The 55,237-nt window shown below is 70.5% G+C and carries 51 protein-coding genes and 1 pseudogene (2 of these 52 running past the window's edge); 22 read left to right on the top strand and 30 right to left on the bottom strand.

All coding sequences use genetic code 11. The annotated features are described in order from the left end of the window. A protein-coding gene (locus tag ACVTJA_RS49620) for an ornithine cyclodeaminase family protein (protein ID WP_465831567.1) crosses the window boundary here: on the bottom strand, nucleotides 1-625 show its 5' portion. It extends 338 nt beyond the left edge of the window; 625 of the gene's 963 nt are visible here — the first part of the coding sequence; it begins with the start codon at nucleotides 623-625; its stop codon lies beyond the left edge, outside the window. Between the two features lie 307 nt (nucleotides 626-932). On the opposite strand from ACVTJA_RS49620, the gene ACVTJA_RS49625 reads away from it, so the two are divergent. Further along, a complete protein-coding gene (locus tag ACVTJA_RS49625; RefSeq protein WP_465831569.1) occupies nucleotides 933-2,975 on the top strand; it encodes an ATP-binding protein in 2,043 nt (680 codons plus the stop codon). 57 nt (nucleotides 2,976-3,032) lie between these two features. Here ACVTJA_RS49625 and ACVTJA_RS49630 read toward each other — a convergent pair whose 3' ends face one another. Next, nucleotides 3,033-4,676 carry a Sapep family Mn(2+)-dependent dipeptidase gene (locus ACVTJA_RS49630; RefSeq protein ID WP_465831571.1) on the bottom strand — a complete coding sequence of 548 codons (1,644 nt, stop codon included), beginning with the start codon at nucleotides 4,674-4,676 and terminating at the stop codon, nucleotides 3,033-3,035. Nucleotides 4,677-4,801: 125 nt separating this feature from the next. Between ACVTJA_RS49630 and msrA the strand changes: the two genes are divergently transcribed. Both msrA and ACVTJA_RS49640 read left to right on the top strand, forming a co-directional pair. After that, nucleotides 4,802-5,458, top strand: coding sequence for a peptide-methionine (S)-S-oxide reductase MsrA (gene msrA, locus ACVTJA_RS49635; RefSeq protein WP_465831573.1), 657 nt, complete (start codon nucleotides 4,802-4,804; stop codon nucleotides 5,456-5,458). A 347-nt stretch (nucleotides 5,459-5,805) separates the two neighbouring features. Then, complete coding sequence (locus ACVTJA_RS49640; RefSeq protein WP_465831574.1) at nucleotides 5,806-10,275, top strand: galactose-binding domain-containing protein; 4,470 nt, start codon at nucleotides 5,806-5,808, stop codon at nucleotides 10,273-10,275. Nucleotides 10,276-10,322: 47 nt separating this feature from the next. Here ACVTJA_RS49640 and ACVTJA_RS49645 read toward each other — a convergent pair whose 3' ends face one another. The 6 genes from ACVTJA_RS49645 to ACVTJA_RS49670 all read right to left on the bottom strand — a co-directional run bounded on the left by ACVTJA_RS49645 (nucleotide 10,323) and on the right by ACVTJA_RS49670 (nucleotide 16,025). After that, complete coding sequence (locus ACVTJA_RS49645; RefSeq protein ID WP_465831576.1) at nucleotides 10,323-10,904, bottom strand: imm11 family protein; 582 nt, start codon at nucleotides 10,902-10,904, stop codon at nucleotides 10,323-10,325. Between the two features lie 2 nt (nucleotides 10,905-10,906). Then, nucleotides 10,907-11,647 (bottom strand): AHH domain-containing protein, encoded by a 741-nt coding sequence (locus tag ACVTJA_RS49650; protein WP_465831577.1) that lies wholly within the window; start codon nucleotides 11,645-11,647, stop codon nucleotides 10,907-10,909. A gap of 75 nt (nucleotides 11,648-11,722) precedes the next feature. Beyond that, nucleotides 11,723-12,928 carry a serine hydrolase domain-containing protein gene (locus ACVTJA_RS49655; protein ID WP_465831578.1) on the bottom strand — a complete coding sequence of 402 codons (1,206 nt, stop codon included), beginning with the start codon at nucleotides 12,926-12,928 and terminating at the stop codon, nucleotides 11,723-11,725. Between the two features lie 42 nt (nucleotides 12,929-12,970). Next, complete coding sequence (locus tag ACVTJA_RS49660; RefSeq protein WP_465831579.1) at nucleotides 12,971-14,476, bottom strand: DUF6068 family protein; 1,506 nt, start codon at nucleotides 14,474-14,476, stop codon at nucleotides 12,971-12,973. Nucleotides 14,477-14,552: 76 nt separating this feature from the next. Next, a complete protein-coding gene (locus ACVTJA_RS49665; RefSeq protein WP_465831581.1) occupies nucleotides 14,553-15,275 on the bottom strand; it encodes a YebC/PmpR family DNA-binding transcriptional regulator in 723 nt (240 codons plus the stop codon). A gap of 366 nt (nucleotides 15,276-15,641) precedes the next feature. Beyond that, on the bottom strand, nucleotides 15,642-16,025 hold the full coding sequence (locus ACVTJA_RS49670) for an Mpo1-like protein (RefSeq protein ID WP_465831582.1): 384 nt from the start codon (nucleotides 16,023-16,025) through the stop codon (nucleotides 15,642-15,644). Nucleotides 16,026-16,225: 200 nt separating this feature from the next. Between ACVTJA_RS49670 and ACVTJA_RS49675 the strand changes: the two genes are divergently transcribed. Both ACVTJA_RS49675 and ACVTJA_RS49680 read left to right on the top strand, forming a co-directional pair. Beyond that, on the top strand, nucleotides 16,226-17,389 hold the full coding sequence (locus tag ACVTJA_RS49675; RefSeq protein ID WP_465831584.1) for a hypothetical protein: 1,164 nt from the start codon (nucleotides 16,226-16,228) through the stop codon (nucleotides 17,387-17,389). A 277-nt stretch (nucleotides 17,390-17,666) separates the two neighbouring features. Further along, a complete protein-coding gene (locus ACVTJA_RS49680) occupies nucleotides 17,667-18,407 on the top strand; it encodes a CTP synthase C-terminal region-related (seleno)protein (RefSeq protein ID WP_465831586.1) in 741 nt (246 codons plus the stop codon). A 51-nt stretch (nucleotides 18,408-18,458) separates the two neighbouring features. On the opposite strand, the gene ACVTJA_RS49685 is transcribed toward ACVTJA_RS49680, so the two are convergent. Continuing rightward, the gene (locus ACVTJA_RS49685; RefSeq protein ID WP_465831588.1) at nucleotides 18,459-19,313 is read right to left on the bottom strand and encodes an SDR family oxidoreductase; all 855 of its coding nucleotides are present in this window, start codon (nucleotides 19,311-19,313) and stop codon (nucleotides 18,459-18,461) included. 106 nt (nucleotides 19,314-19,419) lie between these two features. On the opposite strand from ACVTJA_RS49685, the gene ACVTJA_RS49690 reads away from it, so the two are divergent. Continuing rightward, entirely contained in the window at nucleotides 19,420-19,884 is a 465-nt protein-coding gene (locus ACVTJA_RS49690) for a winged helix-turn-helix transcriptional regulator (protein ID WP_465831590.1), read from the top strand. On the opposite strand, the gene ACVTJA_RS49695 is transcribed toward ACVTJA_RS49690, so the two are convergent. Then, complete coding sequence (locus ACVTJA_RS49695) at nucleotides 19,865-20,635, bottom strand: class I SAM-dependent DNA methyltransferase (RefSeq protein ID WP_465831592.1); 771 nt, start codon at nucleotides 20,633-20,635, stop codon at nucleotides 19,865-19,867. The two genes, ACVTJA_RS49690 and ACVTJA_RS49695, sit on opposite strands and share 20 nt — an antisense overlap. Nucleotides 20,636-20,712: 77 nt before the next feature. Further along, entirely contained in the window at nucleotides 20,713-21,174 is a 462-nt protein-coding gene (locus ACVTJA_RS49700; RefSeq protein ID WP_465831593.1) for an acyl-CoA thioesterase, read from the bottom strand. A 98-nt stretch (nucleotides 21,175-21,272) separates the two neighbouring features. Here ACVTJA_RS49700 and ACVTJA_RS49705 point away from each other — a divergent pair, with 98 nt between their 5' ends. From ACVTJA_RS49705 to ACVTJA_RS49725, 5 genes are all read left to right on the top strand, one after another. Next, nucleotides 21,273-21,935 (top strand): cupin domain-containing protein, encoded by a 663-nt coding sequence (locus ACVTJA_RS49705; protein ID WP_465831595.1) that lies wholly within the window; start codon nucleotides 21,273-21,275, stop codon nucleotides 21,933-21,935. Then, nucleotides 21,925-23,769 (top strand): metallophosphoesterase, encoded by a 1,845-nt coding sequence (locus ACVTJA_RS49710; RefSeq protein WP_465831597.1) that lies wholly within the window; start codon nucleotides 21,925-21,927, stop codon nucleotides 23,767-23,769. The genes ACVTJA_RS49705 and ACVTJA_RS49710 overlap by 11 nt, the downstream gene beginning before the upstream one ends. A gap of 128 nt (nucleotides 23,770-23,897) precedes the next feature. Then, entirely contained in the window at nucleotides 23,898-24,545 is a 648-nt protein-coding gene (locus ACVTJA_RS49715; RefSeq protein WP_465831599.1) for a YiaD family glycine zipper/OmpA-like lipoprotein, read from the top strand. A 36-nt stretch (nucleotides 24,546-24,581) separates the two neighbouring features. Then, complete coding sequence (locus ACVTJA_RS49720; RefSeq protein ID WP_465831601.1) at nucleotides 24,582-25,277, top strand: hypothetical protein; 696 nt, start codon at nucleotides 24,582-24,584, stop codon at nucleotides 25,275-25,277. 188 nt (nucleotides 25,278-25,465) lie between these two features. Next, the gene (locus tag ACVTJA_RS49725; protein WP_465831603.1) at nucleotides 25,466-26,881 is read left to right on the top strand and encodes a serine hydrolase domain-containing protein; all 1,416 of its coding nucleotides are present in this window, start codon (nucleotides 25,466-25,468) and stop codon (nucleotides 26,879-26,881) included. Between the two features lie 3 nt (nucleotides 26,882-26,884). On the opposite strand, the gene ACVTJA_RS49730 is transcribed toward ACVTJA_RS49725, so the two are convergent. Beyond that, nucleotides 26,885-28,321 (bottom strand): aminotransferase-like domain-containing protein, encoded by a 1,437-nt coding sequence (locus tag ACVTJA_RS49730; RefSeq protein ID WP_465831606.1) that lies wholly within the window; start codon nucleotides 28,319-28,321, stop codon nucleotides 26,885-26,887. 193 nt (nucleotides 28,322-28,514) lie between these two features. Here ACVTJA_RS49730 and ACVTJA_RS49735 point away from each other — a divergent pair, with 193 nt between their 5' ends. Continuing rightward, nucleotides 28,515-28,889, top strand: coding sequence for a DUF2917 domain-containing protein (locus ACVTJA_RS49735; RefSeq protein WP_465831608.1), 375 nt, complete (start codon nucleotides 28,515-28,517; stop codon nucleotides 28,887-28,889). 188 nt (nucleotides 28,890-29,077) lie between these two features. Next, a complete protein-coding gene (locus ACVTJA_RS49740; RefSeq protein ID WP_465831610.1) occupies nucleotides 29,078-30,001 on the top strand; it encodes a DMT family transporter in 924 nt (307 codons plus the stop codon). Here ACVTJA_RS49740 and map read toward each other — a convergent pair. Both map and ACVTJA_RS49750 read right to left on the bottom strand, forming a co-directional pair. Continuing rightward, complete coding sequence (gene map, locus ACVTJA_RS49745; RefSeq protein WP_465831611.1) at nucleotides 29,988-30,980, bottom strand: type I methionyl aminopeptidase; 993 nt, start codon at nucleotides 30,978-30,980, stop codon at nucleotides 29,988-29,990. The genes ACVTJA_RS49740 and map overlap by 14 nt on opposite strands. Beyond that, nucleotides 30,977-31,198, bottom strand: coding sequence for a hypothetical protein (locus tag ACVTJA_RS49750; protein ID WP_206723636.1), 222 nt, complete (start codon nucleotides 31,196-31,198; stop codon nucleotides 30,977-30,979). The genes map and ACVTJA_RS49750 overlap by 4 nt, the downstream gene beginning before the upstream one ends. A gap of 317 nt (nucleotides 31,199-31,515) precedes the next feature. On the opposite strand from ACVTJA_RS49750, the gene ACVTJA_RS49755 reads away from it, so the two are divergent. Beyond that, entirely contained in the window at nucleotides 31,516-33,513 is a 1,998-nt protein-coding gene (locus tag ACVTJA_RS49755) for a serine/threonine protein kinase (RefSeq protein ID WP_465831612.1), read from the top strand. A gap of 43 nt (nucleotides 33,514-33,556) precedes the next feature. Continuing rightward, nucleotides 33,557-34,462 carry a DUF2381 family protein gene (locus ACVTJA_RS49760; protein ID WP_465831614.1) on the top strand — a complete coding sequence of 302 codons (906 nt, stop codon included), beginning with the start codon at nucleotides 33,557-33,559 and terminating at the stop codon, nucleotides 34,460-34,462. Between the two features lie 105 nt (nucleotides 34,463-34,567). On the opposite strand, the gene ACVTJA_RS49765 is transcribed toward ACVTJA_RS49760, so the two are convergent. Then, nucleotides 34,568-34,849, bottom strand: coding sequence for a TraR/DksA family transcriptional regulator (locus tag ACVTJA_RS49765; protein ID WP_465840712.1), 282 nt, complete (start codon nucleotides 34,847-34,849; stop codon nucleotides 34,568-34,570). Between the two features lie 234 nt (nucleotides 34,850-35,083). Here ACVTJA_RS49765 and ACVTJA_RS49770 point away from each other — a divergent pair, with 234 nt between their 5' ends. Together ACVTJA_RS49770 and ACVTJA_RS49775 are read left to right on the top strand one after the other, a co-directional pair. Then, the gene (locus ACVTJA_RS49770; RefSeq protein WP_465831616.1) at nucleotides 35,084-35,896 is read left to right on the top strand and encodes a YwiC-like family protein; all 813 of its coding nucleotides are present in this window, start codon (nucleotides 35,084-35,086) and stop codon (nucleotides 35,894-35,896) included. A gap of 439 nt (nucleotides 35,897-36,335) precedes the next feature. After that, a complete protein-coding gene (locus ACVTJA_RS49775) occupies nucleotides 36,336-36,500 on the top strand; it encodes a hypothetical protein (RefSeq protein ID WP_465825286.1) in 165 nt (54 codons plus the stop codon). A gap of 62 nt (nucleotides 36,501-36,562) precedes the next feature. Here the strand turns inward: ACVTJA_RS49775 and ACVTJA_RS49780 are convergent. From ACVTJA_RS49780 to ACVTJA_RS49800, 5 genes and pseudogenes are all read right to left on the bottom strand, one after another. Then, a pseudogene (locus ACVTJA_RS49780) lies at nucleotides 36,563-36,661 on the bottom strand (hypothetical protein); the annotation flags it as partial. A 258-nt stretch (nucleotides 36,662-36,919) separates the two neighbouring features. Continuing rightward, the gene (locus ACVTJA_RS49785) at nucleotides 36,920-37,564 is read right to left on the bottom strand and encodes an START domain-containing protein (protein ID WP_465831617.1); all 645 of its coding nucleotides are present in this window, start codon (nucleotides 37,562-37,564) and stop codon (nucleotides 36,920-36,922) included. Between the two features lie 273 nt (nucleotides 37,565-37,837). Beyond that, the gene (locus ACVTJA_RS49790) at nucleotides 37,838-39,409 is read right to left on the bottom strand and encodes an ammonia-forming cytochrome c nitrite reductase subunit c552 (protein WP_465831618.1); all 1,572 of its coding nucleotides are present in this window, start codon (nucleotides 39,407-39,409) and stop codon (nucleotides 37,838-37,840) included. A gap of 1 nt (nucleotide 39,410) precedes the next feature. Then, nucleotides 39,411-39,956: a cytochrome c nitrite reductase small subunit gene (nrfH, locus tag ACVTJA_RS49795; protein ID WP_465831620.1), complete on the bottom strand. Its 546-nt coding sequence runs from the start codon at nucleotides 39,954-39,956 to the stop codon at nucleotides 39,411-39,413. Between the two features lie 66 nt (nucleotides 39,957-40,022). After that, nucleotides 40,023-40,802 (bottom strand): CPBP family intramembrane glutamic endopeptidase, encoded by a 780-nt coding sequence (locus ACVTJA_RS49800; RefSeq protein ID WP_465831622.1) that lies wholly within the window; start codon nucleotides 40,800-40,802, stop codon nucleotides 40,023-40,025. Between the two features lie 172 nt (nucleotides 40,803-40,974). Between ACVTJA_RS49800 and ACVTJA_RS49805 the strand changes: the two genes are divergently transcribed. After that, nucleotides 40,975-42,492 (top strand): HAD-IG family 5'-nucleotidase, encoded by a 1,518-nt coding sequence (locus tag ACVTJA_RS49805; RefSeq protein WP_465831623.1) that lies wholly within the window; start codon nucleotides 40,975-40,977, stop codon nucleotides 42,490-42,492. A 15-nt stretch (nucleotides 42,493-42,507) separates the two neighbouring features. On the opposite strand, the gene ACVTJA_RS49810 is transcribed toward ACVTJA_RS49805, so the two are convergent. Beyond that, nucleotides 42,508-42,963 carry a DUF2267 domain-containing protein gene (locus ACVTJA_RS49810; protein WP_465831625.1) on the bottom strand — a complete coding sequence of 152 codons (456 nt, stop codon included), beginning with the start codon at nucleotides 42,961-42,963 and terminating at the stop codon, nucleotides 42,508-42,510. A 189-nt stretch (nucleotides 42,964-43,152) separates the two neighbouring features. On the opposite strand from ACVTJA_RS49810, the gene ACVTJA_RS49815 reads away from it, so the two are divergent. Further along, on the top strand, nucleotides 43,153-43,638 hold the full coding sequence (locus tag ACVTJA_RS49815) for a hypothetical protein (protein WP_465831626.1): 486 nt from the start codon (nucleotides 43,153-43,155) through the stop codon (nucleotides 43,636-43,638). 205 nt (nucleotides 43,639-43,843) lie between these two features. After that, nucleotides 43,844-44,143, top strand: coding sequence for a hypothetical protein (locus tag ACVTJA_RS49820; protein WP_465831628.1), 300 nt, complete (start codon nucleotides 43,844-43,846; stop codon nucleotides 44,141-44,143). Between the two features lie 107 nt (nucleotides 44,144-44,250). Here the strand turns inward: ACVTJA_RS49820 and ACVTJA_RS49825 are convergent, their stop codons facing one another. The 3 genes from ACVTJA_RS49825 to ACVTJA_RS49835 form a co-directional block, all read right to left on the bottom strand. After that, nucleotides 44,251-45,702: a S28 family serine protease gene (locus ACVTJA_RS49825; RefSeq protein ID WP_465831629.1), complete on the bottom strand. Its 1,452-nt coding sequence runs from the start codon at nucleotides 45,700-45,702 to the stop codon at nucleotides 44,251-44,253. A 106-nt stretch (nucleotides 45,703-45,808) separates the two neighbouring features. Then, nucleotides 45,809-46,510 carry a DUF1361 domain-containing protein gene (locus ACVTJA_RS49830; RefSeq protein ID WP_465831630.1) on the bottom strand — a complete coding sequence of 234 codons (702 nt, stop codon included), beginning with the start codon at nucleotides 46,508-46,510 and terminating at the stop codon, nucleotides 45,809-45,811. 171 nt (nucleotides 46,511-46,681) lie between these two features. Then, a complete protein-coding gene (locus tag ACVTJA_RS49835; protein ID WP_465831631.1) occupies nucleotides 46,682-47,329 on the bottom strand; it encodes a hypothetical protein in 648 nt (215 codons plus the stop codon). Between the two features lie 176 nt (nucleotides 47,330-47,505). Between ACVTJA_RS49835 and ACVTJA_RS49840 the strand changes: the two genes are divergently transcribed. Then, a complete protein-coding gene (locus tag ACVTJA_RS49840; RefSeq protein ID WP_465831633.1) occupies nucleotides 47,506-47,904 on the top strand; it encodes a hypothetical protein in 399 nt (132 codons plus the stop codon). Nucleotides 47,905-48,090: 186 nt separating this feature from the next. Here ACVTJA_RS49840 and ACVTJA_RS49845 read toward each other — a convergent pair whose 3' ends face one another. The 6 genes from ACVTJA_RS49845 to ACVTJA_RS49870 form a co-directional block, all read right to left on the bottom strand. Beyond that, entirely contained in the window at nucleotides 48,091-48,408 is a 318-nt protein-coding gene (locus tag ACVTJA_RS49845; protein ID WP_465831635.1) for a YciI family protein, read from the bottom strand. Nucleotides 48,409-48,553: 145 nt separating this feature from the next. Next, nucleotides 48,554-49,720: a S1 family peptidase gene (locus ACVTJA_RS49850; protein ID WP_465831637.1), complete on the bottom strand. Its 1,167-nt coding sequence runs from the start codon at nucleotides 49,718-49,720 to the stop codon at nucleotides 48,554-48,556. Between the two features lie 430 nt (nucleotides 49,721-50,150). Further along, nucleotides 50,151-50,702, bottom strand: a complete 552-nt coding sequence (locus ACVTJA_RS49855; RefSeq protein WP_465831639.1) for a hypothetical protein — start codon at nucleotides 50,700-50,702, stop codon at nucleotides 50,151-50,153. Between the two features lie 62 nt (nucleotides 50,703-50,764). After that, on the bottom strand, nucleotides 50,765-51,154 hold the full coding sequence (locus ACVTJA_RS49860; RefSeq protein WP_465831641.1) for a hypothetical protein: 390 nt from the start codon (nucleotides 51,152-51,154) through the stop codon (nucleotides 50,765-50,767). Between the two features lie 5 nt (nucleotides 51,155-51,159). Then, the gene (locus ACVTJA_RS49865; protein ID WP_465831643.1) at nucleotides 51,160-52,059 is read right to left on the bottom strand and encodes a hypothetical protein; all 900 of its coding nucleotides are present in this window, start codon (nucleotides 52,057-52,059) and stop codon (nucleotides 51,160-51,162) included. Between the two features lie 149 nt (nucleotides 52,060-52,208). Beyond that, nucleotides 52,209-53,162 carry a CheR family methyltransferase gene (locus ACVTJA_RS49870; RefSeq protein ID WP_465831645.1) on the bottom strand — a complete coding sequence of 318 codons (954 nt, stop codon included), beginning with the start codon at nucleotides 53,160-53,162 and terminating at the stop codon, nucleotides 52,209-52,211. A gap of 41 nt (nucleotides 53,163-53,203) precedes the next feature. Here ACVTJA_RS49870 and ACVTJA_RS49875 point away from each other — a divergent pair, with 41 nt between their 5' ends. After that, on the top strand, nucleotides 53,204-55,237 hold the 5' portion of the coding sequence (locus tag ACVTJA_RS49875; protein WP_465831647.1) for a M3 family metallopeptidase. The gene runs 48 nt beyond the window's last position; the window shows 2,034 of its 2,082 coding nt (coding positions 1-2,034); its start codon is at nucleotides 53,204-53,206; its stop codon lies beyond the right edge, outside the window.

Raw genomic sequence — 55,237 nt, forward strand, 5'->3', positions numbered from 1 at the left:
TGCCGGGCTGCAGGAAGGGAATCCGGCTCCACGTCGCCGTCACCACGATGTCCGCGTCCGCCACCGCGTCCGCCACCGACTCCTCCATGCGCACCGGCAGGCTCAATTCCTTGTACATGCGCGTGGCGAAGCTGAGCGCGCGGTCGGCCTCCGAGTCATAGACGCGCACGTGGTCCAGCGAGCGCACCAGCCGCAGCGACTTGAGCTGCAGCACCGCCTGCCGCCCCGCGCCGATGAGCGCCACGCGGCTCGCGTCCGGCCGCGCCAGCACGTCCGCCGACAGGGCCCCCACCACGCCCGTGCGCACCGCCGTCAGGTGCCCGGAGTCCATGATGGCCATGAGCGCGCCCGTGCCCAAATCGTGGAGCTGCACCACGCCCCGAATCGCCGGCGTCTGCCCGGGGAACTTCGCGTGCACCTTCACCGTGTACGCGGGGATGCCGGGCAGGCTGCCGGGGAAGAGCACCATCGCGGTGCCCTCCGCGTGCAGGGGCGCGCGGGCGCGCTGCGGGACCACCGTGCGGGCGAGGGCATCAGTGCGGAAGGCCTCACGCAGGTCTTCCAGCAGGGTGAGCGCCTGGAGGTTGCGGGACACATCGGAGCGGGTCAGCAGGAGGGTGCGCATCTTCCACCCAACCTAACGCCAGCGGCGCCGTCCCTACAGCGTCCCGTGCACCTCGCACGGGAGAAGCGCACGCCGGTCGACGGTGTGAAGCTTGTACGAAGGTACACACCGCACGAAGGCGGCTCGCCCCGAGGGGAGTGGCAGCCAGCCCCGGCGGGCGCCGTGCCGGAAGCAAGGGCGGCGGCGGCCCGGCATGGCGCCCGGGAGTGCGCCTTCATTGGGACGTGAGGGCAAGGCACGAGCGTCAGGGCGTGCCCAACATTGAGGCGGAGGTGGCGAGGGCGGGCAGGGCCTCGGGAGGTCGGCAATGCTGGAGCCGGATGCACGCTCCGTGAATAAAGAGGAGCCCGGTGGGGCGAGGACGCTCCGCGCCGCGGACTTCCTGCGGCAGCACCGCTCGGCATTGCTGTCCGACTGGGAGCAGGGGATGCACGCGCTCCACGCGGACCACTCGGAGCGACACTCCTGGCTGATGGACCACATGCCGGAGTTGCTCCTCGCGCTGGCCGAGGTCATCGAGCACGGCCCCGAGGGGCTCGGCACCGAGCTCTGGGACGAGCACGCGGTGATTCGGCTGGACCAGGGCTTTGATTTGGGCGAGGTGGCGGCCGAGTACGCGCTCCTGCGCAAGTGCATCCTGCGACGGCTGGAGCAGGAGCCACGGGGGCTGGCGCCGGGTGAATTGGAGCGGCTGGAGGAGGCGCTGGACCGCGTCGTCACGCGCACCATGACGTGCTTCTCGCAGGCCCGTCAGCGCATCCTCCAGGCGCTGGACCGGATGACGCAGGCCACGCTGGACAACCCCAGCGTGGAGGCGCTGCTGATACGGCTGCTCACCGTGCTGATGGAGTCCGCGCTCGCGGTGGACGCGGCGGCGGTGATGATGGTGGAGGGAGACAGGCTGGTGGTGCGCGCCGCGGTGGGACTGGGGGCGGACGTGGCCCTCGGCTGCTCCCTGCGGCTGGACGAGGGCTTCATGGGCCAGGTGGCCACCACGCGCAAGCCGCAGGCCCTGCGCTCGGCCTCCTCGGACCCGCGCGTGGTGATGCCGCACCTGAAGACTCCGGGCCTGCGCGCCGTCTACGGCGTGCCCATGATGGAGGACGAGCGGCTGCTGGGCGTGGCGTACATGGGCTCGCGCACCGCCTTCCTCTTCTCGGACCCGGACACGCTGCTGTTCCGCAGCATCACCCAGCGGGCCACGGCCTGGCTCGTCCAGGCGCGACTGCAGGCGGATGAGCGCAGCGCGCGCGTGGAGGCGCAGCGCTCGCTCGCGCAGCTCAACGCGCTGCTGGCGGCCACGCCCATGGGCATCGCCTTCCTGGACGCGGAGCTGCGCTACGTGCGCCTCAACCAGGCCATGGCGGACATCAACGGCATCCCCCTGGCCGAGCACCAGGACCGCTCGTTCCGCGAAATCCAACCGAAGGCGATTGCGGACCTGATTGAGCCCATCCTCCGCCGCGCGCTGGAGACGGGCGAGCCGGTGCTCTCGTTCGAGTTCGGCCTGCCCCCGTCCGAGCCCCGGGGCGGAGGCCGCACGTGGCAGGCCAGCTTCTATCCGGTGCGCACGGTCATGGACGAGGTGCTGGGCCTGGGCTGCACCGTGGTGGACATCACCGAGCACAAGCAGGCGGAGGCCACGCTCCAGCGCGCGGTGGACTTCCGCGAGCAGCTCCTCGCGGTGCTGGGGCATGACTTGCGCAACCCGCTCAACGCCATCAACGCGTCGGCCTTCCAGCTCTCGCGCACGGAGGTGCTGGGCCCGCCGGAGCGGCGCGCGGTGGACCGCATCCGCAAGGCCACCGCGCGCATGGGGCGGATGATCAACGACATCCTCGACTTCGCGCGCAGCCGGCTGGGCGGCGGCATTCCGGTGTCGCCCCAGCGGATGAACCTGGCCGAGGTGTGCCAGGCCACGCTGGAGGAGCTCCAGGTGAGCCACCCGGAGCGGCAGCTCGTCTTCGAGGCGCAGGGCGACGCCTGGGGAGAGTGGGACCCGGACCGGGTGTCGCAGGTGCTGGGCAACCTGGTGGCCAACGCGATTCAGCACGGGCAGGAGGGAGCGCCGGTGCGCACCGTGGTGCGAGGCGAGCCCGACGAGGTGGTGCTGGAGGTGCACAACCTCGGCGACCCGATTCCCGCCGAGCTGCGGGCGCGCATCTTCGACCCGTTCAAGACGCACGCGGGCCCGCAGGACGCGGCGAAGCAGAAGCGCAGCCTGGGGCTGGGGCTCTACATCGTCAGCCAGATTGCCGCCGTGCACGGCGGCCGCGTGGAGGTGCGCTCCACGGTGGAAGAAGGCACCACCTTCACCGTGCACTGGCCGCGCATGCCCCCGAGCGTGTGAGCTGGACACGCACCGGCCAGCGAGCCCCGCTCACCTGAGCGGGGCCCTGGCCTCCCATTACTTCGTAGCGGGCTTCGCGCCTTCCTGCGCCGCGGGCGTCAGCGCCAGCGTGTGCACGGCCTCGGCGAGCATGCGCGTGCCGGCATCGAGGCTCTCCAGGGAGATGGACTCATCCGGCGCGTGGCCGGTGTACAGCTCGCCGGGGAAGCCGGGCCCGAAGTCCACGCCCTTGGGGAACAGGCGCGCGTAGGTGCCGCCGCGCACGGAGCCGGGCTTCACATCCGGGGCATTCTTGTGGCGCTTGTAGATGTCGAGCAGCGTGGTGACGAGCGTGCCGGACGTGTCCGCCACGTGCGCGTCGCCCACGTAGCGGCCCTTGCTGTCCTCCTTCACGCGGCCACCGGAGTCCTCGCCCACCCGCTTCGCCGCCTTGTCGAGCGCGGCGTTGAACGTCGCGGCGTCCTGCCCCTGCGGCCGGCGCATGTTGACGCCCAGGGTGACGTTGCCGTCCTTCACGCGCAGCACCGTGGGCGCGGCGATGAGCGAGCCCATGAGGCCGTCATCCTTGTACGCCACGCCCAGCTTCTGCCCGAAGTGGTCGCCGTCGAAGCGGCGGGCCACCACGCGCAGCATCGCGGAGATGCCGTTGTCCTCCAGCGGCAGGCGCGAGGCCACGGCGGCCAGGTCCCACATCGCGTTGTGCCCCTCGTCGGCGATGGACGCGTGCACCGCCTTGCCGTGCGTGGTGAGCACCACGGTGTCGCCGTCGCGCTTCACGTCCGCCTCGAGCGAAGCGCGCGCGCCCTTCTCCGCCGCGACGGCCGCCTGCACGTCCGCCAGCGCCTGTTCGACGGTGCGGCCCGCAGAGGGCGCGAGCTTCAGCGTGGAGGCACCGGGCACCTGGGTGAGGAACTCGCCGCCGGCGACGTCCACCGCGCGCAGCGTGGCCTTCGCGTCCTTCACGGACTCACCGACGGGCGCCGCCAGACTCCACGCGACGAAGCCGGACTGCGCGGCCACCACGGGGTAGTTGGAGTCCACGGAGATGACGTGCGTGGCCTTGGGCTCGGAGGACGCGTACTTCTGCATGCCGGACCAGTCGCTCTCCTCGCCGTTGCCGACGATGACGAGCACGCGGCCCTGCGGCTTGAGGCCCAGCTGCCGCGCGAAGTCGAGCGCCACCAGCGCCTGCGCCAGCGGCCCCTTGTCGTCCTCGACGCCGCGGCCGTAGAGGCGGCCGTCCTGGACGTAGGGCTCGAAGGGAGGCTTCTTCCACTCGTGCGCGGGCGCGGGCACCACGTCGCCGTGGAAGACGAGGCCGAGGTGCGGCGCGCCCTCGCCCCAGGACAGCTCGAAGACGTCGTTGGTGCCCACTGCGCGGTACGTCATGCCGTGCGCCTTGGCCCACTTCTGGAGGAAGCGGCCCATGTCGGCGATGGCGGGGCTCTTCGCGGCGGGTACCTCGCTGCTCACCGTCTGGAAGCGGACGAGCTGCTTGGTCAGCTCCACCACCTCGTCGAGGGCGCAGGCCTGGACGTAGGCGGCATAGCGCTCGGCGGCGGGGGTGCCCTTCATGGCGCCTTCCGAGAAGCGGGCGGCGCGGGCCTTGGGCGTGCCCTGGCAGCGCGCGTCCTTGGTGGCGGCGGCGAAGGTCAGGGAGGGGAGGACGCAGAGGAGAGCGGCGGTCAGTCGTGTGCGCATGTGGGGGGACACCGTAGTCCAGGGACACAGGGCGGCCCACCCGCGGCACGGGCCATTGACCCGCCGGCCGGCCGCCTGCTCCGTCTGGGGGTGAAACCGGGCGCCGAGGTCGCTATTCCTGGGGCATGTTCTTCAACCCCACGAAGAAGCTGAGGATGCCGGGCCCCGACGAGGCACTGCCCGGCCGGTCGGAAGAGATGCCCGTCCCCGCGAAGCACGAGGTGCTCGGCACCCCGCTCAAGGGCCCGGTGCCGCAGGGCTTCGAGGAAGCCGTCTTCGGCATGGGCTGCTTCTGGGGCGTGGAGCGCAAGTTCTACCAGACGCCCGGTGTGTACAGCACCGCGGCGGGCTACGCGGGAGGACTGACGCCCAACCCCACCTACCGCGAGGTGTGCTCCGGCCTGACGGGCCACAACGAGGTGGTGCGCGTCGTCTACGACCCGAAGAAGGTGACGTACGAGCAGTTGCTGAAGGTCTTCTGGGAGAACCACGACCCGACGCAGGGCATGCGCCAGGGCAACGACGTGGGCACGCAGTACCGCTCCGGCATCTACTTCACGAGCGAGGCGCAGAAGCGCGCCGCCGAGGCCAGCCGCGACGCGTACCAGCAGGCGCTGAAGGCGAAGGGCTACGGTGAGATTTCGACGGAAATCCTCCCCGCGCCGCCGTTCTATTACGCCGAGGACTACCACCAGCAGTACCTGGAGAAGAACCCGGACGGCTACTGCGGCATCGGCGGCACCGGCGTGAGCTGCCCCGTCGGCGTGGGCGTCAGGGCCTGAGTCCTGCTGCATCCCGGGAGCCTTCTCGCGAGGAGGGCTCCCGGTGTCTCACCGGCGTGCGTGTGGCGCGCTCATGAATGAGCAGCGCCCGCCGCCCTGCATCACCTCCCTGCAACTCGAAGTCACCAGCAGCACGGTGCAAGTGCAGCCGCGCTGCGTCTTCACATGCGTCCACACTCGCATGAAACACGTGACTTACCGCGTTATCACGACTCGGTTTGACTTTGTCCACAGTCCGAACAATTAGAATCCCATCCAGAAAGGAATGGACCGCTCGGACGCAGTTCCTCCTCGACAGTCGTTCCGGTGTCCCCTCCCCCACTTTCTCCAGCGGCCCGCTTTTCCCCATGAATGTGCCGACTCCTCGCGAGCAACGCGCGCACGGTGCCCGCCAATGGCTGGCCCGTGCGTGCGCGGTCATCGCGGCAGTGGGTGTGGTGGCCTTCGCGCCGTCCGCGCAGGCGCAGGTGGGCACCGTCAACCTGGCCCTCAACAAGCCGGTGACGACGTCCACGAGTGAAGCAGGCCTCCCCGGCAGCTACGCGGTGGACGGTAACCCCAACACGCGCTGGGGCAGCGCCTTCACCACCAGCGAGTGGATTCAGGTCGACCTCGGAGCCTCCACCACCATCGGCCGCGTGGTGCTCACCTGGGAGACGGCGTACGGCAAGGGCTACACCGTGCAGGTCTCCACGGATGGCAACACGTGGCAGAACGCGCGCGTCGTCACCGACGGCGACGGCGGCACCGATGACCTCGCGCTGACGGCCACCGGCCGCTACGTGCGCATCCTCTGCCAGGTGCGCGGCGCGGTGGACTACGGCTACTCGCTGTGGGAGCTCGCGGTGTACGGCGGCTCGGCCGTCACGGGAGACCTCGCGAAGGGCCGGCCCGCCACCGCGTCCAGCGTGGAGACCAATGCCCCGGGCCTCGCGGCGCAGTACGCCTTCGACGGAGACGTCAACACGCGCTGGTCCTCGGCGCCGACGGCCGCGGAGTGGATTCGCGTGGACCTCGGCTCCGTGCAGCAGCTCGGCAAGGTGGTGCTCAACTGGGAGGGCGCGTTCGGCAAGACGTACGTGATTGAAGGCTCCAACGACGACGCCAACTGGACGGCGCTCGCGCCCACCGTCAGCAACGGCGCGGCGGGCATCAAGGAGACCACTGTTTCAGGCAGCGCCCGCTACGTGCGCATGCGCGGAATCGAGCGCGGTACCGGCTACGGCTACTCGCTCTGGTCCTTCGAGGTGTACGCGCCCGGCGGCGGCCCCACCGACCCGCCCCCGCAGACCACGAACCAGACGGTGAAGCTCATGTTCCCCGAGCTGGCCTACGCGAAAATCAACGTCTCGCCCGCGCCCATCAGCGTCACGCCCACGCCCGAGGAGGGCAACACCACGCCCTCCGTGCGCAACCCGCCCGGGCCCTTCACCTACGAAATCACCTTCGCGCCGAACACCACGGTGACGATGTCGAAGAACCAGTTCTCCCCCACGCAGCCGAACACGGACATCCGGCTCGTCGTCACGAGCTCCAACGGCGTGGTGCAGCGCGGACAGTCCGTCTCCGCGCTCGCGGTGCAGGGCGCCGAGTGGAAGGTGGAAATCTACTCCACGGGCACGGGCCCCGACGGGCGAGACCGCACCATCATCCCCGACCCGTACGTGGCTCCCGCGCCGCCGCCCGTCTCCGGAGCCTTCGCCGTCACCGCACCCGCCAACGGCGCGATGATTACCAACACGCGCCGCCCCACGCTCCAGTGGGCGGCCGTCACCGGCGCGACGAACTACAAGGTCTACCTGAACATCAGCCGCAACGACTACGACTGGATGGCGCCGGGCAGCCTGCTGGACCGCTACACGCTGATGACCACCACCACGGCCACGTCGTGGACGCTGACCGAGGACCTGCCGGACCGCTGGACGTACAAGTGGTACGTCGTGGCCACGCTGCCGAGCGGCGGCACCAGCCGTTCCGACCTGCGCACCTTCTCCGTGTACCTGCCGGTGGTAGAGACGGTGGCGGACGCGGTGCCGCTCATCAACGGCATCCGCGACCTCAACAAGAACGGGACGATTGAGCCGTACGAGGACTGGCACAACCCCATCGCCACGCGCGTCAACGACCTCATGTCGCGCATGACGCTGCACGAGAAGGCGCTGCAGATGTTCTACGACGCGAAGACGGTGCCCGAGGCCGGCTTCATGATGGGCCCACTGAGCCCGCAGGACATCGTCAACTTCCAGAAGGCCTCCGCCGCCACGCGCCTGGGAATCCCCCACATCGACGCGGGCGACACCATCCACGGCTACAAGACGAGCTGGCCCACCCAGCCGGCGCTCGCCGCTTCCCGTGACTTGGACACCGTCTACGAGCTGGGCGACATGCAGCGCCGCGAGCAGCTCGCGGTGGGCAGCCGCGGCACGCTGTCGCCGCTGGCCGAAGTCGGCACCAAGGTCCTCTACCCGCGCATCCAGGAGGGCAACGGCGAGGACGCGGACCTGGCGGCAGGCCTCACCCGCGCGCTCATCGCGGGCCTGCAAGGCGGCCCCGAGGTGAATCCGCACTCCATCTGGGTGACGACGAAGCACTGGCCGGGCCAGGGCGCGGGCGGTGAGGCCGGCATCACCTACGACGGCACCACCATCCACTACCACATGCGTCCGTGGCACGCGGCGCTCGAGGCCGGCACCAGCGGCATCATGCCGGGCTACGCGGGGAGCTGGCTGCTCGGCCCCGAGGGCTATGGCTCGGGTGACAACCCGAGCATCATCAACTACCTGCGGACGAAGCTCGGGTACACGGGTGTCATCTGCTCGGACTGGCTGCCGTCGGGCGCGTGGTCTCGGTCGGCCAACGCGGGCTCGGACGTCATGGGCGGCGCCACGCCGACGCAGATGGGCACGTTCGAGAGCGAAGTCTCCGCATCGCGCATCGAAGAGGCCGCGCGTCGCATCCTCGAATTGAAGTTCCGCATGGGCGTCTTCGAGGACCCGTACCGGGGCGGCCCCGGCGGCACCTCGCAGTGGCACACGGCGGACCACAAGGCGCTGGTGCGTCGTGCGGCGGCCAACGCGATGACGCTGCTGAAGAACGATGGTGCCCTGCCGCTGCGGCTGGCAGCCGGTTCGTCGATTGTCGTCGCCGGCCCGCGCGCGGATGACCCGTCCTGCATGGTGACGTGGCGCTCGGACTTCCACGGCACGGAGTTCGGGGACCTGACCATCTACCAGGCCATCAAGCAGCGCGCGGAGGCGGCGGGCATCACCGTCTACAAGGACGCCGCGCCCGCGGGCGTGACGCCGAACGCGGCCATCGTCGTGGTGGGCGAGAGCTACTTCACCCACGGCACCGAGTGGGACAAGGAGAAGCCCTACCTGCCGGGCGACCCCATCGGCCCCGCGCACGACGCGAAGTGGGGCAACCAGTACGGCATCATCACCGGCTTCAAGGCGCAGAACATCCCCACGACGACGGTGCTCATCCTCCCGCGCCCGTATGTGCTGACCAACGTGGTGCCGCAGACCAACGCGCTGCTGGTGGCGTACCGGCCCGGCGACTCCGGAGGCCCGGCCGTGGCGGACGTGCTCTTCGGCGACGTCTTCCCGCGCGGCATGCTGCCGTGGCAGCTCCCTCGTGGCATGGACCAGGTGGGCACCGACGTGGAGAGCGGCCAGTTGGAGCAGTGGGATTTGCCGTTCGATTTGGGCGCCACGGCGGCGCAGCGCGCGGAGATTCGCCAGAAGATTGCGGCGGGCCAGGCGATTCAGCCCATCTACGGCAACCCGCTGTTCCAGTACGGCGCGGGCATCCAGGGCTTCGGGCTGGTGGACGCGACGCCGCCCACGGCCTTCACGCTCACCACGCCGGCGCCGGGCTCCACGATTACGACGAAGCCGACCTTCACGTGGACGGCGAGCAGCGACCCGCAGACGGGCATCCACCGCTACGAGGTATACCTGGACGGCAACCCGTTCCCGGTGGCGACGGTGAGGACGCCGTCCGCGTCGCTCACGAGCACGGCCATCGGCAACGGGGCGCACACGTGGTTCGTGAAGGCGTACAACTGGGCGGGCGGAGTCACGACGTCGGCCACGGCGACCTTCACGATGAACGACACCGCGCCTCCCGCGGCCTTCACGGCGCTGGTGCCGGCGGCGGGCTCGACGGTGTCGGGGGCGATTACCACGTTCATCTGGGAGCAGACGACGGACGTGGGCGCGGGCGTGTCGCAGTACGTGCTCAACGTGGACGGCACGGACCGCTCGCCCACTGCGACGCCGCATGCGTATGTAGGGACGACGACGAACCTGGCGCTGGGGAAGAACGTGGCGGCGACGTCCAACGAGTTCGGCAGTCCGAACGACGCGGTGGACGGCAACGCGGCCACGCGCTGGTCCAGCCGCAACGACACGGCGAGCCCGGACACGGAGTCCATCACCGTGGACCTCGGCGCGGTGTACTCCATCAAGCGCGTGCGGCTGAGCTGGGAGGCGGCGTACGGCAAGCAGTACGTGGTGGAGACGTCGCTCGACGGGAGCACGGGCTGGCAGACGCTGCGCAGCGTGACGGCGGGTGACGGCGGCGAGGACGACCTCACCAGCCTGAGCGGCGTCGGGCGCTACGTGCGCATGCGTGGCGTGCAGCGCGCGACGGGCTACGGCTACTCGCTGTGGGAGCTCGAGGTGTACGGCGTGGGCACGGAGCAGCTCTCCATTACGGGGCTGAATGCCGGTAGCCACACGTGGCGGGTGAGGGCCGTGGACGGCGCGGGCAACAGCACGCAGTCCAACGGGCCCATCACCTTCACGAAGTAGCAGCGGGTGACACGGGGGCGGCCGCTACCGAGGCGGCCGCCCTCCACTCAGCGGAATGCAGCGGAGTCGTTCCACTCTGACACGGGAATGAAGCGCAGCCCCTCTGGTGGAGGAGTGAGGCCCATCACCCTGTCCACCACCGTGCGATGGAAGAGGTGCACGGGCGTGGCTTCCGCCAGCACGAAGACGAGGCGCTCCGCCTCGGGAATATCCGCGAGCACCGCCTCATCGAGCACGAGCCTGTCGATTCCCAGGATGGTCCCATCCTCGTCATCGACAGAGAGCAGCGAGCTCTCCCGATTCACACAGCCAATCTCGTTGAAGACATGCAGCAGCCAGTATCGCAGCACATCGTCCTTGACCTTCACGTCCGCGGGCACGAGCTGCGCACGGAAGAGATGCAGGTCCACCAACACGTCCTTGAGACGGTTGGAGAAGACCGGTTTCGGCAGGGCATGGTGGTCCACCATGATGGGCCTGAAGGGAACCGGCTCGCGCAGTCGCAGCCGGATGGGCTCCCCGAGCGTGACAGCCGTCCCCTTGTAGAAAGCGCTCCCGCTCTGGTCCCAACCGAGCAGCGGGTGGACGTTGGACACAGCACGCTCGATGACGAAGTAGTCGCGCTGCATGCTCAAGTCCCAGCGCTCAGGGGACGACGAGAGAGCGGCTTCCCGGTGACGCCGTGCACCGCTCCATGCTTCCGCCCGTGAGGACATGCGCGTCGCGGCTTGTCCGGAATGTTCTGCACGCCCGCGCACCCGGGCCCGCCCTCCTGGTAGTCACGTCCATCCGCGGAGAGCGTCCAGGAGAAGCGTGCCACCTTCATGAGAATCTCCGCGCTCAGCTTGTCGAGCCTGCGCGTGAGCTTCGCCGGGTCCTCGCAGAAAGCACCTCGCTCGAGCTGTGCCCTCACCCCGTCGAGCTTCGAGACGACGGCCTGTGGGTAGGCCAGGCCCAGGTCCTCGGCCCAGCCCGCGGCATGGTTACCCCGGTGCAGCGGCACATGGAGCTCGCAGGCGACATCCATCCGCGACGGGAGCATGACGCCATTCGGCTTCCGATCGATGCTGTAGCCGTACTCGCGGCAGAACCGCGCCCAGTCCTCGTCATCCGCCATGGCCTCGGAGCAGATGAGGTGGTGCGCGGCGATGGACCTCGGCCCCGTGTACCAGTCGTGCGACTCCGGCTCCCGGCCTTCCAGGATGGCCTCGCTGAGCCACATCGAGTTGCCGATGTGGCTCCCCCACTTCGGTGCGAACGCATGCTCGGGCTTCCTGCAGTACTTGCAGGGAGGCTTCTTCGGGGGCTTGGGCCCATCCCCAGGCTGGGACTGAAGGAACAGCACCCGACGGCCTCGGATGGTGACAGACATGGGAAGAGCAGACTCCCGTGCCCGCCACCTCCAGAACTGTCCCCCGGGGTACCCGGCAATCACCTTCACGACAACTCAGTCGTCGATGGCCGCGTAAGCCAGCGTCCAGAAGTCCTGATACACGGGATTGAGCGTGGGGAAGCCCGCGCGCTGGGTCATCAGGAGGGAAATCATCTCCTCCTCCGGGTTGTTGGCCCACGCCGTGCCATACCCCCCATCCCATCCATAGCGCCCCGGCGCCGCCGCCACGCCATCTCGATGCGTGACGATGGACACGCCGAAGCCCCAGCCAAAGCTCCCCCACGCATCGGGCACCAACCCCGATGCCACCTTCTGCTCGGGCGTGAGCTGGTCCGTCGTCATCGCCTCCACCGTCGGCCGCGACAGGACGCGGAAGCTCCCCAGCTTCCCGTTGCCCATCAGCATCCGCGCGAACGCGAAGTAGTCATCCACCGTCGACACCAGCCCCGCCGCACCATCCGGGAACGCGGGAGGGCGGCTCCACTGGCTGTCCTGCACACCGTCGTGCAGCTCCAGCGCTCCCGTCCCCTGATTGACCATGTACGACGTCGCCAGCCGCTCCAGCTTCTCCGCCGGCACCGTGAAGTGCGTGTCCTTCATGCCGAGCGGCTCGAAGATGCGCTCGCGGAAGAACGTCTCCAGCGACTGTCCGGACGCGCGAGCAATCAGCACGCCCAGCACGTGCGAGCCCGTGTTGTACATCCACCGCTCACCGGGCTGATGCATCAGCGGCAGCGTCCCGAGCCGGCGCATCCACTCGTCGGGAGAGTGCTGCGTCGCCGGCTTCGGCGGCCCGAGGCTCAGCCCGAGCTCATGGATGGCCTTCTCGATGGGCAGCGCCCCCGACGGCGGCATGACGAGCCCGAAGCCCATCCGGAAGGTGAGCACATCCCTCACGGTGATGGGCCGGTTCGCCGGCACCGTGTCATCGAGCGGCGCCGCGAGCCGCTTCAGCACCCGGCGATTCGCGAGCTCGGGAAGCCACCGGTCCACCGGCTCGTCCAGCCTCAGCTTGCACTCCTCCACCAGAATCAACGCGGCCACCGCGGTGACGGGCTTCGTCATGGACGTGATGCGGAACAGCGTGTCCCGCCGCATCGGCCCGCCGCCGAGCGCCTTGTCGCCAGAGACGTCCACGTGCACCTCGCCCCGCCGACTGAGCAGCGAGACGAAGCCGGGCACGCGACCTTCCTCCACGTGACGGGCCATGACGTCGTGCATGCGGCCGAGCCGCGCCTTCGACCAGCCTCCACTGCTCATCACCCGCTCCTTTTCGGACAGCGTCGTGTGAAGCTCAGGGGCTCAGGGGAAGAGGACGAGCACCGTCTCCATCGGGGGCGTGCGCACCCGGTGCACCGGGAAGCGGAGCTGCCGGACCTTCCCCTCCAGACACCGGAGACGCCTGGACGGGACCGCGTCCCGGGGCGACACGCGCCCCGAGGCGCTCAGCGTGGCGGACCGCACGCTCCCATCCGTCTCCACCTGTACCTTCAACGTGTAGGGCTGGGGCTTGCCGGTGAAGGCCACCTGCCCGCAGGCCTTCTGCAACTCCTGTGCGTTGGCGAGGCGTGCCACTTCATGCGGACCCACCCGGTCCGGCAGCTCGCCCTCGGGAATGGGCGAGGGCGCCAGCGGCCCCGGCCCGCACTCCCACAGCCTGTCCCCACGCACGCGGCCGTCGGGCAGCTCCACCTCGAGCAGCGGCTCCCAGCGCACCAGCCACGGCAGCCCGTCGAAGGCCGGCGCCCACGGGTCCGCCGCGTACTCCCGGCGGAAGAGGGAGTCCTCGAACGCGCGGCTCTCCACCACCGCGCTCGAGCCCAGGCGGAACTGCCCCGGCGTGGCCTTCCCGTCATGCCCCGGCTGCTGCCCCTCCATGCGGGCGATGACCAGCACCGCGTCGAGGAGCGAGCCGGTGGGCTCCTCGGACCACGGCGTCGCGTCGTACCAGCCGTCCGCGAGCATGAAGAGGTCCGTGCGCCCCAGGTCCTCCGCCGTGCGCAGGACGCGGGAGAACGCGCGCCGCCGCGACAGGCCCCAACCGCCGATGAAGGTCTCCTGCTGCTCCGCGCCGACCGCGCCATGGTGGCCCGAGACGGGAACGCGGCGGCACCACGTCTCCGGGGAGTAGAGCCGGGGAATGTCCGAGGGCGGCGGCACCGGCTGGCTCAGCGCGCCCCGCTGGATGCGGGTGGCCTGGAGCTTCGAGCTGAAGTAGCTGCCCGACATGCCCCCGCCGGTGGACTTCTCCCAGAGGCGCCGCGCCAGGTAGTGCTCCGGCGCGTCCGTGTCACACCAGTAGGTGACGGGCCCGTCCGCGGGGCGGTCATCCGTCCCACCCTCCACGCAGGTGACGGAGACATCGCCAATCCGCCTCGCCACCCGCGGGTCGTCCGCGCCGGGCGGAGGACTGGGGCGCGGCGGAGGCGGAGGCACGCGCTCGCTGTCCACGGGGATGAGGAAGCGGCGCTCGGGCGTGGCGGCGTTCTGCACCTTCAACGTGGCCTGCACCCAGACCCAGGGGCGCTGGATGGAGACCACCTGCAGCTTCGCGGTGGCGCTCAGCCGCCTGCGGGACTCGGGTTGCCGGAAGGAGCCGCTGTCGTACGTGTACTCGTACTCCACCGCGTCTCCCACGCGCGCCTCGCTCCACGCATTGTGCGGGGCGGAAGGCGCGCGGGACGCCGCGTCCTGGCCCGGAGCCTCGACGGTGCCGGGCACCGGCCGGGACGGGCCGGAGCGGAACTCGTCGCAGCCCGCGCCCGCCACGAGGAGCGCGGCGCAGAACGCTGGAAGACGCTTTCTCACGGCGCGCAGCATGGCATGGGGACGGGAGGGCCACCCAACATCGGGCCCCCACCAGGCAGGCAGTCGTGCGCCCGGCTCACGCGAGGTTGTGGAAGACGCGCTGGACGTCGTCGTCCTGCTCCAGCGAGTCCACCAGCTCGAGCACCTCGGTGGCCTTGTCCTCGGGCAGCTCGATGAGGTTCTGCGCCACGTACTCGGACTCGGCGGAGATGGGCGACAGGCCCTTGGCTTCAATCGCGTGCTGGAGCTGGCCGAAGTCGGTGAAGGCGCAGCGGATGATGAGCTGCTTCTCGCCCTTCTCGCCGGTGCCCTCGCCCATCTCCTGGAGGCCGTGGTCGATGAGCTCCAGCTCCAGCTCGTCCTGATTCACGCCCTCGGGGTTGAGGCGGAAGACGCCCATGCGCTGGAACATGAAGGCCACGCTGCCGGTGGTGCCCAGGTTGCCGCCGTACTTGTTGAAGTGCATGCGCACGTTGGCCACGGTGCGCACCACGTTGTCGGTGGCCGTCTCCACCAGCAGGGCGATGCCGTGCGGGGCATAGCCCTCGTAGAGCACGATTTCGTAGTTGGACCCCGTCTCGCCGCTGGCGCGCTTGATGGCCGCCTCCACCTTGTCCTTCGGCATGTTCGCCGCGCGAGCGTTCTGGAGGACCCGGCGCAGGGTGGAGTTGGAGTCGGGATTGGGCCCCCCGGCCTTCACGGAGATGGCGATGTCCTTGCTGATGCGCGTGAACACCTTCGCCATCTTGTTCCAGCGGGCCATCATCGTGGCCTTGCGTGTCTCGAAAATGCGTCCCATGGGTGGGAGTGTATAGGTCGGCCCCCCGACGCGTGGCTACTCCCACGCGGCTTCGCGCGCGGTACGGTCGTGGCCCGGCCGGAATGTGGCGCCTCCCCTACGGCGGGGCGGACGGCTCGGCGGGACGGACGATGGGCGGGCCCCGGGGTGTTGCTGCCCCAACACCCCACTCGGCTGTGCGGTCAGCACCCGGGTAGAATCCCCGCAGCCGGTTCGAGCCCATCCGCTACCAGGGCAAGCCCGTCGACGTCAGCTATACCTTCACCTTCACCTTCACCGTCGACTGCTCGAAGAAGCGGGACATGACGGCCGAGCAAGCCCCGGCATCCTGCGCCACCAGGCCGGACAGCCGGAACGGGCTCGGAGCTACCGGGCCTGCTGCGGTGCCGCGGCCATGCGGTTCGCGGCGCCGGAGCCGGGCCCGCCCGCGAGGGCGCGGTCCATGTGCGAGCCAAGCTTGCCCAGGGCCATGAGCCCCGCCATCCGGTAGTCGGAGATGAGCGACCAGAGCGGGTACTTGAAGGACGCCGGCTTGTTGCGCTCGATGACGAAGTGGCTGAACCACGCGAAGCCGTAGGCGGCCACGAGCGCGGCAGGCACGAGCAACCCGTTCCCCGCCACGGCGGCGGTGATGCCGATGCCCGTGCCCAGGCTGGTGCCCACGAAGTGGAGCCAGCGCGTGGACGGCAGCGCGTGCTCCCGCAGGTAGAACGGCCAGAACTCGGCATAGGTCTGGATGCGGTCGGACATAGGGTGAAGTTGTGTCCAGCAGAGGGCTCGGCGTCAACCTGCCCCGGGTCGGAGCGTGTAGGCACGGACACGGCCGGATGCCCGCCGGCCAACCCTCCAGGAGCCGCGCTTCCAGTCTCACGCGCAATTTGCGACAGGGTGTCGACAGGGGGAAGTCGGCTGCTCCGCGAGGCTCGCGGCTCGTGGGAGACTCCGGGGTGATGGCGGAATGGATTCCCAAGCTGAACCCCACGGTGGACCTGCGGAAGCTGGCGCTCAGCGCGGAGGAGGGCTTCGTGCTCTCGCGCCTGGACGGCGCCACTCCGGCGAGGAACCTCCCCGCCCTGACGGGGCTGCCGGTGGAGAAGCTGAAGACCATCCTCACGCGGCTCGTCTCCGAAGGCGCCCTGCTCCCCGCCGTCGCCGCCGCGAGCCCGGGTGCGTCGCCCGCGCAGGCACCCGCGGCCCAACCTCCCGAGGCCACGACTCCGACACCGGAAGCCCATCCGCTCCAGGCCCGCGCGGCGCAGGTACAGAGCGCGAGCCGCCCTGCGTCGCGCCCCGGTGCTGAAGCAGAAGAGGACCTCCCCACGCTGGACCTGACGGCGCAGGAGGCCGAGGCGCCCTCGGAAGCCGACGCCTCGGACGAGCCGGAGCCCGCCGCCGAAGAAGAGTCGGAGGTGGCGCAGGGCAACTACCGCCAGCTCTTCGAGACGCGGCTGCACCCGCTGCCCGAAGACCAGCGCGTGGCGCACGCGCACTCGGCGGAGGACCCGGTGTTGTCGGCGCTGTGCTTCGACCCGGTGCCGGCGGTCATCAAGGCGGTGCTGGAGAACGCGCGCACGGGGCTGGCGCATGCGCGGCTGGTGGCGCGCCACCACCGCAACCCGGTGGGGCTGGAGGCGCTGTGCGGGCGCGCGGCCTTCGCGGCGGACGCGGGCGTGCGGCGGTGGCTGGTGCGCAACCCGCAGCTTCCCTCGGGCCTGTTCCGCCGGCTGTGGGGCTCGCGGCGCCTCATGGAGCTGCACAAGGTGACGAACGACCGCGACATCCCCGAGGGCACGCGGCGCTCGGCGCGCGAGGTGCTCCGCCAGCGCTTCGCCAGCGGACCGGCTGAAGAGAAGGTGGAGCTCATCATCAACACCGAGGGCCGCTCGCTGGCGGCGCTCATCGGCATGCCGGTGGACGGAAAGACGACGTCGCTGCTGTGCGGACGCACCTACCGCTCGCCCATGCTCATCCAGAACATCGCGCGCTGGAGCGCGGCCCCGCCGGCCCTCATCGCGCACCTGCTGCGGCAGGAAGCGGTCCGCCGCCAGCCGCAACTGCGAATGCTCCTCGTCCGCCATCCCAACGCCCCCGCGGACGCGAAGCGCGGCGCCTGATTCGAAGCAACACGGTGCTCGGCACGCCCCATCCCCGGCGGGGATGCCTGGCCCTGAAGGCACGATGCGGGCCGAGAGACACTGCACCCGACAGACCGGCTCACGGGAACGACTTGAGCCACGGGTCCGGACGCTCCTGGCAGCGTGCTGTTCGGAAATGTCGGGACATTTGCCCGGGCCGTTGCGGTGACGGGGCGAGAGCGCCGCCACAAAACCCCCGACATTTCCGAACAGCATGCCCTTGGCGCCCGGAGCGGTCGAACCGTCAGGAGGAATCGTGAGCCACCCCGTCGTTCGTATCGGTCTCGTGGGAGAGCGGAGTCCCACCGTGCGCGCGCATGGCGCCATTCCTGTCGCCCTGGAGCTCGCGGGCCGGGAGCTCGGCGTGTCCGCGGAGCCCATCTGGCTGAGCACGCGTGAGCTGCACGGAGCATCTCCAGACACGCTCACCGCGTTCGCGGGAGTCTGGTGCGTGCCCGGCAGTCCCTACGAGAGCATGGACGGAGCCCTCACCGCGATTCGCACGGCGCGCGAGCAGGGCATCCCCTTCCTCGGCACCTGCGGAGGTTTCCAGCACGCGCTCATCGAGTTCGCGCGCAGCGTGCTCGGCCTGCGCGACGCGGACCACGCCGAGTCCAATCCGGACGCCACCATGCCCCTGGTCGGCGCCCTCTCCTGCTCGCTCGTCGGCGTGCGCGGCAAGGTGAAGCTGAGCGAGGGCTCCCAGGCGGCCCGTGCCTTCGGCCACACCGAATCCACCGAGGCCTACCACTGCAACTACGGCCTCAATACGCGCTACCGGCACGTGCTCGACGGCACACCGCTGCGCATCACCGGCGAGGACGAAGAGGGCTCCGTGCGTGTGGTGGAGCTCACCGGGCACCCGTTCTTCCTCGCCACACTCTTCCAGCCCGAGCTGAGTGCGAGCACGGGACAGCCGCATCCGCTCGTACAGGCGTTCCTCGCGGCTGCCTCCGCGCGGGCCGCACGGATGCAGCCCACGAAGAGCGTTGGCTGATACCAGGACACGGCCCCTCCGAGCACTTCACGAGGGGCCGCCCGACAAGCCTCAGTGCTTGAACGCCACCGCCACCGCGTCCACGAGCGACGTCGTCGGCCGGCCGATGAGCTTGCGCAGGGTGCCGGAGCTGTCGTTCAGCTCGCCGCGAGACGCGCCGACGTCGGAGTCCGCCAGAATCTCGGCGAACGGCCCCGGCACACCGGCGCCCGTGAGGATGCCCTGGTACTCCTGGGACGGCAGGCTGTTGTAGGCAATCGCCTTCCCCGCCTTGCGAGACACCTCGGCGGCGAGCTCGGCCATGGTGAACGGGGCGTCACCCGCCAGCTCGTAAATCTTGTTCTCGTGCCCCGGCGTGGTGAGCACCGCCGCAGCGGCCGCCGCGTAGTCCGCACGGGTGGCCGCCGCGATGCGACCCTCGCCCGCGCTGCCCACCATGGCCCCCTGCGCCAGCGCCGTCCCGAGGTGCTCCGTGTAGTTCTCGAAGTACCAGCCATTGCGCAGGAACACGAAGGGCACGCCCGAGGCGCGGATGGCCTCCTCCGTGGCCTTGTGCTCCTTCGCCAGCGCCATGCGCGAGGTGTCCGCGCGCAGGATGCTCGTGTACGCCAGCAGCTTCACGCCGGCCTTCTTCGCCGCGTCCACCACGGCCTTGTGCTGAGGCGCCCGCTGCCCCACCTCGTTGCCGGAGATGAGCAGCACCTTGTCCACCCCGGCCAGCGCCGGCCCCAGCGTCTCCGGCTTGCTGTAGTCCGCCTGACGGACCTGCACGCCGCGCGAGGCGAAGTCGCCAGCCTTCGCGGGGTCGCGGACGCCCACGGCGACCTGGCTGGCGGGAACCTTCTTGAGCAGCTCCTCGACGACGAGACGGCCGAGCTTCCCGGTGGCACCGGTGACGAGAATCATGGGGTGAATCTCCAGAAACGAAGTGGGTCCTGCGTTGAATCGCGAGACTCACCGTAACGGCGGTACTAACTTTCCGTAAGTACCTACCTTGAGGTAAGCTACTGACATGACGGCGAGCAAGCAGCCCAAGCACCTGCGCAAACAGATGGCGAAGTGGGCGGAGCAGCGGGGCGATGTGTACGCGGCGGAGTGCCCTTCCCGAGGCGTGCTGGAGCACGTCACCAGCCGCTGGGGCGTGCTGGTGCTGGTGGCCCTGCAGGACGGCACGCACCGCTTCAGCGAGCTGCGGCGGAAGGTGTCCGGGGTGAGCGAGAAGATGCTCGCCCAGACGCTCCACGCCCTGGAGGAGGACGGCTTCGTCCTGCGCGAGGTCCACCCGGTGATTCCCCCGCACGTGGACTACAGCCTCACCCCCATGGGCGAGGAGGTCGCCACCCACATGGAGGCGCTCACCGACTGGATTGAGGACAACCTGCCCCGCGTCTTCGAGGCGCGGGCGAAGCAGGCCCAGTCTCCCCGGAAGAACGCCAGCGAGCCCCGGGCCCGCCGCCTCACGGCCGGCGCGCGGTGAGGATGGGCTGGTAGAAACCCGTCTCCTCCGGCGAGTACCACCGCGTGTCCATCAGCCCGGCCCGCGTCAGGGCCCGCTCCAGCTCCACGCGGTGCAGGGCGCGGTACACGCCGGTGTGCTCGGTGGTCTGCCACCCGCTGCCCTCGGGGCGCAGGATGAACTGGTGCACCGTGTACGTCCGCCCGTCCGCGGACCAGTCCCAGAGCTGGAAGAGGATGCGGCGTCCCTCGGGCGCATCCAGCACCCGCTCCGAGGTGAAGCGCGGCTGCTGCGCCACCAGCGTGTCGTAGTCGCGGATGCTCAGCGCCAGGAGGCCTCCCGGTACCAGCTTCGCCGCCATGGCGTGCGCGGCCGCGTCCAGGTCCTCGTCGGTGAGCAGGTGCGGCACCGCGTTGTCGAAGGCGATGACGACGGGGAAGGTGCCAGCCACCTGCGTGTCCAGCGTGCGCATGTCCGCCACGCCGGTGGAGAGGTGGACGTTCATCTTGCGGGCCTCGCGCTCGGTGCGGGCCACGGCGGCGGGGCTCAAGTCCGTGGCGTGGACGGTGTAGCCGCGAGCCGCCAGCCCCAGCGCCTGGGTGCCGATGCCACACGCACAGTCGAGCACGCGCCGGGGCGGAGGCTCGCCACAGCGGCGCAGCAGGGCATCCAGCGCGGCGCCCTGCCGCTCCACCGTCTGCGTCCAGTTGGCGAAGAGCAGGTGGTACTCCTCCGCCAGTCCCTCGTAGAACCCCAGCACCGCGTCACTCATGTGCGGCGATTCCTACCACTCATGGCGGGGCGCGCACCTTCTCTCGCGCACACGGACGTCCCTTGGTGGACCGTCGCTCATGGGCCGAAGGAGCGCCCCTCCAGCGACTCGATGGCGGCGCGGATGTGCGCCGGGACGGGGACCTTCTCGTGGGTGCCGTACTTCAGGGTGACGATGACGCAGCCGCCGCGGGTGTAGAGGAGGCCGTCCTCCTCGTTGGCCACCGCGTGCTCAATCGTGATGGACGAGGTGCCGATGCGGGTGACGCGCGTGCCGGCGAGCAGGCGCGCGGGGAAGACGACGGGGCGCAGGTACTCCGCGTGGGTTGCCGCCAGAATCGGACCGATGCCGCCCGGCGTCCGGTCCTCCCCCGCGCCCGAGGGGCCGGTGAGGCCGACGCGGGCGAAGTAGGCGATGCGGGAGGACTCGAACCAGGTGAAGGTGCGGGCGTTGTTGGCGTGGCCGAAGGCGTCCATCTCGCTCCAGTGGAGCGTGAAGGGGACGACGACGGGGAAGTCCTTCAGGGGGGAGTGCGACATGCCGGCCAGGGTGCCCCAGGGCGAGCGTCCAGGGAACGAAGAACCGTGCCCGCCTACTCTCCAGACAAGGGCCGGGGCCGTGGTAATTCAGGACACGTATGCGCTCCCGCCTCCTGATTCCCGTGCTCGCCGTCGCAGGCACCGCCACGCCGACCTGGGCTCGCGAGCCCGCGCCGGCCCCCGCGTCCTCCGCGAAGCCCACTGCGTCTCCGTCGGCCTCCGCCCCCGTTGCGCAGGCGGCGCCCCAGCCCACCGCGAGCTCCGCGAAGCCCGCAGCCGCATCGACGGCCACTCCGCCTGCCGTGCCCGCGACGCCGTCCGCCGCTCCGCCGGCCTCGACGGCCCAGGCCCCCGCGCCCGCCGCACCTTCCGTGCGCTACCGCGTCCCCACCTCCGAGGCCCCGCGCCACGTCATCGCCGGGGGCAAGGGCCGCGCGACGCTGCTGCTCAATCAGTCCACGGGCGCCACCGCCGCATCCGTCACGCTGCTCGAATTGCAACCCGGCGCCGAGGTGCCCGAGCACACCCACGACGCGAGCGCCGAGATTCTCTACATCGAGCAGGGCACGGCGGAGATGACCGTCAACGGAGAGAAGCTGCGCGTCGGCAAGGCAGACGCCGTCTACATCCCCGCGGGAGCGAAGCACTCCGCGCGCGTGGTGCCGGGCGCGACGTTCAAGGCGGTGCAGGTGTACGCCGGCCCCGGCCCCGAGCAGCGCTTCACGCAGGGCCCCCTGGAGAAGCCGCCCCATGGCCGCTGAGCGGAACCAGGCGGCCGCACGAGCGAAGGAGCCCGACGAATCCTCGCCGCTCCATGTAACCACTGAACGCCCCCAGCCGGTGTCACCGCGCGAGGGCGTGCCCGTCTCCGAAAGCGGCACGGCGACGAATCCGCACCGGCGCGCGGACATGGTGCGCTGGCTCCACCCCGCCCAGCTCCTGCGCACCGGCCTGGACGCCCTCGTCGCGGCGGTGTTCGGCGCCCGAGCGGACCACCGCCTCATCGAGGCCGTGGTGCGGCCGCAGGCCCCCTACTTCGACTACTCGCAGGAGACGCTGCCCGAGGGCGACTTCTGGCTCGACTACGTGGCGGACACCGGCGACGGGTGGAACTCCACGTACACCATCGCCCGGCTGCTCGCGCTGCCCCGGCTGACGCTGCCGGTGCGCGGCACCTCCCGAGGCGAGCCGCACGAGACGCAGCGTGGCCGCGTCCTCGTCTTCGGCGGTGACGGCGTGTACCCCGGCGCCAGCCGCGAGACGTACGAGGAGCGGCTCGTGCAGCCCTACGAGGCGGCCATGCGCCGCTCTCACACGCCCAACCCGGACCTGTTCGTCATTCCGGGCAACCACGACTGGTACGACGGGCTCTCCGCCTTCATGCGGCTGTTCTGCGCCAACCGGTGGATTGCGGGCCGGCGCACGCGGCAGAGCCGCAGCTACTTCGCGCTGAAGCTGCCGCACCGCTGGTGGCTCATCGGCACGGACGTGCAGCTCAACAGCGACATCGACGTGCCCCAGGTGGAGTACTTCCGCGAGGTGGCCCAGCACATGGGGCCGGATGACCGCGTCATCCTCTGCAACGCGGAGCCCGCGTGGATTCTCGCGGCGGCCTCGCGGCGCAAGGGCAGCTACCTGGAGAACAACCTCGAGTACCTCCAGGAGAAGGTGCTCGGCCGGCGCATCAGCGTCTTCCTCGCCGGTGACTTGCACCACTACCGCCGCCACGAGGACGCGGCGGGCCGGCAGAAAATCACCGCGGGCGGAGGCGGCGCCTTCCTGCACCCCACGCACGCGCCGGCCGCGCACGTGCTGCGCGACGGCTACCGGCTGCAGAAGAGCTTCCCGGACGAGCGCACGTCGCGGAAGCTCGCGCGGAAGAATCTCTTCCTCATCCGCCACAGCCCGCTCTTCGGACTCATGACGGGGGCGCTCTACCTGCTGCTCGCGCTGGCGGCGTACGCGGAGGTGGGCTCGCTGGGGCTGACGAAGCTGCCCCAGGTCGTCATGGCCGTGGCCAACAGCATGGTGAGCCGGCCGTGGACGATGGTGCTGGGGCTGGCCACCATCGGTGGGCTCATCGGCTTCGCGGACTCGCACTACGGGAGGTGGCGCACGCTGGCGGGGACGCTCCACGGACTGGGCCACATCCTCGGCGCCTTCTTCACCGCGTGGGGCGCCACGTACTTCACGGTGAGCTGTCTCGGAGTGTGTCCGGACCTGACGGCGGACGGGATGCACTGCACGGCGGGCTGGGCGCACCTGGCGGGCAAGTTCCTCCTGTCCTCGGGCTTCACCTTCCTCGGCGGCTTCCTCGTCGGCCCGTTCGTCATGGGCCTGTACCTCTGGCTGAGCGTCAACCTCTTCGGGGCCCACTCCAACGAGGCGTTCATCTCGCTGGCGCTGCCGGACTGGAAGAACTTCCTGCGCCTGCACATCAACGAGGACGGACACCTCAAGGTGTACCCGGTGGGCGTCGAGCGCGTGCCGCGCAAATGGAAGGAGACTCACGCCGGCCCGTACGTCCCCGCCTTCGACCCGGATGACCCGAAGGCCACGCCGCCCGTGCTGATTGAGCCGCCCATTCGCGTGTAGCGCCCGCCTGCCCCACGGCCCTCCAGGCATGTGCTGCCTGGAGAGCAGGCAGGCGCCATGGCCTCCCCAAGTGCCGCGTGAATCTCCACCGTGTGGAGCCTTCCAAGCCAGGGACAAGGAGGCTTCACGTGACGACTCGAAAGAACACGACGGTTCGGAAGACGGCGGCGGCGGTGCTCCTCTCCACGGTGATGGTGGGCGCGGGCTGCGCCACTCCGGGGAAGCGCACGGCGACGGGCGCGGCGGTGGGCGGAGTCGCGGGCGCTGGCGCGGGTGCCGTCGCCGGAGGCTGGAAGGGCGCGGCCATCGGCGCGGCGGCGGGCGCGGCGGTGGGTGCCGGCGTGGGCAACTACCTCGACAAGCGCGCACAGGAGCTGGAGAAGGTCGCCGAGACGCGCAAGACGGACCACGGCCTGCTGGTGAATCTCCAGAACGAGCTGCTGTTCGAGACGAACAGCGCCGTGCTCACCGACAGCGCGGTGCAGCAGCTCACGCGGATTGGCGACATCCTCGCGAAGTACCCGGATGACCGCATCACGATTGAGGGCCACACGGACAGCCGGGGCACGGAGCCCTACAACGAGTCGCTGTCGCTGCGGCGCGCGGACGCGGTGGCTCGCGTGCTGAAGGGGCGCGGCGTGGAGGAGCGGCAGATGGTGGTGCTCGGCCAGGGTGAGACGGAGCCCGTCGCGCCCAACTCCACCGACCAGGGCCGCATGGCCAACCGCCGCGTCGAGCTGCACATCGACATGCCCCAGGTGACGGGTCGCGGCTGAGCACACGTCCATCGCGTCCCGGGGTAGAAGGGCGCCATGGACGTCTGCTTCTTCCTCTCCCCCGGCGAAGGCCTCACCGGCGTGCTCACACCGGAGCGGCTCACGGCGTTCCGCGTCTGGTTCATCCACGAGTGGACCTCGAATGCGCCCGCGGGCGAGGAGATGGATGAGGACCTCCAGGCCACGGTGGACCTCGTGGACCACCTCCTGCACCAGGGCGCGGCGGCGCTGGCCCGGCCGCCCGAGCGCTTCCAGGACGCGGTGGTAGACCTGCTCGATGACCTGTCCGACTTCTTCGTCCGGGGCGAGCACGCGGCGGGCAGCGCGCTGGGACGAGCCACCGATTTGTCACCGGATGACAGGGACGTGCAGGCGGCGGAGGCGGTCATCGGCTCGGCGTGTCCGGAGCGGACGCGCCAGCTCTGGAGGCACCTCGTCTGGGGCCGCGCGCCGGGCATGGCCGTGGGCGAAGGCATCGGCCTGAAGCGTCAGGTTCCCTCGCTGGGGTACTGGACGGCCACCGAGGTGAAGCAGGTGCGCGACGACCTCCGTGAGCACTTGAGCGGACCGCCGGACTACAAGCCCGTGCGAGGCATGGCGCGCTTCACCTCCATGCTCCAGCGCGGACTGTCGCTCGCGAGCCGGGGCAATCCCGCCGTCGCGCTCGACGCGGTGACGCGTGCGGTGGACCGGGCGGCGAGCGCACACGCGGGACTGCTCTTTGCTCGCTGATGTCGATGCCATTGCCGCGAACCGCACCACCTGCGAGAGCACCGGGCTGCTCTTCACCGGCTGACCCTCCCAGCAGACCCGTCACGCGGTGCGCTCCCCCGCGAAGCCTCACGTAGCCCTGTCACGGAGGAGCGCGGTATGTACTCCGTCGGCGGTGCGGACCGTCCCGCCACGAAGGAGTCGCTCACGTGCGCTGCATCATCCGCAGGCTCACCCTGCTCTCCGTCCTCCTGCTGTCCCTCACCGCGAGCCGCGCCGACGCCGCGCCCCAGCCCCAGGGCCCGCTCGTCGCGCGCATCGACGCCTTCGTGCGCGCGGAACTGGACCGCCAGAAGGTGCCCGGCGTCGGCATCGGCGTCGTGAAGAACGGCAAGGTCCTCGTCGCGAAGGGCTACGGCTTCGCCAACCTGGAGCACCAGGTCCCCGCCGGCCCGGAAACCATCTTCCAGGCGGGCTCCCTCGGAAAGCAGTTCACCGCCATGGCGGTGATGCTCCAGGTCGAAGCAGGGAAGCTCTCCCTCACGGACCCGATTTCGAAGTTCTTCCCCGACGCCCCCGCGACGTGGAGCGGCATCACCGTGCGCCACCTGCTCAACCACACGTCCGGCCTGCCGGACCTGGAGGGCAAGCTCGACTACCGGAAGGACTACACCGACGAGGAGTTCGCGCGCTTCGCCTACGCGTCACAGCTCGAGTTCAATCCCGGCTCACGCTGGTCCTACAGCAACACCGGCTATGTCCTGCTGGGCATCATCGTCAACCGCGTCTCCGGCACCTTCTACGGCGACGTGCTGAGCGAGAAGGTCTTCAAGCCCGCCGGCATGAAGACGGCGCGCATCATCAACGAGGCGGACATCATCCCCCACCGCGCCGCCGGCTACCGGATGGTCGACGGCGTGCTGAAGAACCAGGAGTGGGTGTCCCCCACGCTCAACACCACCGCGGACGGCTCCATGTACGTGTCCGTGCGGGACATGATTGCGTGGGACGCGGCCGTGCAGGCACGGGCCATCCTCAAGCCGGAGAGCTGGAAGGAAATCCTCACGCCCGCCCCGCTCAACAGCGGTGCCACGTATCCGTATGGCTTTGGCTGGCAGCTCGACGAGCGCGCCGGGAAGCCGCTCCACCAGCACACCGGCGCGTGGCAGGGCTTCACCAGCTACTTCGGCCGCGCCCTGGGAGAGGGCGTCTCCATCGTCGTGCTGACCAACTCCGCGGCGGGGAATCCCTCTCGCTTCGCGGAAGGAATCGCTCCCCTCGTCGCCCCCGCGCTCGCCCTGTCCGTCCCCACGCCCATCGAGGACCGCGAGCCTCGAATCACCGCGCGAGCCACGGAGCTGCTGGAGAAGGCCCGCGCGGGGACGCTCACCCAGGCCGACTTCGCGTACGTCCGCGCGGGCTTCTTCCCGGACGGCACGAAGCTGTACCAGTCCCACCTGAGCCCGCTGGGACCTCCGAGCCCCCTCGTCCTCGTGGAGCGCACCACGCTGGGCGATGACCGCGTGTACACGTACCTCGTGACGTTCGGCCCGATGAAGTTCCGCTTCTCCGTGGGGCTCGCGCAGGATGACCGGCTGACGTTCTTCAGGCTCCGGCCGCTGTGAGCCTCACGCCAGGCTGCGCGCCAGGCTCCCCAGGGTGGACACCGCGCCTTCGATGCGCGGCGTCCACGGGTAGCCGCAGCTCAGCCGGAAGAAGTTGCGGTACGAGTCCGGCCGCGCGGAGAAGATGGGCCCGGGCGCGATGCTGATGCCCGCCTCCAGGGCCTTCGAGTGCAGCTCCAGCGCGTCCACGCGCGGCGGCAACTCCACCCACAGGAGCGAGCTGCCCGACGGGCGCGCCACGCGCGTGCCCTCGGGGAAGTGCTCGGCCACGGCCTCGGCCATGCGCTCCACCTGCGCGGCGAGCCGGCGCCGCAGCGCGCGCAGGTGCCTGTCGTAGCCACCCTCCTGCAGGAAGCGGGCAATCGCGAGCTGCGGCAGCGTGGCGGTGGCCACGGTGTGGGAGAACTTGAGCAGCTCCACGCGCTCGCGGAAGCGGCCCGGCGCCACGAAGCCCACGCGGAAGCCCGGGGCGAGCGTCTTGGAGAACGAGCCGCACAGGAGCACGTTGCCCGTCGTGTCGAACGCCTTGCACGAGCGCGGGCGCTCCGGGCCGAAGTGCAAATCGCCGTAGATGTCGTCCTCGATGAGCGGCACGTCGCGCTCGGCGAGCATGGCCACCAGCCGCTTGCGGTTCTCCTCCGGCATGCAGCTTCCCACCGGGTTGCTGAAGCTGGGCACCACCAGCACCGCGGCCACGCGCCTGCGCTCCAGCGCGGCCTGCAGGGCATCCAGCTCCATGCCGGAGCGCGGGCTGCACGGAATCTCCAGCGCGCGCAGGCCGAGCGCCTCAATCGCCTGCAGCGTGCCGTAGTACGCGGGGGACTCAATCGCGATGGTGTCGCCGGTGCGCGCCACGGCGAGCAGGCACAGGTTGACGGCCTCGGACGCGCCGCACGTGGTGATGAAGTCCTCGGCGGACAGCGCGCAGCCCCAGTCCAGCGAGCGGCGCGCGAGCTGCTGCCGCAGCTCCGGGCATCCGGGCGGCAAGTCATAGACGATGCCGGCGTCCCCCGCCTCGCGGGTGAGGGCGTTGAGCTCGCGGTACAGCCGCCGGGTGGGCAACAGCTCGGGGGCGGGCCACGCGGCGCCGAGCTGGACGAGCCGCGGCTCGTGCGCGGAGCGGTACACGCGCGCCACCAGCGCGCTGACGGTGACGGGCGTGGCGGCGGCGACGGGCCGGGACACCTGGGGCTCGGCGAGGCGGGGGCGCTCGCGGCGGCGCACGTAGTGGCCGGACTGCGGGCGCGTCTCGATGAGGCCGACGGACTCCAGGTGCAGGTACGCCTGGAGCACGGTGGAGATGCTCACGCGCTCGCGGAGGCTGAGCTGCCGCACGGAGGGCAGCCTGTCCCCCGCTCGCAGCGTACCCGCTGAGATTGCGTCTCCCAGCCGCTCGGCTACCTGCTCGTACAGCTTCGGTCGATGTGCCAGCGCGCCCATGCGTCCTCCCCGGAGCGTGTCGCCCCGTGGCCGTCATCGGTAATCGGATTGCCTCCCGCCGCCCAGATACACCTGCCCCCGACTGTGACCGGTACAGTTCTCACTCCACTGACTGTACTGGTCACAATTACAAACCGCTGCATCTGTTCTGTTCTGCCCGCGGGGCGCATGTTGCGCGGGACAGGAGGCGGCGATGACGGTGACCCCGGCCTTTACTTTCCACGACTGGATGCGGGCGCTGGCGGAGCGGCTGAGGCCCGGGGTGCGCGGCGATGGGAGCGCGGGGCCGCTGAGCCTGGATGGGGGCACCCTCTGGAGCGCGCACCTGCACGGCGGCGAGCACCTGGCGCTCGCCTGCGAGGAAGGGCTGCTGTGGCTCACGTGCGAGGGAGACACGAGGGATTGGGTGCTCCGCCCCGGCGACACAGCGCACGTGGACGCCCCGGGGCACGTGGTGGTGCAGGCCCTGCGGCCCGCGCGCTTCGGCGTCGCGAGGTGGCCCTCCAGCACCGGGCGGGAGCCTTCGCCCCACGGCCCCGAGGCCAGCGCGCCACGGCAGTGCACGTAACCCACATGGCGCCTTGCACTCGAAGGCTCACGGGCCATGACGGCATATCCTGAAGCAGCAGGCGGCGCGGCCCTCAGCACACCGGCGACGCGGCCCACGGCCCGAGGCCCAGGCAGCACGAAGACACCAACAAGCACGCACACCGCGCGGTCCGCGCACCGGCCCCACGGCCCGAAGGAGCACAGTCGATGACGGAATCATCCAGAACCCGCGAGGGCCTGCTGTTCGGCGCCCTCGGAGTCCTCGCCTTCAGCATGACGCTGCCGGCCACTCGCGCGGCCGTGCCGGAGCTCGGGACCACGCTGGTGGGACTCGGCCGCGCGGTGGTGGCGGCGGCGCTGGCGGCCGCACTGCTGGCCCTCCGGCGCGAGCGTCTCCCGGAGCGTCGCTACTGGCCCCGGCTCGCGCTCGTCGCGGCCGGCGTGGTGGTGGGCTTCCCGCTCCTCTCCGCCATCGCCATGCGCTCCATGCCCGCGTCACACGGCGCGGTGCTGGTGGGCTTCCTGCCCGCGGCCACGGCCGTCGCGGCGGTGTTCCGCGCTCGCGAGCGCCCCTCCACCACCTTCTGGCTGGTGAGCGCGGCGGGCCTCGCGGCCGTGCTGACCTTCGCCGCCGCACAGGGCGCGGGCAAGCCCACGGCGGGAGACGCGCTGATGCTGCTCGCCATCGCTGCCGCGGCGGTGGGCTACGCGGAAGGCGGAGCCCTGTCCCGCGAGCTCGGCGGCTGGCGCGTGCTGTGCTGGGCGCTGGTGATGTCCGTGCCCGTGCTGCTGCCCATCATCGCGCTCAACCTCGACACTGCGGGCCTGCCGTCGCACGTCAGCCTCCGGGCGTGGGCCGGCTTCGCCTACGTCTCGGGGGTGAGCATGTTCCTCGGCTTCTTCGCCTGGTACCGCGGGCTCGCGCTCGGAGGCGTGGCCCGCGTCAGCCAGATTCAGCTCCTCCAGCCGCTGCTCACACTCGGCTGGTCCGCGCTGCTGCTCGGCGAGGAGGTGGGGCGCGACACCCTGGGCGCCGCGTTGCTCGTGGTGGCCTGCGTGCTGGGGAGCGTGCGCAGCCGCGTGCAACGGCTGCCCACGCCCGAGCCCGCCGCCTCGCTCAAGGCACCGTGAGGATTTCGGCGCCCGCGTCGGTGACGAGCAGCGTGTGCTCGAACTGCGCGCTGCGGCTGCCATCCGTGGTGACGGCGGTCCACCCGTCGTCCCACGTCCGGCTGCCCCACCCGCCCTGATTTATCATCGGCTCCACCGTGAAAATCATCCCGGGCTGCATGAGGGTGTTCGACTCGGGCTCGTAATAGTGGGGAATCTGCAGGGACGTGTGGAACGTCTCGCCAATCCCGTGGCCGCAGTAGGCCCGCACCACGCTCATGCCGTTCTTCGTCGCGTGGTCCTCAATCGCTCGGCCAATGTCGCTGATGGGCCGGCCGGGCTTCACCGCGGCGATGCCGATGTCCAGGCACTCGCGCGTCACCTTCACCAGCCGCTGGCTCTCCGCGTCCACGTTGCCCACGAAGTACGTGGCCGAGCAGTCCCCGTGCACGCCATCCAGGTAGATGGTGATGTCCAGGTTGATGATGTCCCCGTCCTCCAGCGCGCGGCTGTCGGGGATGCCGTGGCAGACGACCTCGTTGACCGACGTGCAGAGCGACTTCGGGAAGTTGTGGTAGTTCAGCGTGCTCGGGTAGCCGCCGCGCTTGATGTACGCCTCGTGCGTAATCGCATCCAGCTCGTCGGTGGTGATGCCCGGGCGCACGTGCGAGGCCACCTCCTGGAGCACCTCGGCGGCGGCCTTGCAGGCGCGGCGCATGCGGGCGATGACGTCCGGCGTATTGATTTCCGACGTGGCGGTGCGGCGGCCGGGTCGGCCCGTCTCCGCGTAGTCCGGACGGGGGATGTGCAGCGGCACCGTGCGGCGCGGGCTGATGATGCCGGGGCGCACGCCCTTGCGAGCCTCCGGGCCCTTCTTGCGGGCCTCGGCGGCGTCCAGGCCACGGTGGCACTTCTTGTACTTGGAGCCGCTGCCGCACCAGCAGGTGTCATTCGGCCCGGGCAGCACGGCGGGGGGCGTACGGGGAACGGCGGTGGTCATGATTCACCTCCAACGCTGAGCTGCTCGGATTGGCGGGCGCGCATCCAGCGCACCACCTGGGGTCGCAGCCAGAGCCGGGGGCGTCCGGCCCCCAGGTCCAGCACCGGCCGCGGCATGTCCGGGTAGCGGCGCAGGTAGGTACTGACGCTGTTGGCGTGGCTCAGGCGCAGCAACCCGGCCACTCCCTGGGCGTCGATGAGGTCTTCCGTCTTCACCATGGGACACATGTGGGCCTGTCTATACCCATAGACACGGCTCCGTGCACGGGTTCTTTCCGCTGCCCCCCAGGCAGGCACCCACCGGAGGACACCGGCGAGGGCGGGCCCTCGGGTGCACGCCCGCCCCCCCCGGGGGCCGCGCCGGGCCAGCCGAGCGCCTTCGGGAGGGGCGCCCCGCCCCTCGGACCCGCTTCTCGAAATGGATGGCCCCTGTCGGACGGGCCGCGAGCGTCCTCCGTCGGGCATGGAATGCACGAGGTCTCCACAAATTCACTCAACCTGATAGGTTGACGACATTCCAGGAGACCCCGACGGTCATGAGCCCGCCCATCCCCCAGGTGAACCCCGAGACGCTGCCGCCCGGCACGGTGGTGGGTGGCTGCTGGCGCCTCCTCGAGCGGCTGGGCGCGGGCGGCTACGGCGCCGTCTACAAGGTGGAGGCCCTCCAGGACCCGGGCCGCTACTTCGCGCTGAAGCTGGCGCGCCAGCCCTACGAGCCACGCTCGAAGCGCGAGTTGACGCTGCTGATGGACAAGGCCGTCCACCCGGCCGTGGTGGCGGTCCACGCCTGCGGGCGCTGGCCGGACGTCGTCACCGGGCACTTCTTCTTCGTCATGGACTGGGTGCCCGGCCCCGCGCTCCACCTCTGGGCGGACCTCCACAACCCGACGCTCCAGCAGTTCGTGGACGCCGCGTGCCGCCTGGCGCTCATCCTGGACACGCTGCACGCGGGCGGAGTCCTCCACCGAGACCTCAAGCCCGAGCACATCCTCATGCGTTCCGAGCACGGAGACCCGGTGCTCATCGACCTGGGCTCGGGTGACTACGTGGGAGCGCCCACGCTCACCACGGGCCCCCTGGCTCCCGGCACGCTCCACCTGCGCAGCCCCGAGGCCATCCGCTTCCACCAGCGCCACTGGCGCATCATCGACGCCCGCTACACCTACGCCCCCACCGACGACCTCTATGCGCTGGGCGTCTGCCTCTACCGCGCCCTCACCGGCCACTACCCCTTCTCCACCGAGTGGCCGCCGGACGTGCTCTGCGCGGCCATCGTCTCGCAGCAGCCACCGGCGCCGTCGGTGGTGAATCCCCGCGTGCCGCCCGCGCTGGGGGCCGTCATCCTCCGCCTGCTGGAGAAGAACCCTGAGCAGCGCTTCCAGACGGGAGCCCAGCTCCACGGCGCGCTCGCGGCGGCCGTCAGCGAGCACCCGAGCGAATCCTGGGCCCTGCCCCTCTTCGAGTGGCATGAGCCTCCGGCCCCCGCCGGGGAAGGAGCGCCCGCCGGGGAGGGTGCCCCCACCAGGATGCCCCGCACGCGCCGGCCGGAGTGGCCGAGGCACACGCACCGGCCGCCCTCGGTGGCGAGGGCGAAGCTGTTGCGGCTGTGGGCGCAATTGCTCGGCGTGCTGAATCCGCCGCCGAAGCCGAGCCCCCATGCGTCCCCACGAAAGGCCGTGGTGGAGGGCCGCGCGCGACGCATCCACCCGCGCCGGCGCCTGTGGACCCTGGCCGCGACATTGGGGTTGTCCCTGGTCGCGCTGGCGGCCTGGTCCACCCGCACTTCGCATGACACACCCCCCCAGGCAACAAGCAACACAACCATTCAGGTAGCAAGCAATACAACCACCGCAGCCGGTCAGAAATTGGCCAGCTCCGCCGAGCCCTCACACACTGCAACGGCCGCGTCCCCGCTACCGGCGGGGCCCACCTCCGCGGCCGCCACTCCACCGGTGGCGCCATTCCAGGAAGCCGCCGCCGTGAAGAAGACCGCCCCCGCTCCCGGGCTCCAGGCCCCGGAGCAGACACCCCGCGCCCGCATCGCCAACAGCCTCATCCGGACGGCCGCCACCGTCGCCACGTGCGCGGGATTCGCCTGCGCCAGCTCACCGCTACGGCTGGAGCAGGCCCTGCCGCCCGCGGAGGACTGCCCACCCGGCGCGATGGAGGCGATGAGGAAACTGGACCTCACCGGCGTCTTCACGGTCGATCTCGACACCCAACGCCGCGACATCCCAATCACCGTCCGGGAGGGACGGGCCGTGGGCTATCCCATCTCGACTGAAGGGCTGGTCCGCAGACGGCAGGGAACGGAGTACTACGGAGAGCTCTACATCTCCAAGAAGCGCGTCCATGGCCGCTTCACGAAGCTGCTCACGGACGGCGTGCAGTACCCGATGTGCCTGGAGGTCTACGACATCAACGACAGGCAGCGAGGCACGCCGAGAGAACCCGGGGGTGACGCCCAGAACGCCAACATCCTCTCCCGAATCGACCTCAAGGTTGTCGCAACCTTCCCCCGCTTCGAGGAATGACGGAGCCTTCTGCGTGTCTGTCTGGCTTCGAGTCCCGCTCCTCATGCTCATTGCCCTCGGGGCAACGGCCGTCGGCGCGCAAGAGTCGCCGGGTTCCGAAGCACAGGCGCAGAAGCAGACGCGCCGCATCGAGCTGACACCCGAGCCGTCTGCGGCACTCCCGGAGCTTGCCATCCAGCCGGGCATCGCCAGCCTGATGCTCTTCGACGGTCCTCTCGTCCGAGATGAGCTGGTACTGGAGGGCCGGAAGCGATTCCGCCGCGTGGTGGTGGGCGAAGACACCCTCGCGCTCGTGCCCTCGGAGGCGCTTCGTGAAGGTGAGCGGCTGCGGCTCACCGTCCGTTTCGCGGCGGGCACGAATCCCACCGAGGCCCGTTTCATCCTCGTGGGGGTCCGGGAGCATGCGGACACGCAGGTGGAGGTCGTGCGCGTCCAGCGTCCTTGCGCCCCCGCCCCGAAGGAGCCTGGCGAGTTGGAGCAGGAGCTTCAGCGACTGCGCGAGGAGAACGCGCGGCTCCGAGCAGAGCACGCTCCCTCCGGCCTCACCGCTGCCATTGCCTCCTCATGGATGATGGACGAGGGTGTCACCGTCAAACGGCTCAAGCAGGCAGGTCCCAGAGCCATGGAAGCGGCGCTCGCACAACTCGGACTCATGAGCTTCCGCGCGAGGGAACGAATCGCGGTGAAGGTGACCGTGCCACTCTCCCCGGGCGAACGGCCCTGGCCGATTGAGAGCGCGGCACTCATCGGGCCGGCAGGACAACGGCCACGCATCGTGCAGGTGTGGCAGTCGGAGCCCACGGCAGGGAGCAATCCCGACGAGGTCCACATCATCGTGGAAGCAGAGGCCCGTAACACCGAGGCTCACGGGGTGTACACGCTGGAGCTGCGGGAAGCAGGAGGGGCTCGCACCCTCACGATAGGCTCGGTGGTGTTCCCGGACCCGTGACCCGGGTTCGGGAGTACAGCCCTGAACCCATGCTCACGAAGAACCCTTGCCGGGCACAACGCACCGCTTCACTTCGACCGGGCACGTCATGAAGGCGGGTCCGGCTCATCGCTCCACTTCGGCCGAGCACGTCATGCAGTGGCGCGCTTCGGGGACGGCACGGAGCCGGTGCCTGCCGATGGCGCCTCCACACCGCGCGCAGCTCCCGAACCCCCCCTCATTGATGCGGGCGAGCGCCTCCTCGATGGCGTCCAGCTCCTGCCGCTCCGATTCGGTGAGCCCGGCCTCGCCATCCTCCAGCGCCTCCGCGGACGCTCCGGCACGCGCCCGCAGGCGTTGGCTGCGCTGCCGCAGCGCTTCTTGGGCCTCACGGGCCAGCATGTCCATGTGCACCTCCACAGCGGCCCCTTGGCGCCTTCCCGGCCATGGCCACTCCCCGAGCCCACGGCTCCAGGGCAGGGAGGGACATTTCAGGAACCATGCCTCCCCTTCCCGGGCGTCCCGGAGCCACCTCCGGCGCAAGGCTTGCGCGAGCCCGCAGAGCCTCCGCACCCATTGCGCCGCCCACTCCTTCCACCCCTGGGATTCGAGGACGGAACGGCGCTTGCTCTCCACCAGCCCATGCTGACCCTCTCCGCCCGACAGCAGCTCTCCGTCCCCCGTCAGGCGCTCCTGCCCCGGGAGCATGGCGCGTACTTCCAGCTCGGCCTGCCGCTGGCCACCGTGCTCGCCATCACCGGGCCAAACGCCAGCGCCCTCTGGCTCACCACCGCGGCGGTCGTCTGTTTCCTCGTGCACGAGCCCCTGCTCGTCCTGCTCGGCCATCGGGGTGCTCGTCGTCACGAGGAGGAGCGCCTCCTGGCCCGGAGCCGGATCGCCATTCTCACCGCGCTGGGAGCCGCTTCCCTGGTGCTCGCCCTCCAGGGACTCGACGCCGCCGCCCGCCCCTACCTCGCGCTGCCCGGCATCCTCGGCGGAGAGGTGCTGCTGATGACCTGGGGCCGGCAGGAGCGCACGCTGTCCGGCGAAATGCTCGCATCGCTGGCGCTCGGAGCCTGGGCGGTGCCGGTGGGCATCGCGGGAGGCCTGGCACCGGGCGCGGCGCTGTCGCTGTGGGGCACGTTTGCCCTGGGATTCGCACTGGCCACGGTGGCGGTGCACGTCGTCATCCGGGCCCACAAGCCGCGCGAGGACCGCGCCCTGCTGCGCCTCGCGGGCCTCACCGCCGGTGTCTTCGGAGTCGCGGGTGCCCTGCTGTGGGCACTGTCCGCGGGCGTGTCCGCGTGGCGTGTGGTGGCGCTGCTGCCGGCGCCGCTGGTGGCCATCTGCACGGTCGTCATGCTGCCTGGCCCGCGCAATCTCAAGAAAGTGGGCTGGAGCTTCGCCGCCACCGGTCTTGTCACCGCCGTACTGCTCGGCGTGGGACTGGCCTGAGTCCTCGCCATACCGGGCCGGAGCTTCGTCGCCGGCCTCATCACCACTATGACGGTCAGCAAGGGATTGGCCTGAGTCTTCGCCATACCGGGCCGGAGCTTCGCCGCCGCCGACCTCGCCCCCGCCCTGCCGCTCACCGAGTGACTGGCCTGAGTCCTCGCCATGCGGAGAGCGAGCTCCGCCGGAGCCATCCGTCTTCGCCAGTGCGAGCCAGAGAGCCTCTCCCGACTCGGCGATATCCTCCAGGTACACCGGCTCGTTGCGCTCCGCCGACGCCCGCGCCAATTCCGTCAGCGTGCCCCAGACCAGGGCCTCACCCGCCCTGACGCAGCCGGGTCTCAGCGCTGCTTCCTGCTCGCCGTGCTGGAGCACTTCGCGCACCATCGCCCGCGCCGCGCCGCCGGGCACCTGCTGGCCGGGGACCCTCGGATGCAGGAAGGTGAAGCTGAAGGGGCCGGGCTTGCCCAGCGCCCACTTCGCCATCGCGTTCCAGAAGACGAAGAAGGCCTCGCGGAAGGTGACGCCCTCCGCCCCGTGCTTGCAGATGTATGCCCAGTCCACGTCCTGGCAGAAGACATTCTCGCTGAAGTCGCGCACCTCTTGAGCGAAGCGCGGCTTGCTGCCGTAGCGCCGGTACAGCGAGCCCACCGACATGCCTGCGGCCCGGGCCAACTGCTCGGCCTTCACGTGCTCGTAGCCGTGCTGGCCCAGCACCTCCGCCGAGCTCTGCATCATCCCCGACAGGAAATACTCCGTGAACCCCATGCCCCTGCCCCTCCCGCCCCCTCCGGGGCGGCCGTCCCGTGGAAGGAACGTTCCTTCCACGAAACCCTTCTACCGGAGGGGACTGACATGGGTCGGGTAGGGAGGGCCTACCTCATTGGTGCGGTGGGATTCCCAATCGCCGAGAGCTGAGATGCGGCTGCCTCGAGAAGACCGCCGAGTTCCATCAGCGCTGGGGAGCCACGAGCGACGCCGCCATCTCGGATGAGAAGTTGGAGGCGATTCGAGCGCGAGCCGTCGCTACCGCGACTTGCTTCGTTCCTCGGCCTGTTGCCGGGCCCTCTTCTCCACGGCGCGGAAGGTGTCCACCACGCCGTCCTTCTGGCCCATGTTGGCCAGGAAGCCGGGGACGGAGCCGGCGGGGGCGACGGTGAACCTGTACACGGCATGAGACCGGCCTTCGCCGCGTGGTTCCACGCGCCAGCTTCCCTCGTTGAGTCGAAGACGCACGGTGCCGTGGCGCTCGGGAATGGCATCCGGCTGCGCCCGCCAGCGCTGGGCGAAGATGCCGGTGCCGTCCTCGGCCAGCGTCGACTCGGACACCACGTGGCTCACGTAGTCGCGCGCGGCGACGATGGGCAGGTCCAGCCGCGTGTACGTCAGCCTCGTGCCGTCCGGCAGTTCTTCGAGGGTGCGTGACTCCTCCACGTACGGCATCCACTGCCGATACGCGTCCACATCCGTCAGCACCGCCTGTACGTCTACGGCACTGGCGGCAAGCTCGCCTTCAGCCCACACGTCCTTCGCGTGAGTGGCCGGCCGGGGGCGTACCTTCACCAGATAGGGCTTCTCCGCGAGCGTCTTCCACGCCTCCTCCGCGCGCGACGTCCCGGTGGCAAGCATCAGCGCGGCGGCAATGGCACCGGGGCCCCAAAAACTCTTCATGCGACCTTCCCTGGCGCTTGCGGCCGGTGTGCTTCCCTTCAGCCACCGTCCAACGGCCAGCCGTCGCTCAACATTCGGGCAGCAGGGCTCGCGCCGCCTCAGCGTCGCCAGGGAAGCAGGCTTCCGGCAGCCATGACGGGGCTCAACGCGCCCGCTCCGTCACCAGCCGGGCGACCGTCATCCCCGCCTCGTTGTGGAGTCGCACCTCCCGCCTGCCATGTCAGCAGCACGCGGGGATGCATCAGCCCGCCGACAACGACATCGGCCGCGCCATCAGTGCGCCGGGCTGCCACCATCCGTCGTGGTAGCGCCACCCGCTGCGGGAGCACCGCTCTCAGGACCCGAGCTCGCTCCACCGCCCGCGCCACCCGAAGGGGCGCCGACCGTCTTCCCCCGAGTGCCCGGCCCCGCGTGGGCATCTCCCTCGGCGGCGGGCAGCTGGTCGGGAATCTCCGGCTTGAAGGTGGGGTCCCGCACCAGCACCTGCGCCTGGCGGATGATGTTCGTCGACTGCCCGAGGATGCGGGCCGCCTCCTCCGGCGCATGGAACCCCATCGAGTTCTCCGCCTCGATGAAGTCGAGCATGAACTGCCCGCGTCGCTGCAGCGCGTACACCCCGGCCAGCTCCGCGTCCGTCTTCCCCGCCGCCTTCGCCTTCTTCACGTCGTCGAGCAGCCCCATCAGCGCGTCCATCGCCTGGTTGCGCAGCCGGAAGGTCCGCTCCTGGAGCGCCTCGGCGCGGGAGCGCAGCTCCGCTTCCGAGAAGTGGTGGCACGTCTGGCACGCGCGGTTGATGTTGAGCAGCGGGCTGCGCACGTGGTGGTCGCTGATTTTCTGCGCCCCCACCCGCGTGTACGGCATGTGGCAATCCGCGCACGCCACGCCCGAGCGCGCGTGGATGCCCTGGTTCCACATCTCGAACTCGGGGTGCTGCGCCTTCAGCACCGGCGCGCCCGTCTCCGCGTGCGTCCAGTCCTTGTGCGGATTCTCCTCGTAGTACGCGAGGATGTTCTCAATCTTGAGCCCCTTGTCCCACGGGAAGGTGAGCGTCTTCTCCGGGCCCTTGAAGTAGTACTCCACGTGGCACTGGCCGCAGACGTAGCTGCGCATCTCCTGGCGCGTGGCGTCCCGGTTGACGTCATAGTCCGGCACGCCCTGCGCGGCCTTCATGCGCTTCATGCCCAGCATGAAGGCCGGCTTCGTCACGCGCAGCTGCATCGTCTGGCTGTCGTGGCAGTCGATGCAGCCCACCGGGTGGTCCACCATCTTCCGCGCCTCGAAGTAGCCCAGGTGGTTCACCGCGTCGAAGCCCTTGAAGAGGTCTCCGTTGCCCAGCTTCTTGTAGAGCGTGTACGAGCTGGCGTGGCAGTGGATGCACGCGCCCGGCTGGTGCGTCACCTGCTGGCGCTCGGTGAAGGTCTGGTCCGAGAGCATGTACGCGTGGCCACGCTCCTCGCGGAAGTCCTTGCTGAAGGCATAGCCGGCCCACATGCGCTTCAGGCGCGGGTCCTCCTCCAGCCGGCTCTGCGCCACCACCGAGCGCGGGTCCGCCTGGCTGGGCGTGTGCGGCACCGCCTCGCTGCCGCCATAGCGGGTGCGCACCTGGTCCGCGGTGCGCAGGTACATGTCGTACTGGAGCGGGAAGTTCTTCCCCCAGATGGCGGGGTCCACCGTGTCGTCGGTGAGCTCCACCACGTGGAAGAAGGGGTTCTTCGCCTCCTGCTTGCGCTCGAAGATGTTGGTGGCCAGGGCGACGGCGGCCGCGGCGGCCAGGGCGGAGACGACGCCCACGCCCACCAGCAACAACCAGCCCCGGCGCCTCGTGGGAGCATTCGGGTTCGCCATATCAGTCCAGCTCCAGATGCCCCACCGAGCGGTGGCAGCGCAGGCAGCTCAGCGTCCCGTCCGCGGGCGGCGGGTGCTGGCTGCCGTGAAGTTCGGCGTCCTTCCGAGAGTCCCCCGTGGCCTGCGCGGACACACGCACCAGCAGCCCCGGTTCAATCGCCTGGACGATGTCCTGGTGACAGGAGCGGCACGCGGCCTCCGTCACCTGGAGGTTGCGCTCGCCGATGTGAATGGGCTCGTGGAAGTCGCCGGAGGTGAAGGCCACCGAGTGATGCCAGCCGTTGAGCGCCTTGGTGAAGTACTTCCCGAAGAAGTTGTGCGGGGTGTGACAGTCATTACACACCGCGACGGTGTGGTGGCTGCCCTTCACCCAGCCCGCGTACTGCTCGTTCATCACGTGGCAGTTGGCGCACGCGGACGGGTCGTCGGTGAGGTACGAGGCGCCCTTCGCGTAGACGAAGGTGTAGCCGCCCACGCCGACCGCGGTCCCGATCAGGACGGCCAGCACGACAGCACTGATGGCGACGCGGCGCGTGATTCCGGGCATGGGGACACTCAGGGTGGCGGCCACGGTATGAACCATCCCGAGGGGACGCAACCCCCAAGGGCAGGTTCAATGTGAATCACGTGTCGCCCGGGGCAGCAGCGCCACCAGCCCGAGCGCCACCAGCCCCGTCGCGGCCGACAGCAGGGGCCCGCCGGTGCCCACCGGATTCACATCCAGCACCAAGTCCAGCAGCCCGTTGGCCAGGTTCCATCCCCAGTGCAGCCCCACCGCGCCCCACAGCGAGCCGGTGCGCGCCGCGGCCGCCGCGAAGGCCAGGCCCGTGCAGAAGAGCATCAGCCACTCGCGAGGGCCGTTGCCCAGCCGGTACACATGGGTGAGCACGAAGGCCACCGAGGCGAGGAGCACATAGCCCCAGCCCTTCCCCGCCACGGGCCACGCGCGGAACCAGAAGCCGCGCGCGACGATGTCCTCGGCCACGGACGGCACGAAGGTCGTCACCGCCACGCCGAGCACGCCCAGCGCCAGCGCCCCGAGGCCCGGCGCCGTCTCCAGCGGCTGCACGCGGAGCACGCCCAGCGCTCCGCCCACGAAGACGGACAGCGGCTTGAGCACCAGCATCAGCGCCAGCGCCGGCCCCAGCGCCCGGCCGCGCCACTCCAGCGCATACGCGTGGAAGCCATTGCGGTAGCCCAACAGCCCCCGTCCCACGCCCCAGGCCACCGCGTGGAAGAGCGTCATCATCACCGCCGCCACCGCCGCACTCCCGAGGAGCCGTCCCCCCACACCCTCGGGCGACTCGTAGGCGGCGAAGAGGATGAGCCAGGAGAGGGCGAGCCGGGCACGCGAGGCGCTCGGGGTGGCGGCGGCGGAAGCTGGGGGCATCATGGCGGCGGGAGCGGGGGCGACATGGCGGTGGAAGCGGGGAGTGCCATGGCGGCAGGGCACGGGGAGCCTACATGGCTCTCGGGCCGGGGGCCGGTGCATCTGCACTGCACCTGACCGGGAATGCACGCGGGCATCGACTTTTGCCTCCGGCCGGGGCAAAGCCAGGGAGTCTATGCGCTCGAACGTTTCCGGCCCCCCGCCCGAGCGGGGCCTCTTCTGCAACCGCACCCTCAACCTGCGCGCCATCAAGGCCGTGGGCTACGACATGGACTACACGCTCATCCACTACCGGGTGGAGGCGTGGGAGCGCCGTGCGTACGAGTACATCCGCGACAGGCTGGTGGCGCAGGGCTGGCCCGTGGAGGACCTGACGTTCGACCCGGGGCTCGCCATCCGCGGGCTCATCATCGACACGGAGAAGGGCAACCTCCTCAAGGCCAACCGCTTCGGAATCGTGAAGAAGGCCCTCCACGGCACGCGGCCCATGTCCTTCGAGGACCAGCGCGACGAGTACGCCAGCACGATTATCGACCTGCACGAGCGGCGCTGGGTGTTCCTCAACACGCTCTTCTCGCTGTCCGAGGCGTGCATCTTCGCGCAGCTCGTGGACCGGCTGGACGCGGGGCAGCTCCCGGGCACCACGCCCATGGGGTACACGGACCTCTACGAGCACGTGCGGAAGAACCTGGACGCCACGCACATGCAGGGGCGGCTGAAGGCGGAAATCATCGCCGACCCGGAGCGGTACGTCCTCGACGACCCGGAGACGCCGCTGGCCCTGCTGGACCAGCGCCACGCCGGCAAGAAGCTGCTGCTGATTACCAACAGCGAGTGGGCCTACACCGAGCCCATGATGCACTTCGCCTTCGACCGGCACCTGCCGGACGGCATGACGTGGCGGCAGCTCTTCGACGTGGTGATTGTGTCCGCGCGCAAGCCGGAGTTCTTCACCACGCGCTCGGCGCTCTACGAAGTCGTGGAGGTGGGCGGTGAGGCGCTCTTGCGGCAGCACTCGGGGCCGCTCAAGCCCGGCACGCCGTACTTCGGCGGCAGCGCGGTGGAGCTGGAGCGCCACCTGGGGATGAGCGGGGACCAGATTCTCTACGTGGGCGACCACATGTTCGGCGACGTGCACGTGACGAAGGACGTGCTGCGCTGGCGCACGGCGCTCATCCTCCGCGAGCTGGAGGACGAGGTGCGCGCCATCGCCGGCTTCCGCGGCACGGAGGCCCGGCTGGGCGAGCGGATGGAGCACAAGGAGCGGCTGGAGGCGGAGAGCTGCCAGCTCCGGCTGGAGTTGCAGCGGCGGAAGTTCCAGTACGGCCCGCGCTCGGAGACGCCGTCCGAGGCGGACCTGGTGGCCCGGCTGGGCGAGCTGCGCACGGAGCTGGAGGCGCTGGACGCGGAGCTGGGTCCCATGGCGCGCGCGGCCACGGAGCTGTCCAACCCGGTGTGGGGCCTGCTCACGCGCGCGGGCAACGACAAGAGCCACCTGGCGCGGCAGATGGAGCGGTACGCGGACATCTACACGTCTCGCGTGAGCAACTTCCTCTTCGCCACGCCCTTCGTGTACCTGCGCAGCCCGCGCGGCAGCCTGCCGCACGACCCGAGCCTCCCCGGCGGCACGCCCGTGTTCCCCTCCTCGGATTCGGGCGGCGGCGGCGTGCTGGGGCCGGACGCCGGGGAGTAGACGCTTCGGCCGCGCCTATTGCGTGAGCCTCCAGAGGGCCTGGAGGTCCGGGGGCAGGTTGCTGGCGACGTCGTCCGCCTCGCCCTCGGAGATGAGGTCCCGCATCGCCCGGAAGACGGCGCGCACCAGCGGCTCCATCTCCTCCACCGGCCGCTCCAAATCGTCCGCCACCGTCTGGAGGAACTCCTCCTTGCCGAAGCGGCGCGGGCGCTGCGGGCGCTGCTCCAGCGGCGGGAGGAAATCCACCAGCCGACGCGGCAGCTGGGCCTCCAGGTCCTTCGCCTCCGCCGGGAGGATGCGCCGCTCCAGCGCGCGGAGCACCGCCACCGCCGCGCACTCGGCCAGCGAGGGCTCCACCTTCCCCACCTCGCACAGGTGGCGGATGAAGGCCGCGTAGGTGGAGCGGGTGTGGGACTCGTGCCGCTGCACGCGGCGCTGCATCAGCTCCGTCTCATTGGTGGGGCGCGTCATGTGTGGGGGCCTCCGTTCGCCCCGACAAGCTGCGCACCCCCCATGCCAATGAGGCCATCCGGCCGGCCGTGCGGCCCACCGAACCACCCCACTCCCGGGGTGGGATGCACGCAGGTCCGCGACTTTACTGGACTTTCGTTCAGTCCTCCCCGGGACAGCGGCCAGGGGACCGGGGCCGTCGGGCAGGGCATGTCAGACCGCCCCAGTATGAGTTGTCCCGTGAGCCACTCGACCCACGACAACTCGCAGTCGCGCGTCCTCGAGCAGCGGAACCTGCTCGGAGGGATGGACCTCATGCCCGTGCTGGGCCGCGGCAACCGCAAGCGGGGCCGGAGCTTCCACGTCGCCTCCACGGGACGCATCGGCTTCGCCGCGGCGCTGGCCCTGGTGGTGGAGCACGGCCGCCAGAAGGCCAAGGAGATTGGCACCACGTCGCTGAGCCGGTGCCCGCGCTGCGGTCACGTGGGCCCCACCGAGCAGGACTTCGGCTACCGCATCATGAAGAGCGGGCGCCGGCCCCAGTCCTGGTGCCGTGGCTGCCGCGGCCTCCACCTGGAGCCGTCCGAGGCCACGCAGAACACCACCTCCTCGCGCGGCTCCGAGGGCTGGCTCTTCCCGCCCGAGTCCACCACCAGCACCCGCCCGCCGAAGAAGGGGAAGCGCTCGTCGACGTAGTGCGCTTCTCGGTGGTGCGCTTCTCGTCGGAGGCCGCCGGGTGTCGAGCGCCCGATGCCGGCCCACGAAGGAAGTGCCCCGTCCTGCGGGGAGGGAGGAGCGGCCGGGGAGCACGCAGGCACGCGACATGGCCCACGTCCCTTCCCACGGAGGGGGATGGAAAAGCCGGGGCGCCGTCCTTACCTCTCCACGGAAGGAGGGCATCATGGCCGTGCGGACGAAAGTGGCAGGAATCAAGAACAAGCGGCGGGTGGATGCGCACGCGGCCCAGCCGAGCGTGCAGGCCAGCAAGGGGCGCAAGACGCTGCCCCGAGACGACGCCGCGGCACTGCGCCGTCAGAAGACGCTGGAGCGGGTGACGCTCGGGCCCGCCGCCGAGTTGCACGAGCCCAAGAGCCACCGGCGCCGCTCGACGACGCTCAAGGGCCGCAAGAAGAGCCCCAGCGAGATGAACGTGAAGCACACCGGCGGGCCCAAGAAGCGGCTGCCCATCCATGGAGGCTGACTCGGGCGGCTGACCGCGCCCGGGCTCCCAGGTCCAATGCACACCGGACACCGTCCCCTTCCGGGAGCACCGGATGGAGGCGGTGTCCTCGTGTCTTGAAATGACGACTACCGCCGGAAGCGCCGTGGTGCGGACTTCGAGGCCTCCGCCTCGGCGGCGTGCTCGAGCGCCAGCGTTCGGACTCCCACGGACGGAGCGCTCAATCCCATCCACGTGAAGAGGCGCTCCAGGGCGAAGGTCCGCTCGGGCTCGGACAGGCCGAGGATGTCGGCCCCGTGGTTGCCGCCCGGGACGAAGAAGCGGAAGGCGTCATTGCGCTCGCGCACGGAGAAGGCCGCGGCGGACCACGGGTCGTTCTCTCCGTAGACGAAGAGCATCCGCTCGCCGCGCTTCCAGACCCAGTGCTCCACGCGGAGCATGGCGTCCCAGTCGAACGGCTGCGTCACCGGGAAGTCCAGGTACACGTCGGGCGTGTTCTCTCCCGGGTAGCGCAGCAGCCCACGCAGGTGGCGCGAGGGGAAGCGGGGCCAGCCCAGCTGCGTCGCGGCCTGGTAGTAGGCGGGTGCGAAGGGCGCGATGAAGCGGTCTCCGTACGTGAAGGCCACGCCCACGACGCCGTCCAGGAAGGCGAGGGTTTCCTCCGCCGGCGCGCCGGGCGCCGGAATGTCCGCGCAGCCGGAAGCCGCCCCGTACTGCCAGAAGTAGAAGGATGCCTCGACGGCGGAGAACTCCAGCGCCCTGTCCGGGCCTCCCACCACGGTGAAGCCGGTGTTCAGGCTCGTGCCCAGCGCCTCCACGAGGGGCAGGAGCTCGTCGCGGCGTCTCAGCACGTCCTGCTGGAAGGCCTCCAGCTTCGCGCGGCAGTCCGCGTCTCCCACCTGCTCGAGGAAGTGCACGTAGCGCACGTCGCGCAAGCCATGGCTGCCGGGCGCGACGTACGCCACGGTGGCGTCCACGTCGTCCGGATAGAAGTAGCGGTGGAACACGGCGGCCAGGCCGCCCTTGCTGCCTCCCGTCGTCAGCCAGCGCCCGGGGTAGAGCGGCTTGAAGGCCTGGATGACGCGGTGGTAGTCGCCCGCGGCCTGCTCGATGGTGAGCAGCCCCAGGTCATTGGACGCGGGCCGCGAGGCGCCCAGGAAGCGGTGCTCCAGGAGGAGCTGGTTGGCGCCGAGCAGCGCGGCGGGCTCGGACTGATAGATGCCGCCCAGCATGTAGCCCTCGCTGGCGAGCACCATGGGCGCCTCCACCGAGCGGTGCAGGAGCACCATCCGGAGCTGGAAGTGCTCCCCCAGCGGGCGCGCATGGTCCGCGGGCAGCTCGAGGCGCAGCAGGAAGGCGCGCGTGCCCGGGACTGGGGAGGACAGCTCGGAGACGACGGTGAGCCCCGGCATGGACTGGAGCCGGGTGAGGATGTCGTCCGGCTCCGCCGTGGCTTCCAGCGAGGCCGTGGTCTGCTCCGGTAGCGCCGCGAGGACGGGCTCCGGAAGGGACGCATCACCGCACGCCTGCAGCAGCATGGCCATGGCCAGCAGCCATGCCGTCCTGTGTGTCTTCGTCATTCATTGCACCTGTGCTGACTTCGGGGGTGCCGCTCCAATGCGCCGAGCGCATGGCCATATCGGGCACGCCGGAAGTACAGGCGCGTCTGCAATCAAAGGGTGACAGCTACGCTGGGCGGCGGCAGCGCAGGCGCGACACGAGCGCCTCGAAGACGGCGTAGGAGAGCAGCACCAGCAGGGCGAAGACGCCGGTGAGGCGAATCATGAGCGGGAAGGCGCCGGGCTCGCGCAGGTGCGAGGCCATGGAGGAGAAGAGGCGCCCCGGCTCGGCGAGCACGTCCCAACTGTTCCACCGCTCCACGCGGCCCAGGTAGATGCCGTAGCCGCACAGCACCGACGTGGCGGCGACGAAGGCCCAGGCGCGGGCGCGGCCCCACCGGCGCTCCAGCCACTCCTTCCACACCTCCAGCGAGAGCAGCCCCATCAGCCAGCCCGTGGCCGCGAAGAGCGCGAGCAGCGCCGCGTCGAACCAGAGCGGCACCACGGGCCGCTGGCGCAGGTGGATGAAGTCCGTGAGGAGGTACGGAGCGTTGGGGAACAGCGCGAGCCACCCCAGGGCCAGCGGTGCCAGGAGCCAGCCGTTGCCCCGGCCGCGCGCCATGAGCAGGCGCGCCAGCAGCGACAGGACGTAGGGCACCCACGCGAGGAACAGGTTCCAGGGGAGGAACGCGAAGCTGGCGCGCTCGCTCCAGTCGAGCCGGAGGACCAACAGGCCCACCGCGGCGGCACTGCTCAGGAGCGCGGGCCAGAAGCCATGGCGACGCAGCACGGACAGGACGGTGGGAGGGGCAGCGGGAGTCTGGGACATGGCGACGATGAGGCAGCCGGGCCGCGCACCGTGGCCTGGAGGACACGGCGAGCGCCTGGGAAGAATGGTGCCCACCCGCTGAAGCAACGTCCAGGCCAGGGGGCGGCTCGGGGTTGCGGCGGCCAGGGTTGAGTACCACGCAGGACTCCGGCGACCCGGGCGAGGTGCCGCTCAGGACTCCGGCGGCCAGAGCGCGCTGACCTCGGGACTTCCGGCCAGGTAGACGACCCACACGGGCTCTCCCTGCGGCCGGCGCGCATCCGCCAGGCGCGACGAGGGCACGCTCCCCGGCATGGGCTGACCGTGGACGAGGAAGACGTAGTCGAGCCGGGCCACTCGCCCCGCCTGCACCCCGGGGACGAAATGGCGCTCCACCTGCGTCAACTCCGCCGGAGCGCCGACACCCCAGCGCAGGACATGGAGGCGGCGGCGCTGCTCGCGGCGGAGCTCCCGGGGCCAGCCGGAGCGGCGGAGCAGGACGCCCACGAGGAGGAAGATGCCCGCCATCAACAGCAGCGGCCGCTGGAAGGCGAGCGCCACCGGCAACACCAGCGTGCCCAGCGCGAGGAAGAGCGTGCCCATCCAGTATTGCGAGGCCAGCTTCGGGCGGAGGACGGCCGCGCGCTGGGCGCGGGTGAGGCGGCGCGGCGGCGGAGGCGGTGGCGGACCTCGCGAGACGTACGGCGCATCCTCCAGCGAGCCGCCGCATTCCCGGCAGCGCGCGTCGCGCCCGGGGAGCACGACACGCGCACAGGTGGCGCAGACGCGGTGCGACGCGTCCTCGTCGGGCGGGACCTGTGTGAGGTGTGGGCGCGACACGGTGGCATCATGGGAGCACCGCGAGGTGCGCATGCGCAACCTTGGCCATGGGTACGACGCGGGTGTGGAGCGGTGGAAGGAGGCGCGGCAGCGGACGGCAGCGCTGGGGCCCGTCCGCCCTGCTGCTCCCTGGCAACCGGGGAGATTCATTCCTACCTGAGTGCCTGGGAGGTTCCATGCCAGAGAAGACTCGAGCGACACGTGTGAAGCAGGCGAAGAAGAAGGGTACGACGTTGACCCTCAAGGCCACGGACGTGGGCCGGGCCGCGGGCGAAGGCCCCCACAAGGCGAAGAAGCTGGGACGGATGGCGTTGGGGGATGCGGAGTTCCCGGACCGCTCCGTCAGCCCGCGCAAGGAGCCGGGACGGGGCAACAGGACGAAGAGCCGCAAGCTGCCGGTGCCGGAGCTGGGCAGCAGCACGTCGCGGCGCAAGACGCTGCCGTCCATGGCCGCCGCGGCCTACCGCAAGGAAGGCACCGCGAAGAAGACCACCGGACGCGGGGACACCACGCCGCTGAAGGCAGGCAAGGCCTACAAGAGCCGGGGCGCGCGCAAGACGAGTATCCGCGCCTGAGCACCTGAGCGACGTGGCGACCGCGCGCTCCGGATGCAGTCTCGGCTGCCCGCGCACACGTCACCGCATGGCACGCATGTAACAGCCCCGGGGGCGCGGACATCCGCAGCGGAAGGAACGTTCATTCCGCCGACGGTCCGCGGCCTGAAGCGGCAGGTGCGGCGCCGTGTCCTCGCGGTTCCTGCCTCAGCCCCGCACGCGCGAAGCCGGCACGCCGAGCAACTCCGCGAGCGCGGGGTGCACGCGGCCCGGGTCGATGGTGGTCACCGTGTACGTCGCGACGCCGGCCTGGACGAAGGGGTCCTCGGCGGTGATTCGCTCCACGGTGGCACGGTCGACGCCCCGGGCCAGGATGGCGCCTCCCTCGGTGGATGGAACTGTCTGCCCGGAGACGAGGAACGTCCCGTCCCGATGGTGGCGCTCCAGGTAGCGGACGTGCTCCGCGATGTGAGGCTCCGCCTCGAGCTCCGACACCCGGTATCGCAGGACCAGCAGGTGCAGCATGTGCACCGTCCTCCTTTACGGCGGCGAGCGCCGTGACAGCGGACGTATGGACGTATGTCGCGAGCAGGTCGATGCGCAAGCGCGAATCCATCGCCGTGAGAGCAGGCGGCGCACGTCGCTTGCGAGTCGATGCACAGGCGCGAATCTACCGCCGCGAAGACGAGCGTCGTGCGCCGCGAGCAAGCCGATGCACCAGCGCGAACAGGCCCAGGAGCGCGGGGCCCGGAGCGCTCGCGCAGCCGCCCGTGTCGTCCCCAGGCCCGGAAGGGTCCACCGGCTCAGGGTCGGGGAGCGGCCCGGAGCACGGTGTGAAGCAGCGGCACGCTGCGTCGCCCTCGGGCTCCAGCCGCGCGCAGAGCCCGCCCGTGCCACACGCCGCGTCGTCCGTGCACGCCGCGCCATAGTTCCCTTCCTGGAGCGCTGGCAGCAGGCAGTGCCCGGGCGCGCCGTCCACGGAGACACAGGTGAGCCCCGAGGGACATTCCACGTCGCGAGTACACGTCGCGAGGCAGAGGTCCTCCGGTGGCAGCGTGGGCACGACGGGCGCGGGCACCTCCGCGAGGAACGGGCGGATGAAGCCGTCGAGCAGCGCGTCCACGCGCACGTTGCGAGCCTCGTCGCGACAGGCGACGTCGCCGCTCACGGTGAGCCCCACCAGCACCTCGCGCTCACCATCGCGCAGGAGCACGGGACCGCCGCTGTCCCCCACGCAGCTCATGCTCGGCGCGGGGCCCGCACGGAAGTCAGCGGGCTCCACCTGCGTCACCGTGAGCGTCCCCTGCCGCCTCCGCCCGGACGGAGCCTGCGCGTCCTTCGTGTCCCCGAAACCCACCACCCGCACGGAAGCGCCGACCGTGGGTGCGGCGCCCGTCGAGTCCGGCAGGGGAAAGGGCGTCACGTCCACCGGTGCGGCGAGCCGCAGCAGCGCGGCGTCGTATGCGTGCGTGGCGGAGTCGTAGTCCGGGTGGATGACCGCGCGAGACACACGAGCGAAGCGGCCTCGTGGCGAAGGCTCCGGCTCGGGCAGCAGCACCTGGCCGAGGTAGACCTCGTGCGGCCCCTCCGTTCCGAAGATGGCGAGACAGTGCGCGGCCGTGAGCACGACGTCAGGCGCGATGAGCGCACCGGAGCAGAGCAGTGTCAGCGGCTCGCCACCGCACCGCGTGCGCCGGGCGATGAGCGCCACCGCGGCAAGGTCATCCGGTGCGTCCGCACCGTCCACGACGCGGCGCTCTTGTGCACGCGCCTGAGTGGACGGGAGCGACATCTCCGTCACGGGCTGGCAGGCGAGCAGCGAGGCCGCCACTGTCATCAGGAGAATTGCCCATGCGCCACGAGGCCCGAGGCAAGGCGAGTCTCCTCGGCCCTGCCGAGCGGGAGACTCAGCGATGGCCCACCACGAACGCGCCCCTTCGCGAGGCACGTGCACGGACACTCCACGGCCCGAATCCCCGCTCGGATGCGACATGACGTCATCACCCGCCCACCCCGTGGGCGCCTCATCGCGAGGCCCAGGCCCAGGCCAGGACCCACCCGCCCGACGGCTCGCGCCCAGGTGAGCTCCGGTGCCATCCTCCCGGCGTGCTGTCTCCTCTCCGTGAGCATCGTGGGGACGAAGCCTCTGCGAGATGCCCTCGCCCGGCGCGGCACCGCGCCGGCCCACGAGGAAGCCACACCGCCGCATCCCCGTCATCGAGCCACCACGCCGGCTCGGAGCAGACACAGCAGCGCGGGCCCGCGCCTCATTCGCCGGAAGACTCCTGCTTCGCCGCCTCGCTCAGCTCCTGAATCTGCTCGCGCAGCTCGTGCAGCCGCGCCCGGTGGCGCTGGAGCAACGTCTGGAGCTGCGCACTCCGCCGCTCGTCACCGCGAGCCTCGGCCTCCTCACGCTCGCGCTCCAGCCGCTCCACGTCCCGCCCCAGCAGCGCGGTGATGTGCGTCGTCTTCTCCAGTCGCCACTGCGCCGTCTGCGGCAACTCGGGCACGACTTCGTCATTCTCCTGCGGCGGCGGGTTCTCCACCTCGGGCTCCGGCGCGACATCCCCGGGCCCGAGCGCCACCACCGTGGCATGTGCCGCCTCGCTGCTCGCGAGCACCGGCTCCGCCCGCGCGGCGGTTTTCTGGGGCACCGGCTCCGGCGAGGACCTCTCCGCCACCGAAGCAGCGGGCACCTCGGGCGGAGCCTCCACCGGCGACCCGGGAACGCCGGGCGCCGCCGGCCACAGCGCCACCACCAGCAGCGCCACGACGAGCGCCGCGGCGCCGGCCAGCATCAGACGATATCGAATCCTCATGACTCGCTTGCCCTCCCAGGCGCCCGCCATGCTGCAAGGCCCGTGCAGTCCACTTCCAACTCTCAGAACCGCACGCGCCACGTGCCTGCCTGCCGCTCCACGCGCAGGAGCCATGGCTCCTTGCGCTCCGTTCCGCCGCTCGCCACGCGCGCCCGGACGATGACGGCCTCCGCGTCGCGCCCGTCGACTGTCGACCCGGAGATGGCCACCAGGGAGACGTCGTGCTCATTCAGCTCCCGCACGGTCTCCTCACAGGAGCGCGCGCTGCCCCCGGTGGCCAGCAGCGGCGCCAGCACCGCGCAGTCCTCCGAAGGCAGCGCCGCGAAGAAGCGGCGCACCGTCTCCTCCGCGGCCTGTGTCTTGGAAGACGCGGACGAGCACCCGAGGGCGACCAGCACCAGCCAGCACGCCCCGAGGCCCGCCCGCCTCCCCTTCACACGTCCCAACGCCATGAAGCTCAGTAGCAGTTGGGAGCGAACAGCTCGTCGTCGCTGGCGGAAACGAACTGGTCGTCGCAGTAGGCGCTCGCCAGCGCGTGGCCGTTGCGCACGCAGCCGTCGTGGTTGGTGGCGTCCAGCGTGTACTGGGTGTCACCGCCGCAGCCGCCGCCGCAGCGGCCGAAGCAGATGCCCATCACCTTCGGACGGGACCAGTGGTCCGGCTCGCCGCACACCCAGGTGCTGCCATTCAGGTAGAACTCGTCGCCGCTGCACGTGGTGTGGTCGCCGAGCTGCGCAATCTGCTGGTTGCCCGCCCAGTCGAAGCCGCCCTTGTTGCAGTCGTGCTTCGCGTACGAGTACCAGTTGTACACGCCGCCGCAGCTCCCCGTCTGGCGGCCGTTGCACTTGGTGTAGCTGCACAGCATGGTGTAGCCGCGGCCCTGCTCGCCCATCACCGTGCGCTTGAGCTCCACGGTGGAGGGGTTCTGCGCCCACAGGCCCACCGCGCGCCGCAGGTACATGGCCTCGGGGGCCGCCGCGTCTCCCGTTGGGAGCTGCGTGTTGAGCGCGCCGTAGAGGGCGGAGAGCAGCTCGCGGTCCGCGTCGCCGAGCTGCGTGTCCGTCGCGCTGCCGTCCGCGAAGCCGTCGAGCGTGGAGACGCCGCTGGCCGGGTCCATCAGCCCGGTGAGCGACATGCCCCGCAGCCGGACCTCCAGGCGGTACACGCCGGGCTCCACCTCGCGCGAGGAGAACGACACCTCGCTGCCGCCCTGGATGAAGGTGCCGTCCGTGCGGCCCGTCTCCGCGGACATCGATAGGCCGTCCTGCTTCGCCTCGGCGGTGGCGTCACCACCACCCGAGCCTCCACATGCAGACAACAACAACGACGCGACTGCCGCACACAGCGCCTTGCGCATAACGTTGCCTTCCCTCCGGCCAGGGTCTGGCCCCAAAGAGACGATGGTGGTACCCGGGCACGCGAGCAGCGCTCAAGGCGGAGCGCGTCACGAACCCTGATACATGACTCAGGTTTCACGGGGCGTCACAACACCGGGTCCGAAGCACCTCAGCCAGAAGGCTTCCGGAAGACGGGCAACGCTCCCGCGGCGCGCTCCCATTCGACTCCGTGCTCCGGAAGAGACTCATGCCCGCCGATGACGAGCAGCCCGCCCGGCACCAGTCGCGTGCCGAGCCGCGCGAGCACCTCGAGCTGGAGCGGCGGCGCGAAGTAGGTGAAGGCCACGTTGCGGCACAGCACGAGGTGGAACGGACCGTCCGGCATCTCCGAGCGCAGGTCCTGCACGAGGAAGGTGACGCCCTCGCGGTACGCCGAGTCGATGCAGGGCTCGTCATCAGAGACAGAGGAGCCTGACGCGTCGGAGGAGTCGGGAGTGCCCGAGGTGCCGCGGAAGGCGCGCGCGGTCCACTCCGGAGGCAGCTCGCGCAGCGAGCCACGCGGGTAACAACCTCGGCGCGCACGGGCGAGCAGCGCCTCGTCGGCGTCGGTGGCAATCAACTCCAGACTCACGTGCGGGAAGCGGGGCTGGAGGCCGAGCCGGAACAGGATGGCCACCGTGGAGGGCTCCTCACCGGAAGCGCAGCCAGCACTCCAGACGCGGAACGTGCCTCCGGGTGGCAACGCTTCCAGCAGCGGAGGCAGCAGCACATCCCGCAGCACGTCGAAGACGCGCGCGTCGCGGTAGAAGCGGGAGATGGTGACACGGCAGAGCGCATCGAGCACCGCCCACTCGTCAGCGTCCGCCTCCAGCCGGGCGCGGTAGGCGGCGGCATCCGGAAGGCCCAACGCCTGGAGCCTCCTACCGAGCCGCTTGCGCACCTGTCCCCGGATGCTGGTGCGGCGGAAGCCCGCCCACCGCAGGCGCAGGCGGGGCGCGGCCCACTGCAGGAACTCCAGGCACTCGCGGTCCGTCACGGCGTGAAGCTTCTCACGGCGCGCGCTGACGGCATCCGGGCCGGACGCCCACCCCACCGGCGAGCGGAAGCTGGCGGGATGTGGCATGACGCTCCCGCGTTTCCGATGGACTCCGGAGGAACCCACCCTTGAAGAGACTCACCGCCCTCACCCTCTCCGCGGCCTTCGCGGCGGCCGGCTGCTCGCACGGCACCGCGGCCACCGAGCCCGCTCCCCAGCAGGCCCAGGCCCCCGCGTCAGCTCCCACTCCCGCCCCCACTCCCGCGCCCGCCGAGCCGCCTCCGCCTCGCATGGCCGACGTGCTCTCCGGCACCGCGCAGGCCTACACCGCCGCGTGCGATGCGGACCTCGAGACGGCGCGGACGCAGATTGCCCGGCTGAAGACGCTCGACGCGCGCAAGGACGGCCAGGCCGTGCTGGCCGCGTACGACGAGGCCACCGGCGCGCTGACGGCGGCCACCAACCGCTCCAGCCTCGCCCGCGAGGTGCAGCCCGACGCCGCCTTCCGCGACGCCGCGCGCGAGTGCGAGCAGCGCGTGGACTCGGCCAACGTGGCGCTGTCCCAGGACCGCGGCGTCTATGACGCCCTCTCGGCGGTGGACCTGTCCCACGAGGACGCGGCCACGCGCTATTGGATGGAGCGCTCGCTGCTCGACTTCCGCCGCGCCGGCGTGGACCGCGACGACGCCACGCGCGCGAAGGTGAAGGCCCTCAACGAGGACATCCTCAAGCTGGGGCAGGAGTTCGGGAAGAACATCGCCGAGGACGTGCGCAGCGTGTCCTTCTCTCCGAAGGAGCTGGACGGCCTGCCGGAGGACTACCGGAAGGCCCATGCTCCCGGGAAGGACGGCAAGGTGGTCATCACGACCAACTACCCGGACTACTTCCCCTTCATGACGTACGCGAAGGACACCAAGGCGCGCGAGAAGCTGTGGCGCGCGTACCGTCAGCGGGCCTCCCCGAAGAACCAGGCCGTGCTCCAGCAGCTCATCGCGAAGCGGTACGAATTGGCCACGCTGCTGGGTTACGAGAGCTGGGCCGCGTACACCACCGAGACGAAGATGACGCGCACGCAGAAGGCGGCGGCGGACTTCATCGACCGGCTGGCGGTGGCTACCGAGCCTCGCGCGAAGCAGGAGTTCGCGGAGCTGCTGGCGCGCAAGCAGAAGGACGTGCCCGGGGCGAAGACGCTGGAGCCGTGGGACCAGGACTACTACGAGGACCGGCTGCGCGCGGAGCGCTTCGGGTTCGACTCGCAGGCGGTGCGGCCCTACTTCGAGTACGCACGGGTGAAGGCGGGCGTCATGGACACCGCCGCGAAGATGTGGGGACTCACCTGGCGCAAGGTGGACGGCGCGAAGGTGTGGCACCCGGAGGTGGAGGCGTACGACGTACTCGACGGGAGCACGCTGCTGGGCCGCATCTACCTGGACATGCACCCGCGTGACGACAAGTACAAGCACGCGGCGCAGTTCGACCTCGTGGCGGGCCAGGCGGGCAAGCGGTACCCGGAGGCCGCGCTGGTGTGCAACTTCGGGCGCGCCGGCGAGCTGATGACGTACGACGAGGTGGAGACGTTCTTCCACGAGTTCGGCCACCTGGTGCACGCCATCTTCGCGGGCCACCAGAAGTGGGCGGGCATCGCGGGGACGCGCGTGGAGTGGGACTTCGTGGAGACGCCGTCCATGCTGCTCCAGCAGTGGGCGAGCAACGCGCAGGTGCTGACGCAGTTCGCGAAGCACCACCAGACGGGTGAGCCGATTCCGGCGGACCTGGTGGCGAAGCTGCGGGCGTCGAAGGAGTTCGGAAAGGGGCTGTGGTCTCGCCGGCAGTTGTTCCTGTCGGCGCTGAGCCTGGACTACTACTCGCGCAAGCCGGGCTTCGACACGACGCAGGCGCTGGTGGCGCTGCAGAAGAAGCTGAGCCCGTTCAAGCACGAGTGGCGGGACGGCACGCACTTCGAGCTCGCCTTCGGGCACCTGGATTCGTATTCGGCGGCCTACTACACGTACCTGTGGTCGTTGGTCATCGCGAAGGACCTGGAGTCCGAGTTCGAGAAGCACGGGTTCCTGGACCACGCCACGGCGATGAAGTACCGCCGCACCGTGCTGGAGCCCGGTGGCTCCAAGCCCGCCGCCGAGCTGGTGAAGGACTTCCTCGGC

Source organism: Pyxidicoccus sp. M6, from assembly GCF_055568925.1.

What these genes read in the sequence shown, in the direction of transcription:
- ACVTJA_RS49625 (WP_465831569.1), top strand. Translation starts at nt 933, where the DNA reads ATGCTGGAGCCGGATGCACGCTCCGTGAATAAAGAGGAGCCCGGTGGG.
- nrfH (WP_465831620.1), bottom strand. Translation starts at nt 39,956, where the DNA reads ATGCCCGGAATCACGCGCCGCGTCGCCATCAGTGCTGTCGTGCTGGCC.
- ACVTJA_RS49695 (WP_465831592.1), bottom strand. Translation starts at nt 20,635, where the DNA reads ATGAGTGACGCGGTGCTGGGGTTCTACGAGGGACTGGCGGAGGAGTAC.
- ACVTJA_RS49730 (WP_465831606.1), bottom strand. Translation starts at nt 28,321, where the DNA reads ATGGGCGCGCTGGCACATCGACCGAAGCTGTACGAGCAGGTAGCCGAG.
- ACVTJA_RS49855 (WP_465831639.1), bottom strand. Translation starts at nt 50,702, where the DNA reads ATGAGGATTCGATATCGTCTGATGCTGGCCGGCGCCGCGGCGCTCGTC.
- ACVTJA_RS49710 (WP_465831597.1), top strand. Translation starts at nt 21,925, where the DNA reads ATGGCCGCTGAGCGGAACCAGGCGGCCGCACGAGCGAAGGAGCCCGAC.
- ACVTJA_RS49845 (WP_465831635.1), bottom strand. Translation starts at nt 48,408, where the DNA reads ATGCTGCACCTGCTGGTCCTGCGATACCGGGTGTCGGAGCTCGAGGCG.
- ACVTJA_RS49840 (WP_465831633.1), top strand. Translation starts at nt 47,506, where the DNA reads ATGCCAGAGAAGACTCGAGCGACACGTGTGAAGCAGGCGAAGAAGAAG.
- ACVTJA_RS49655 (WP_465831578.1), bottom strand. Translation starts at nt 12,928, where the DNA reads ATGAGCAGTGGAGGCTGGTCGAAGGCGCGGCTCGGCCGCATGCACGAC.
- ACVTJA_RS49805 (WP_465831623.1), top strand. Translation starts at nt 40,975, where the DNA reads ATGCGCTCGAACGTTTCCGGCCCCCCGCCCGAGCGGGGCCTCTTCTGC.
- ACVTJA_RS49760 (WP_465831614.1), top strand. Translation starts at nt 33,557, where the DNA reads ATGCTCATTGCCCTCGGGGCAACGGCCGTCGGCGCGCAAGAGTCGCCG.
- ACVTJA_RS49640 (WP_465831574.1), top strand. Translation starts at nt 5,806, where the DNA reads ATGAATGTGCCGACTCCTCGCGAGCAACGCGCGCACGGTGCCCGCCAA.
- ACVTJA_RS49685 (WP_465831588.1), bottom strand. Translation starts at nt 19,313, where the DNA reads ATGATTCTCGTCACCGGTGCCACCGGGAAGCTCGGCCGTCTCGTCGTC.
- ACVTJA_RS49870 (WP_465831645.1), bottom strand. Translation starts at nt 53,162, where the DNA reads ATGCCACATCCCGCCAGCTTCCGCTCGCCGGTGGGGTGGGCGTCCGGC.
- ACVTJA_RS49810 (WP_465831625.1), bottom strand. Translation starts at nt 42,963, where the DNA reads ATGACGCGCCCCACCAATGAGACGGAGCTGATGCAGCGCCGCGTGCAG.
- ACVTJA_RS49630 (WP_465831571.1), bottom strand. Translation starts at nt 4,676, where the DNA reads ATGCGCACACGACTGACCGCCGCTCTCCTCTGCGTCCTCCCCTCCCTG.
- ACVTJA_RS49750 (WP_206723636.1), bottom strand. Translation starts at nt 31,198, where the DNA reads ATGGTGAAGACGGAAGACCTCATCGACGCCCAGGGAGTGGCCGGGTTG.
- ACVTJA_RS49650 (WP_465831577.1), bottom strand. Translation starts at nt 11,647, where the DNA reads ATGTCTGTCACCATCCGAGGCCGTCGGGTGCTGTTCCTTCAGTCCCAG.
- ACVTJA_RS49800 (WP_465831622.1), bottom strand. Translation starts at nt 40,802, where the DNA reads ATGATGCCCCCAGCTTCCGCCGCCGCCACCCCGAGCGCCTCGCGTGCC.
- ACVTJA_RS49690 (WP_465831590.1), top strand. Translation starts at nt 19,420, where the DNA reads ATGACGGCGAGCAAGCAGCCCAAGCACCTGCGCAAACAGATGGCGAAG.
- ACVTJA_RS49740 (WP_465831610.1), top strand. Translation starts at nt 29,078, where the DNA reads ATGACGGAATCATCCAGAACCCGCGAGGGCCTGCTGTTCGGCGCCCTC.
- ACVTJA_RS49865 (WP_465831643.1), bottom strand. Translation starts at nt 52,059, where the DNA reads ATGCGCAAGGCGCTGTGTGCGGCAGTCGCGTCGTTGTTGTTGTCTGCA.
- ACVTJA_RS49670 (WP_465831582.1), bottom strand. Translation starts at nt 16,025, where the DNA reads ATGTCCGACCGCATCCAGACCTATGCCGAGTTCTGGCCGTTCTACCTG.
- ACVTJA_RS49735 (WP_465831608.1), top strand. Translation starts at nt 28,515, where the DNA reads ATGACGGTGACCCCGGCCTTTACTTTCCACGACTGGATGCGGGCGCTG.
- ACVTJA_RS49790 (WP_465831618.1), bottom strand. Translation starts at nt 39,409, where the DNA reads ATGGCGAACCCGAATGCTCCCACGAGGCGCCGGGGCTGGTTGTTGCTG.
- ACVTJA_RS49665 (WP_465831581.1), bottom strand. Translation starts at nt 15,275, where the DNA reads ATGGGACGCATTTTCGAGACACGCAAGGCCACGATGATGGCCCGCTGG.
- ACVTJA_RS49860 (WP_465831641.1), bottom strand. Translation starts at nt 51,154, where the DNA reads ATGGCGTTGGGACGTGTGAAGGGGAGGCGGGCGGGCCTCGGGGCGTGC.
- ACVTJA_RS49830 (WP_465831630.1), bottom strand. Translation starts at nt 46,510, where the DNA reads ATGTCCCAGACTCCCGCTGCCCCTCCCACCGTCCTGTCCGTGCTGCGT.
- ACVTJA_RS49720 (WP_465831601.1), top strand. Translation starts at nt 24,582, where the DNA reads ATGGACGTCTGCTTCTTCCTCTCCCCCGGCGAAGGCCTCACCGGCGTG.
- ACVTJA_RS49675 (WP_465831584.1), top strand. Translation starts at nt 16,226, where the DNA reads ATGGCGGAATGGATTCCCAAGCTGAACCCCACGGTGGACCTGCGGAAG.
- ACVTJA_RS49705 (WP_465831595.1), top strand. Translation starts at nt 21,273, where the DNA reads ATGCGCTCCCGCCTCCTGATTCCCGTGCTCGCCGTCGCAGGCACCGCC.
- ACVTJA_RS49770 (WP_465831616.1), top strand. Translation starts at nt 35,084, where the DNA reads ATGCTGACCCTCTCCGCCCGACAGCAGCTCTCCGTCCCCCGTCAGGCG.
- ACVTJA_RS49850 (WP_465831637.1), bottom strand. Translation starts at nt 49,720, where the DNA reads ATGACAGTGGCGGCCTCGCTGCTCGCCTGCCAGCCCGTGACGGAGATG.
- ACVTJA_RS49700 (WP_465831593.1), bottom strand. Translation starts at nt 21,174, where the DNA reads ATGTCGCACTCCCCCCTGAAGGACTTCCCCGTCGTCGTCCCCTTCACG.
- ACVTJA_RS49645 (WP_465831576.1), bottom strand. Translation starts at nt 10,904, where the DNA reads ATGCAGCGCGACTACTTCGTCATCGAGCGTGCTGTGTCCAACGTCCAC.
- map (WP_465831611.1), bottom strand. Translation starts at nt 30,980, where the DNA reads ATGACCACCGCCGTTCCCCGTACGCCCCCCGCCGTGCTGCCCGGGCCG.
- msrA (WP_465831573.1), top strand. Translation starts at nt 4,802, where the DNA reads ATGTTCTTCAACCCCACGAAGAAGCTGAGGATGCCGGGCCCCGACGAG.
- ACVTJA_RS49755 (WP_465831612.1), top strand. Translation starts at nt 31,516, where the DNA reads ATGAGCCCGCCCATCCCCCAGGTGAACCCCGAGACGCTGCCGCCCGGC.
- ACVTJA_RS49825 (WP_465831629.1), bottom strand. Translation starts at nt 45,702, where the DNA reads ATGACGAAGACACACAGGACGGCATGGCTGCTGGCCATGGCCATGCTG.
- ACVTJA_RS49785 (WP_465831617.1), bottom strand. Translation starts at nt 37,564, where the DNA reads ATGAAGAGTTTTTGGGGCCCCGGTGCCATTGCCGCCGCGCTGATGCTT.
- ACVTJA_RS49765 (WP_465840712.1), bottom strand. Translation starts at nt 34,849, where the DNA reads ATGGACATGCTGGCCCGTGAGGCCCAAGAAGCGCTGCGGCAGCGCAGC.
- ACVTJA_RS49820 (WP_465831628.1), top strand. Translation starts at nt 43,844, where the DNA reads ATGGCCGTGCGGACGAAAGTGGCAGGAATCAAGAACAAGCGGCGGGTG.
- ACVTJA_RS49815 (WP_465831626.1), top strand. Translation starts at nt 43,153, where the DNA reads ATGTCAGACCGCCCCAGTATGAGTTGTCCCGTGAGCCACTCGACCCAC.